Source organism: Streptomyces sp. NPDC059009, from assembly GCF_042740175.1.
Taxonomy (GTDB): Bacteria; Actinomycetota; Actinomycetes; order Streptomycetales; family Streptomycetaceae; genus Streptomyces.
In genome coordinates, this window is record NZ_JBHYJB010000007.1 from 167,239 (window position 1) to 223,736 (window position 56,498).

Here is a 56,498-nt window from a genome sequence, read left to right on the forward strand (position 1 = left end):
GGACGACAATCCGGCCGTCGCGGGTCTCGTGGCGGAGGGGCTCGGCGTCGCCCTCGTACCGGAGCTGGCCCTGCTCGGCGGGCTGCCGCCCGGGGTGCGCGCACTGCTGGTCGAGCCCGCGCTGCACCGGCGGGTGCTGGCGGTGACGCTGCCGGGGCTCGACGCGGTGCCGGCCGTGAGCGCCATGATCCAGCAGCTGGGGCTCGCGGTGTCCCTCACCGAGTCGTCCACCTTCCCCCAGGACGCCTGACACACCTCCCCCCTCAAAGCACTTCTTTGCCGCACCCCAAGCATTTCCATCGCATTACTGAAACTTGCGGTACCCCTCTCGAAGAGCTTGACGGGCCGGGACCTTTGCCGCTCAATTCCCGCTTTTCCGGTTCCTAGCATGAATTCCGTAAGGAACCGACGGAGAGGTTGGGACCATGGCTCAGACATTGGTGCGGCACGTGGACGCGGACGCGGACGTGGACGTCTCCGACTGGCGTGCCGCCGTGACCGCGGCGGGCCCCGTGATGCTCGGCTATCTGCCGGTGTCCTTCGCCTTCGGTGTGCTGGCCCCCACCTTCGGAGTCCCTGCCTGGGCGGCGATCGCGATGTCCGGCATCGTCTTCGCGGGGTCCTCCCAGTTCGCGGCGCTCGGCCCGCTGCAGGTCGGGGCGTCGCCCGTGTCGATCGTCTTCACGACCTTTCTCGTCAATCTCCGGCACGCCCTCTACTCGCTCACCATGGCGCCAAGGACCAGCGACTGGAAGACCCGCGACAAACTGGGATTCGCCTGGCAGCTGACCGACGAGGCATTCGCGGTGCACTCCACGGAATTCGCGAAGCGCGACCGCTCGGCGGGTGAGTGCCGGATATTCAATTTCCTGATCCACGCAGCCTGGGCGGGCTCCACCGCCCTGGGCACCGTCGCCGCCGGGCTCATTCCCGACAGCAAGGCGCTCGGCCTGGACTTCTCCCAGACGGCGATGTTCATCGCGCTGCTCGCCGTCCTGGTCAAGGGCCGCAGGGAGCTGGTCGTCGCCGCGCTCGCCGGGGTCCTCGCGGTCGCCATGACCAGCGCCGGTCTGCCGCTGTGGGCCGTGATCGTGCCGACGGTGGTGGCCGCGACGGCCGGTCTCGTCTGGGAGAACAAGACGCTCGGCCCCGCGACGCCCTGCGCTCGGGCCGAGGCGGATCCGGGCGAGGCGGCGGACCACGGCGACGCATCGAACGCATCGAACGTAGCGAACGCATCGACCATGGAGTGCCCCTCATGAGCACCACCGACCTGCTTCTCATCCTGGGCGGCATGACCGCCGTCACCTACGCCGTGCGCTGCGCGCCGCTCTTCCTGGCCGGGCGCGTCACCATCCCCGCGGGGGTGCTGCGCTGGATGAACTACGTGCCGCCCGCCGTGCTCGCCACGCTGATCCTGCCGTCGCTGTGCACCCCGGACACCGACGGCAACGCCCTCCGACTCTCCCTCTCCAACCCCCTGTTGCTCGCCGCGGTGCCCACCGTCCTGGTCGCCTGGCGCACCAAGAACATGTACGCCACCGTCGGCGTCGGCGTCGTCGCCCTCGCGCTGCTGCGCTGGCTCGGCCCCTTCGCCTGAGCCGCGAAGCCGTTGCCGGACACCAACTCGCCCCTTCTGCCCTGGAGTCACCCATGACCATCGCCCCTCAGGTCCCGGCCGACCCGGAGACCCTCGACACCACCGGCCTCGAGCTGGACATCGACCGCTACGACCCGGCGTACCGCGCCTGGCTGCGCGAGGCCGTCCGCAAGGTCCAGGCCGACAGCAACCGCTCGGCCGACACCCACCTGTTGACCGTGCCCCTGCCCACCGAGTGGGGCGTGGACCTCTACCTCAAGGACGAGTCGACGCACCCGACCGGCAGCCTCAAGCACCGACTGGCCCGCTCCCTGTTCCTGTACGCCCTGTGCAACGGCTGGGTCCGCCCCGGGAAGCCGGTCGTCGAGGCGTCCAGCGGTTCGACGGCCGTCTCCGAGGCGTACTTCGCGAAGCTCATCGGCGTGCCGTTCATCGCGGTGATGGCCAAGTCGACCGCCCGCTCGAAGATCGACCTGATCGAATTCCACGGCGGCACCTGCCACTTGGTGGACAACCCGTGCGAGGTGTACGAGGTGTCCGCGCGCCTCGCCGCCGAGACCGGCGGCCACTACATGGACCAGTTCACGTACGCAGAGCGGGCCACCGACTGGCGCGGCAACAGCAACATAGCCGACTCGATCTTCCGCCAGCTGGCCGGGGAGCGGCACCCCGAGCCGTCCTGGATCGTCGCCGCGGCCGGCACTGGCGGCACCTCCGCGACCCTCGCCCGCTACGTCCACTACACGCAGCGGGCGACCGGCATCTGCGTCGCCGACCCGGAGAACTCCGCCTTCTTCGACGGCTGGCGCAGCCAGGACCCCGCGGCCACCACCGGGGTGGGCTCCCGCATCGAGGGCATCGGCCGGCAGCGCGTGGAGCCGAGCTTCATCGCGGGCGCCGTCGACCGCATGATGCGCGTGCCGGACGCCGCGTCCATCGCCACGATCCGGGTGCTGGAACGGCTCCTCGGCCGCAAGTGCGGGGCCTCCACCGGCACCAACGTGTGGGCGGCCGCCCGCCTCGTCTCCGAGATGCGCGCCCGCGGCGAGGAGGGCAGCGTGGTCACGCTGCTGTGCGACCCGGGCGAGCGCTACCTGGACAAGTACTACTCGGACGCCTGGCTCGCCGGGCAGGGCATCGACATCACCCCGTACCAGGAGCGCATGGAGCGCTTCCTGCTCACGGGCGAACTCACCTGATCCGACCGCCCGTTACCCATCCCCCCAGCCCCGTCCCGAGCCCCGCCCCCTCAAGGAGAGACATGACCACCCCCGAAGCCCGCCTGACCGCCGCCGGCCTGGAGCTGCCGCCGACCCCCGCGCCCGTCGCCGTGTACGTCCCGGCGGTACGCAACGGCTCGTACGTCTTCACCTCCGGCCAGCTGCCCCTGGTCGACGGAGCCCTCCCGCTGACCGGAAAGGTCGGCGCGGAGGTCACCCCGGAGCAGGCCGAGGAGCTGGCCCAGCGCTGCGCCCTCAACGCGCTGGCGGCCGTGAAGTCCGTCGTCGGCGACCTCTCGGCCGTCAAGCGCGTCGTGAAGGTCGTCGGCTTCGTGGCCAGCGCCCCCGACTTCACGGGCCAGCCGGGCGTCGTCAACGGCGCCAGTGAACTGCTCGGCACCGCCTTCGCCGACGCGGGCGTCCACGCCCGCAGCGCGGTCGGCGTCGCGGTCCTCCCCCTGGACGCACCGGTCGAGGTGGAGATCCAGGTCGAGGTCTGACAGCCCAGGAACCACCCGGACCGGACCGGGCCGACAGCTGCCCGGCTCGGCCCGACCGGCCCGGCCGGCCTACTTCACGGCCGGGACCGGCATCGTGGTCGCGGGCACGCCGGGCTTCGGCACACAGCCCAGGGCGCCGACGGCCTTGAGGTCACGGGCGTCGACCGTCAGGCACCGGTACTCCTGCACGCTGCCGGGCTTGCCGGTGATGAGATCTCCGGGCTGATAGGTGCCCGGAACCCCGGAGCAGGAGTGCGCCTCATAGGCGCCCTTCAGGCCGGAGATGGCCTTGACCTCCTTGCACACGACCACGCCCGGGGTGTCGGCGTGCGCCGTCGCCGCCGTGACCGTCAGTCCGAGAACACCCATTGCCGTGACCGTGATACCGGCAAGTACTTTGCGCATGCGGTGACCTTTCGCCATGGGCCCCTGAAGGGACCCTCTCGTCGCCGACGGCCGGACGACCGGTCGACGCAAGGAGCCGTTCCCGGTCGACGGCATGACGTGTCCCCGCCATACGGGTGGTGATGTCGCCCGCTCTTATTGCACACTGTTCGCAATAACAAGAACATGGCAGTAAGAGGTGAGCAGTGGTGAAGCCCCCGGTCGTCCTGGGCATCGAGTCGTCCTGCGACGAGACCGGCGCGGGGCTCGTGCGCGACGGGCGGCTGCTCGGGCACGCCGTGGCGTCGAGCATGGATGCGCACGCCCGTTACGGAGGCGTCGTTCCCGAGATCGCGGCCCGGGCACATCTGCACGCGCTGCGGCCGGTGGTTCAACAGGCGCTGGACGAGGCCGGGTTGGGGCTCTGCGACATCGGCGCCGTCGCCGTGACCACCGGGCCGGGGCTGTCCGGTGCGCTGCAGATCGGGCTCGCCGGGGCCAAGGGGCTCGCCTACGCGCTGGGCGTGCCGCTGTACGGCGTCCACCACCTCGCCGGCCATGTCGCCGCCGACACGCTGGAGCACGGGCCGCTCCCCGACCCGTGCATGGTGCTGATCGTGTCCGGGGGCCACACCTCGCTGCTGCTCGTCCGCGACCTCGCCCGGGACCCGATCACGCACCTCGGGGACACCCTCGACGACGCGGCGGGCGAGTGCTTCGACAAGGTGGCGCGGGTCTTCGGGCTGCCGTATCCCGGGGGCCCGGCCATCGACCGGGCGGCGCGGGACGGCGATCCGCGGGCCGTCGGCTTTCCGCGGCCGCTGCCCGGCTCGTACGACTTCTCCTTCTCAGGGCTGAAGACCGCCGCCGCGCGCTGGGCCGAGGGGCACGCCGGGGGCGCGCTGCCGGTGGCGGACGGGGCCGCGTCGCTGCAGGAGGCCGTCGCCGACGCGCTGACCCGCAAGGCCGTCGCCGCCTGCGCGGAGCACGGGGTGGGGACGCTCGTCGTGGTCGGTGGCGTCGCCGCCAACTCGCGGGTGCGGTCACTGGCCGAGGAGCGCTGCCGCGCGGCGGGCATCGCGCTGCGCGTACCGCCGCTGCGGCTGTGCACGGACAACGGCGCCATGATCGCGGCCGTCGGCGACCTGCTGGTGCGGGCCGGGGCCGAACCCGCGCCGCTGGACGTGTCGATCGACCCCTCGGCGCCCCTCGAACGCGCCGCCCTGCACCCGGTCGCCGCGGCGCGGGCGGCGGCGTGACGAGCCGCGACACGGCGGGCGGCGACAGGACAGGCGGCGACGGGACGGGGACCGACACGAGGAAGGCCGACACGAGGAAGGCCGACACGAGGAAGGCCGACACCCACCTCCGCACCGGCGCCGACATCCGCGTCCTCACCGGTGCCGAACTCCTCGCGCACACCGACGCCTTGCGGTCCGTCTACGCCGACGCCTTCTGCGCCCCGCCCTGGAACGAGGACGAACGCGCCGCCCAGGCGTTCGCCGAGCGCCTCCCGGAGCAGGCGGCCCGGCCCGGCTTCACCGCCGCAACCGCCGTGCGGGAAGGGCACGTTGTCGGGTTCGCCACCGCCTGGACCACCCGCACTCCCTTCCCCGCCGACCGCTGCTACCCCCAGGCCGCCGCGCCGCTCGGCGCCGAGCGCACCGCGCGGTGGCTGTGCGGCGCGCGCGAGATCGACGAGCTCGCCGTCCGGCCCGCCGCCCAGGGCAGTGGTGTGGCCGCGGCGTTGCTCGACGCCGTCGCCGCCGGAGCGCCCGGCGGCCGCTGCTGGCTGCTGACCTCGGTCCGCTCGCCCCGCGCCCTCGCCTTCTATCGCCGCCGGGGCTGGACCCAGGTCACCCACCCCTCCCCCGGCGGGCGGGGCATCGCCGTCTTCCTGGGACCATGCCACCCGGCGGCCGCTTCCCTCGTCGCCGCCCCGACGCTTTAAGAGCATGACTCACTGTTACCTACACTCACAGTGAGCAAGGTCCTGTTATTCTCCCTCCATGACTCCGGGCCCGACTCCCCCGCCCCCTCCGACTCCCCCCGCCGACGCCGACGGCCAGCTCGCCGAGCAGCTGCTGCGCCTCACCCGCCGGATGCACCGCATCCAGAAGCGCCACCTGGAGCACTCGCAGCTCGCCATCACCCCGGCGCAGTCCCGGCTGCTCCGGACCCTCGCGCACTACAGCGAGCCACCCCGCATGGCCGACCTCGCGCAGCGCCTCGAAGTGGTGCCGCGGGCGGTGACGACGCTGGTCGACGGGCTCGAGGCGGGCGGGCGGGTGCGCCGGGCGCCCGATCCGAACAACCGCCGGGTGGTGCGGATCGAGCTCACGGAGGAGGGCCGGGAGGCGCTGCGGGAGCTGCGCAGCGCGCGCCGGGCCGCCGTACAGGACATCCTGGCTCCATTGGACGCCCAGCAGCGCGAGCAGTTGGGCGGCCTGCTGAACGCGCTGCTCGACGTGCCGGAAGACCGTCGCTGCTGACGCCGCCCTTCGACCGAGGACCCGAGGACCCGTGGAGAGGCCATGCCGCTGCTGGAGCCCGACCCCGAAGCACTGCGTCCCGCCGTCCGCCCCGGACACGACCCGGCCCCCGACCGGGTCCCGGACGCGCAGGCCCCGGGCACCCCGGAGCCGCTGCGCACGGAGCTGACCGAGCTGCTCGGCGCGGAGAAGGTCCTCACGAAGGTCTCGGACCTCGTGCGGTACGCGTCCGATGCCAGCCCCTACCGCTTCGTGCCGCGCGTCGTGGTGGTGGCCGAGGACATCGACGACGTCTCGGCGGTCCTGTCGTACGCGCACGGCAAGGGCCGCGAGGTCGTCTTCCGTGCCGCGGGCACCTCGCTGAACGGGCAGGCGCAGGGCGAGGACATCCTCGTCGACGTACGCAAGCACTGGGCCGGCGTCGAGGTGCTCGGCGACGGTGAGCGGGCGCGGATCGGGCCCGGCACGACCGTGGTGCGGGCCAATGCGACGCTCGCCCGGTACGGGCGCGTGCTCGGCCCCGACCCGGCGAGCGCCATCGCCTGCACCATCGGCGGCGTCGTCGCCAACAACGCCTCGGGGATGACGGCGGGCACCACCCGCAACTCGTACCGGACCGTGGCCTCACTGACCTTCGTCCTGCCGTCGGGGACGGTCGTCGACACGGGCGAGCCGGACGCGGACGAGCAGCTGGCGCACGCCGAACCCGCCCTGTGCGCGGGCCTGTCGGAGATCAAGCGGGAGATCGAGGCCGACCCTGAGCTCGTCGCACGCATCCGCGCGAAGTACGAGATCAAGAACACCAACGGCTACCGGCTGGACGCGTTCCTGGACGGGGCCACGCCCGTGGAGATCCTGCGCGGCCTGATGGTGGGCTCGGAGGGGACGTTCGGGTTCATCTCGGAGGTCGTCTTCGACACGCTGCCGCTGGACCGGCACGTCTCGACCGCGCTGTTGTTCTTCCCGTCGCTGCCCGCCGCCGCTGCCGCCGTCCCGCTCTTCAACGAAGCGGGCGCCCTCGCCGTGGAGTTGATGGACGGCAACACGCTGCGCGCGTCGGTGAGCGTCCAGGGCGTACCGCAGGACTGGGCGCGGCTGCCCAAGGAGACCGCGGCGCTGCTCGTGGAGTTCCGGGCTCCGGACGAGGCGCGGCAGGAGGCGTACGAGCAGACGGCGGCCGGGGTCGTGGAGCGGCTCGAACTCGTCGCGCCCGTCGCGTCGGTGACCAACGCGTTCACGCGCGAGGCGAAGGCGATCGCGGGCTACTGGAAGGCGCGGAAGGCGTTCGTGACGGCGGTCGGCGGTTCGCGGCCCTCGGGGACGACGCTGATCACCGAGGACTTCGCGGTGCCACCCGCGCGGCTCGCCGACGCCTGCCAGGCTCTGCTGGAGCTGCAGACGCGGCACGGCTTCGACGCGGCGGTGGCCGGTCATGCGGCGCACGGCAACCTCCACTTCCTGCTGGCGTTCGACGCGGGGCTGCCCGCGGACGTGGAGCGGTACGCGGCGTTCATGGACGACTTCTGCCGGCTGACCGTCGAGCGGTTCGACGGCTCCCTGAAGGCCGAGCACGCCACCGGCCGCAACATCGCGCCGTTCCTGGAGCTCGAATGGGGGCCGCGCGCAACGGAGTTGATGTGGCGCACGAAGCAGGTCATCGACCCGGACGGGGTGCTCGCGCCGCGCATCGTCCTGGACCGCGACCCCCAGGCGCATCTGCGCGGTCTGAAGACCATCCCGAAGGTCGAGCCGATCGCGGACCCGTGCATCGAGTGCGGCTTCTGCGAACCGACCTGTCCCAGCGAGGACCTGACCACCACGCCGCGCCAACGCATCGTGCTGCGCCGCGAGATGATGCGCCAGGCGGACGGCTCCCCGGTCCAGGAGGGGCTGGTCGAGGCGTACGGGTACGACGCCGTGGACACCTGCGCGGGCGACTCCACCTGCAAGCTGGCCTGTCCCGTCGGCATCGACACGGGCGCGTACATGAAGGGCTTCCGGCACGCGCGGCACACCGCGCGCGAGGAGCAGGTGGCCGCCCTGGCGGCCCGTAACTTCAAGGCGGTCGAAGCCTCGGCGCGGCTGGCCGTGGCCGCCGCCGACAAGATCAGCGACCGGCTGCTCACCGCCGTGACCCGGGCCGCCCGCAAGGCGGTGCGCCCCGACCTCGTACCGGAGTGGCTGGCGCAGGTGCCGGGCGCGGCACGGCGGAAGCTGCCGGGCACCTCGCGGGTGGGGGCCGCGGCCGTCTACTACCCGGCGTGCGTCAACCGCATCTTCGCGAGCCCCGGGGACCGCACCCTGCCGCAGGCCGTGGTCGCCGTCTCCGCGCGCGCGGGCAGGCCGGTGTGGATCCCGGAAGACGTCGCGGGGACGTGCTGCGCGACGATCTGGCACTCCAAGGGCTACGACCGGGGCAACGCCGTGATGGCCAACCGGATCGTGGAGGCCGCCTGGGGCTGGACGGCGGGCGGCCGCCTTCCGCTGGTCGTGGACGCCTCGTCCTGCACGCTCGGCATCGCCCACGAGGTGGTGCCCTATCTCACCGACGCCAACAAGGAGTTGCACGCCGAGCTGACGATCGTCGACTCCCTCGTCTGGGCCGCCGAGGAGCTGCTCCCCCGCCTCACGGTGCACCGCACGGCCCGCTCGGCCGTCCTGCACCCCACCTGCTCCATGGAGCACCTCGGCGACACGGCCCAGCTGCGGGCCGTCGCTCAGGCGTGCGCGGACGAGGTCGTGGTGCCGGACAGCGCCAAGTGCTGCGGCTTCGCCGGGGACCGGGGGATGCTCCACAAGGAGCTCACCGAGTCCGCCACGCGCAAGGAGGCCGCGGAGGTGACGGCGCGGGACTTCGACGCGCACCTCTCGGCGAACCGCATGTGCGAGGTGGGCATGGACCACGCGACGGGGCGCGGCTACTACTCGGTGCTCATCGAGCTGGAGCGGGCCACGCGTCCCGCGGGCTGAGCCACGCGTCCCACAGGGTGAGCGTCCCGCGGGGCGACGCCTCCCGCGGGCTGAAAAGTCCAACTCCCTGGCCACTTCGGCCTCTTGCATCACGCACGTACCCGCACCAGGGTGACTTCCGCCCAGTGGTAGAGACCACGACGACGGAGGTCCGATGCACGACGAGAACGCGACACCGGTACCTGACGAGAACAACGGCTCCCCCGCCCCCGAGGAGGCGTCCGGCGCCTCCCGCCGCACGGTCCTGCGCTCGGCGGGCCTGGCGGCCGGAGCGGGCATCGGGCTCGGCGCCTTCTCCGCCACGACGGCGCACGCCGCCGACGCGACGCCCGCGGCGGCGGGCGGGTCAGAGGCGGCGGGCGCGGCAGCGGCGGGTGCCGCGCCCGCCCGGCAGGGCAAGACCATGATCGGCGTCCCCTTCGAGCGCCGCTCCACCGTGCGGGTCGGCATCGTCGGGCTCGGCAACCGCGGCGGCGGCATGATCGACCTGTTCCTGGTGCAGCCGGGGGTGCGGGTCGTCGCGCTGTGCGACCCGGTCAAGGAGAAGACGGCGGCCGCCGCGAAGAAGGTGACGGACGCGGGCCAGCCCGCCCCGGCGACGTACACCAACGGCGAGCACGACTTCGAGAACCTGTGCAAGCGCGGCGACATCGACTTCGTCTACGTGGCCACGCCCTGGGACTGGCACTTCGAGATGGCCAGGACGGCGATGCTGGGCGGCAAGCACGTCGGCGTGGAGTGTCCCATCGCGCTCCAGCTGGACCAGCTGTGGGAGCTGGTGAACCTCTCCGAGCGCACCCGCAGACACTGCATGCAGCTGGAGAACTGCTGTTACGGCAAGAACGAGATGCGGGTCCTGCGCATGGCCCACGCGGGCAAGTTCGGCGACCTCCTCCACGGCGCGGGCGCCTACAACCACGACCTGCGCGGGCTCATGTTCGACCCGGACTACTACGAGGGTCCGTGGCGCCGCCTGTGGCACACCCGGCTGCGCGGCGACCTCTACCCCAACCACGGCTTCGGCCCGGTCGCCAACTACATGGACGTCAACCGCGGCGACCGCGTCACGCACATCTCCAGCTTCGGCACGCCCTCGCTCGGCCTCGCCGAGTACCGCAAGGCGCACATGCCCGCGGGCGACCCGAGCTGGAAGGAGACATACATCGAGAGCGACCGCACCATCAGCCTGGTGCAGACGGCGAAGGGCCGCGTCATCCGCCTCGAACACGATGTCAGCACCCCGCACCCCTACTCCCGGATCAACAGCCTCGGCGGCACGAAGGGCGTCTTCGAGGACTATCCCGAGCGCATCTACATCGAGCCCGACCACGCGGACGACGAGTGGGGCGACTTCGCCAAGTACACCGATTTCGACCACTGGTTGTGGAAGGAGCACGCCAACCCGCCCGGCGGGCACGGCGGCATGGACTACATGCTGGTGTTCCGCCTGATGCAGTGCATGCGCCTCGGCCTGGTGCCGGACTTCGACGTGTACGACGCCGCGACCTGGACCTCGCCGGTGCCGCTGAGCCACGCCTCGATCAAGGCGAAGGGCGCGCCGCAGGAGATCCCGGACTTCACGCGTGGGCTGTGGAAGAAGTCCCGGCCCGGCATGGACTCGGAGAAGCCGCAGGAGCCGTGAGGGATGGCGGGCTGGTCCCCGTACCGCGAACGGTACGGGGACCAGCCCTCCGTCACGTCACGCCACTTGACCGCCCGCTCAGCAGCGGTGCCGGTCCTCCGTCAGGGTTCCCTGCGCGGTGGCGATGCCGCGGTCGCAGCAGCCCCGGTCGGTGAGCAGCCGGTAGCGCTCCCGCGAGGTGCCGACCGCGTGCCGCTGGTCGCGCGGCACATCGGCCGTGTACGTGGCGTCGCCCGCGTAACGGTCGTCCAGGACCGTCCTGTTGGGGCGCCGCCCGTGCGCGGACGTCACCGTCTCGGCCCGGTCGCCGAGGCCGAGGACGGTGCGCAGCCGGTCGCCCGCGCCGAGCGTGGTGGTGCCGTCCATGGTGTACGTGCGGTGGGTGCGGGTGGTGCGCCCGCCGCCGGTGATCCGCTCGCGGTCGGTCCACTCGGCCGTGAGCGCGTCCTTGGACTCGCCGTCGGTCCAGCGGTGCGCGGAGGTGTGGGCGAGCTCGCGGGTCACGGTCGTGGTGACGCGGCCGTGCGAGGTGTCGACGTATCCGGAGACGGTGAGGCGGTGGCCGCCCCGGGTGTCGAGGCGGTGCTCGGTGCCGGGTGAACCGGGCGTGTAGGACGTCTTGTTGGTGAGCCCGCCCGCGTCATGGCGGGTGAGCGCGCCGGTCACGTGGGCGCTCTTCTCGTCCTGCCACGCGAGGATGTTGACCGGCGTGCTCCACCCGGCCTGCCCCTTCGGCACCCCGACGACGGAGACGTCGATGCGGTGCGGGCGGCCGTCGTTGAGGAGCCCGGCGAAGTGCGTGAGGTCGTACTCGACGGGCTTGATGTCGAAGGCGCGCGGGCCCGGAATCACGTACCAGAGGAAGGGGTTGGACCAGCCGCCGGTCCACACGGTCGGGAACGGCGTCGCGATACCGGCGAGTTGGCCGTCGACGCTGATCTGCACCTCGCGGTAGGGCCCGTCCGCCGCCTTGCACGAGTACGGCGCCGCGTCGGGCACCGTCAGATACCAGTACTCCTCGCAGCCGCCGCCGGATCCGGTGGCGTAGACCTCGGCGATGAGGCGTTCGCTGTTGCGCGGGGTGGTGACGGTGTTGTCGGAGAGGGGCAGGACCTGGTCGGGGACGGTCGCGGAGGAGGACGACGACGGCTTGCTGCGCTCAGGCGCGTAGAACGTGAGCGTGGCCTTCACGTCGATGACGCCCGTGTATGTGTCGTCGACGACGTTCCCGATGAGCATCTCAACGGGCTGGTCGCGGCGGAGCGTCGCGCTGTAGCGGGTGACGTCCTTCTCCACGGACCAGGTGATCCCGTCGGGCGACGGCTCGGGCGTGGAGGTGCGGAAGACCTCGACGCCGCCGACGCGCAGATAGCCGAGCCGGTCGAACTGGCGCCCCTTCACCTTGCCGTCGAGACGCAGCACCACCTTGCCCCAGCGGCCGTGCCCGCAGGCGGTGGGCGGTGTGTAGCTGCCCTGGTAGGGCGTGAAGTCACGGAACTCGGCCTCGGCGAGCGTCACTTCACAGGACTTGGTGTGCGGCTTCGGCACGGGCGGGGCGGCGGTGACGGGGTCGTGCCAGTCGGTGCCGAACTCGGCGGGGACATCGGGCCGCCCGCCGGCGGGGGCGCCGGGTGCAGCGGCCGCGGCGGGTGCAGCGGCCGCGTGGGGTACGGCGGCCGCCGCGGGGGCGGCCGCCGCGAGGATCGCTCCGGCCTGCATGGACATGACGCGTCTCTTCATGGCCGGAGTTCTACGGTGCGGGGCGTGCTCGGCGCAATGGCCTCTCGGCTCGATGACCTGTCAGGCGCGATGGGCCGTCAGGCGCGATGGGCCGTCAGGCGCGATGGGCCGTCAGGCGGGATGGCCCGTCGGCGCGAGGCTCCGGGAGCTCTCGACCGGTTGCCGTGCCGTCAGTACGCTCCCGGGCCATCGGCGGCTGCGTGCGGGGCATGGCCGGACTGGCCGGACGGGGCGGGGGGGGCACCGGATGAACGCGGACGGGGACCGGACGCAGGGCGCGGTGCGGGGCGCGGTACCGGTGCCCCGGGGCGGTGGCGCGGTGCGCTGCGGGCCGCCGACGCTCGCGTGGCGGCCCGTGTGGTGCCTCGTCGGCCTGTACGCGGGGGTGCTGACCCTCCTGTCGGCCCGGTACGGGTACCACCGCGACGAGTTGTACTTCCTCGCCGCGGGACGGCGCCTGGCCTGGGGCTACGTCGACCAGCCACCGCTCACCCCACTGCTGGCACGCGGCTCCACCGCCATGTTCGGGGACAGCCTCGTCGGGCTGCGGGTCTGCGCGACCCTCGCCGCGTGCGCCACCGTGCTCGTGGTCGCCCTGGTGGCACGGGAGTTGGGCGGTGGCCGCGGCGCCCAACTGCTCGCGGCCACGCTCGTGGCGCTGGGCGGGCAGGTGCTCGCGGTGGGGCACATGGTGTCCACGGCGACGTTCGACCTGCTGGTGTGGGTGGTGGTGAGCTGGCTGGTCCTGCGGGTCCTGCGGACCCGGGACGGGCGGTGGTGGCCGGTGGCCGGCGTCACCGCGGGGATCGGCCTCGAGAACAAGTACCTCGTGGTGCTGCTCGTGGCCGTGCTGCTCGCGTCGATCGGCTGGGTGGGGCCGCGCGCGGTGCTGCGCGACCGCTGGTTCGCCGCCGGTTGCGTGCTGGCGCTGGCGACGGCCGCGCCGAACCTGGTGTGGCAGGCGGCCCACGGCTGGCCGCAGTTCACGGTGGCCCGTGGCATCAGCGGGGCGGACGGAGCGGAGAACCGCGCCCTGCTCGTACCGCAGCAACTGATCTATCTCTCCCCGCTGTTCGTGCCGGTGTGGGTCGCCGGGTGGCGTCGGCTGTGGCGTGACCCGGAGCTGCGGTGGGCACGGGCCTTCGCGGTGGCGTACCCGCTGCTGTGCGCCGTCGTCCTGGCCGTCGGCGGCAAGGGGTACTACACGGTGCCGCTGCTGGTCGTGCTGCTCGCCGCGGGGTGCGAGCCCGTGCTGCGGTGGGCGGGGCGCGGGCGGGCGGGGCTCAACAGGGCGGGGCCCGGCCGGGTGCGACGGCGCCGGGTGCTGCTCGCTGCTGCCGTCGCCCTCTCGGCCGCCGTCAACGCCGCGATCACCCTGCCGGTCCTGGCACCGGACGACCTCGCCGTGCCGATGGCGCTCAACCAGGAGCAGGGCGAGCAGCTGGGCTGGCCCGAACTCGCCGACGCCGCACGGCAGGGCTGGGCCCGCATCCCGGCGCCCGACCGCACCCGCGCCGTGCTCTTCACCAGCAACTACGGGGAGGCGGGCGCCCTGGAGCGCTACGGCCCCGCGCGCGGACTGCCCGCCCCGTACTCCGGCCACATGAGCTACGCCGACTGGGGTCCGCCGCCGGACTCCGCGACCGGGCCCGTCCTGCTCGTCCGGCAGGCCGACGCCTCCGGCATCGAGCGGCACTTCACCGGCTGCCGCACCGTCGCCCGGGTCGACAACGGCCACGGCATCGACAACGAGGAGCAGGGTGCGGCCGTCGTGCTGTGTGCCGGAGGACCGGCCACCCGGTGGTCGGTGCTGTGGCCGCGGCTGCGCCACGCCTACTGATGCCGGTCGATACCGGTACCGCTGGATGCCGCGCGGCTCACGCCTTGAGCGCGGCCCTGTCCCCCATCACGACGACCGGGTGCAGCTTGGGGTCGAGCGTCGTGAGCAGGTACTCCATGCCGGACTTGGAGAGGCTGACACAGCCCGACGTGCCGCTGCCGTGGTCCATGTGCAGCCAGATGCTGCCGCCCTTTTCCTGGCCCTGAGGGCGGGTGGGGTCGTTGGGCGGGGTGCCCTTGGCGCGGTTGTAGTCGATGGCGATGACGTAGTCGAAGTCGTGCCAGTGGGACTTGGGCCAGTAGTGCGGGGCCTGGATGGAGGCGCTGCGGGAGTACGGGAGCTTCGCGCCCGGGTCGGCGAGCACGCCGCCCGCGTCCGAGAGGGTGAAGACGCCGACGGGGCTGCGCTTGTCGTTCTCGTGGTGGGCGGTGGTCCAGCCCCGCTTGCCGTTGTGCGCGGGCCAGCTGCGGGTCTTCTTCCAGGTGGCGTCGGTGGTGTCGGTCGCGTCGCCGTTCTTCGCGGAGCCGGTCTTCTCGGAACCGGTCTTCGTATAGAGGACGACGGTGGATGTGGTCGCGTTCTCGCCGTCGCCGTAGACCGCGACGACCTGGCGCGTGTTCTTCGGGATCTTCGACTGGAGCCGGTCGCCGACGTCCGGGATGCGCTTGAGGTCGGCGGCGCGCCCGTCGGTGTGGCCGGAACCCGATCCACCCTCGTCGTCCTTGGACCCGCCGCCGTCGCCCGAACTCCCGCAGGACGTCAGGAGGAAGGAGCAGGCCGCCGCCACGGCCACCGTTCGCACAGCACCGGCTATTCGCATGCGGTCCATGGTCGCACCCGGTCCCACAGTTCCCGGCCGGGCCCCGGCCGGGCGGGCACAAGGGGGCCGATTCTTTGCCTCCCGACGGAAAACCGTTTGCCCCGGACCACTCAGCGACGCGAACCTTTCACCATTCGTTACCGCGCTCCGACCGCCGGACGACCGCTCGAGGTCCGCTGCGGCCAGTCCGTCATGCCGATTTCTGGGACGTCATGCAGATTCGCGATCTTCCGTATACCGACCCGGGCGAGCCGGACGCTCGCTCGGGCCCCCGGTTCCTGCTCTGGCTCGGCCGGAACCAACTCGGCGGTCAGCTCAAGTCCCTGTCCTGGGGGCTGCTGCACTTCCTGTCCATCGCCGTGCTCCCGTACGTCGTGGGCTTCTCCGTCGACGCCGTCCTGGACGGCTCCGGCGGGCGGCTCGCGCTCGGCGGCGGGCTGATCCTGCTGTGCGGCGTGGGCATCGCGCTCGGCGACACGATGCTGCACCGCACCGCCGTCACCAACTGGATCACGGCGGCCGCCCGCGTCCAGCAGCTGCTCGCCCGCAGGACCGCACAGCTCGGCTCCGCGCTGACGCGCAAGGTCGCCGCCGGTGAACTGGTCGCCGTGTCGACGGGCGACGTCGAGCGGATCGGCTGGTTCGTGGAGGCGGTGTCGCGCTTCACCGCCGCCGCGCTCACGGTCGTCGTGGTCTGCGTGGGGCTGCTCGTGTACGTGCCCTCGCTCGGCCTCGTCGTCGCGATCGGCCTGCCGGTCATGGCGCTCGCCGCCCTGCCGCTGCTGCCCCGCGCGACGCGGCGCGCCGACTTCCAGCGCGAGAAGGCGGGGCGCGCCACCGAGCTCGCCTCGGACACCGTCGCGGGCCTGCGGGTGCTGCGCGGCATCGGCGGCGAGGAGCTCTTCCTCGACCGCTACCGGAGCGCGTCGCAGGAAGTGCGGGCGGCCGCGGTGCGCAGCGCCCGGATGTGGGCCGCCATCTCGGCGGTGCAGGTGCTGATGCCCGGGCTCATGCTCATCGCCCTGCTCTGGCACGGCGTGAACCTGGCGCGGGAGGGGCGGATCACGGTCGGCGAACTCGTCACCGTCTACAGCGCGATCACCATCCTCAACTACCCTTTGCGGCATTTTGAGGAGATTTGCATGGCATGGGCGTTCTCGCGGCCCTCCGCGAAGCGCGCAGCCCGGGTGCTCGCGCTGGAGCGGAGCGTGCCGGAGGCCCCAGCGGCCCCGAGGTCCCTGGATGCCCCGGATGCCCCGGATGCCCCGGAGGCTTCAGAGGGTGAGGCCGTCGCGGACGTAGCGGTGGACGTGGACGCCCCGACCGGGGACCTGTACGACCCGGCGACGGGGCTGCTCGCCCCGTCGGGGTTTCTCACGGCGGTGGTGTGCGGCGATCCGGACGCGGCGGGGCTGCTCGCGGAGCGGCTCGGCGGACACCCGGCGGACGACGGCGCGCGGGACCTGCCGTCGGTCCGGCTCGGCGGGGTGCCGCTCGACGGGCTGCCGCTGGACACGGCGCGCACGGCCGTCCTGGTCCAGGACAAGGACCCGGTGCTGCTCTCCGGGACGCTGCGGGAGGTCCTCGACGTACCGGCGTCCGGTGCCGTCAGCGCCGAGGCAGCCTTGTCCGCGGCGCAGTGCGCCGACGTCCTCGACGCGCTCGCGCAGGCGTCGTTGGACGACGACCCCATGAACGCCCCGCTCACGGAGCGCGGCCGGTCCCTGTCCGGCGGCCAGCGCCAACGGCTCGCGCTGGCCCGCTCGCTGGTCACGGACCCGGAGGCGCTGGTGCTCGACGAGCCCACGTCCGCCGTGGACGCGCACACAGAGGCGCGCATCGCGAAGGGGCTGCGGCAGCTGCGCGAGGGCCGCACGACCGTCGTCCTGACGTCGTCGCCGCTCCTCCTGGACCAGGCCGAACGCGTCGTCTTCGTCCACGACGGCGAGGTCGCCGCGGTGGGCGAACACCGCCAACTGGTGCACAGCGAACCGCGGTACCGGGCGGTGGTGACGCGCGAGCCCGAGCCCGAGGACGACGGGGCCGGGGCCGGGGACGGGGACGGCCGGAAGGTCCCCGTGAGCCAGCGGGTCGGCCGCACCGACCGCCCCGACCGCCCCGACATCGACATCGACATCGAGGAGTCCGCATGATCGGCCTGGCGCCACCGGAGTACGATCCGGCGGCCCCGACGACGGCCGCCACCCTGCCCGTGGGCACGGGCGCGACGGTACGTGCGTATGTGCGCGAGCTGTTCCGGCGGCACCGCGGTGCCTTCGCCCTGCTCATCGGCGTCAACGCGCTGGCGGTGCTGGCCTCGATGGTCGGCCCGTACCTCCTGGGCGACCTCGTCCAGGACATCTCCGACGGCGCCCGGGACATCCATCTGGGCGTCGTCCTCGGCCTGTTCGCGGTCGCGCTGGCCGTGCAGGCCGTCTTCGTACGCGAGGTGCGGCTGCGCGGCGCGATGCTCGGCGAGCGCATGCTGGCGGATCTGCGCGAGGACTTCCTGGTGCGCTCCGTGGGGCTGCCGCCGGGCGTCCTGGAGCGGGCCGGCACGGGCGATCTGCTGTCGCGGATCACCACTGACATCGACCGGCTCGCCAACGCCATGCGGGAGGCGGTGCCGCAGCTCGCGATCGGCGTGGTGTGGGCGGGCCTGCTGCTCGCCGGGCTCGCCGTGACCGCGCCGCCGCTGGCGCCCGCCGTGCTGCTCGCGGTGCCGCTCCTGGTCGTCGGCTGCCGCTGGTACTTCAAGCGGGCGCCGTCCGCGTACCGTTCGGAGGCCGCCGGGTACGCCGCCGTGGCCGCGGCCCTCGCCGAGACCGTCGACGCGGGCCGCACCGTGGAGGCGCACCGCCTCGGCGAGCGGCGCGTGGAGCTGTCGGAGCGGCGGATCTTCGAATGGGTCCGATGGGAGCGCTACACGCTCTTCCTCCGGTCGGTCTTCTTCCCCGTCATCAACTTCACGCACACGACGGTGCTGTTCTCGGTCCTGATGGTCGGCGGGACCTTCGTGCTGCAGGGCTGGATCGACGTGGGCCAGCTCACGACGGGCTCGCTCATCGCGATCATGCTCGTCGAGCCGCTGGGCCTGATCCTGCGCTGGTACGACGAGCTGCAGGTCGCCCAGGTCTCGCTGGCCCGGCTCGTCGGCGTGCGGGAGATCGAGCCGGACGCGGGCGACGCCTCGGTGGCCCCCGACGGGCGCGACGTCCTCGCGGACGACGTGCACTTCGGTTACCGGCCGGGCGTCGACGTGCTGCGCGAGGTGTCCCTGGCCGTCGCCCCGGGCACGCGGGTCGCGCTGGTCGGTCCGTCCGGTGCGGGCAAGTCCACCCTCGGGCGGCTGCTCGCGGGGATCTACGGGCCACGCACCGGTCAAGTGACCCTCGGTGGCGCGGAGTTGTCGCACATGCCCGCGGAGTCGGTGCGCGCGCACGTGGCCCTGGTCAACCAGGAACACCACGTCTTCGTCGGCTCCCTGCGCGACAACCTGCTGCTCGCGCGGACGGGCGCCCAGGACGCCGAGCTGTGGGCGGCGCTCGGCGCGGTCGACGCGGACAGCTGGGCGCGCGCCCTGGACGACGGCCTGGACACCGAGGTGGGCTCGGGCGGCCTCGCCGTCACCCCGGCGCAGGCACAGCAGATCGCGCTGGCCCGCCTGGTCCTGGCCGACCCCCACACGCTGGTCCTCGACGAGGCGACGTCGCTCCTCGACCCGCGCGCGGCCCGCCACCTGGAGCGGTCCCTCGCCCGGGTCCTGGACGGCCGCACGGTCGTGGCCATCGCCCACCGTCTGCACACCGCGCACGACGCGGACGTCATCGCAGTGGTCGAGAACGGCCGGATCAGCGAACTCGGCGGTCACGAACGCCTCGTGGCCGAGGACGGGGCGTACGCGGCGCTGTGGAGGTCATGGCACGGGTGAGCGGACTTCCCGGCGCTGGGCCTGTCTGCGTCGGGCCTGGGCCTGCCGGACGGGGGGCGGGACGCGCGGGCTAGGGTGCGGGGATGAGTGTCCTGGCCAACGATCCGCCGGCGGACCCGGCGCCCGAACGTCGAGGCCCGCTCCGGTACTTGTGGTGGCTCACCGTCCGGCAACGGGGCCGCGTCGCCGCCGGGGCCGCGTACGGCACGCTGTGGATGGTCGGTCTGACGCTGCCTCCCTACGTGCTGTCGCGCGCCGTCGACGACGGTCTCCTGCCCGGCGACTCGACTGCCCTGGCGGGCTGGGTCGCGGTCCTGTTCGCGGTCGGGGTGCTCGACGCCTGGCTGTCGATCATGCGGCACCGCACCATGACGCGGATCCGCATGGACGCGTACTACCGCACCGTGCGCGTGGTGGTGGACCACGCGACCCGGCTCGGCGCGGCGCTGCCCCGGCAGGTCTCGGCCGGCGAGGTCGCCACGATCGGCAGCGGGGACGTCCGGGTCGTCAGCCAGACCCTGACCGTCACCGGTCCCGGCGTGGGTGCGGTGCTCGCATACGGCGTGGTCGCCGCGCTCCTTCTGTCCGTCTCGGTCCTCCTCGCGGTGGTGGTGCTCCTGGGGGTGCCGCTGCTCGCCGTCCTGGTCGGTCCGCTCCTCGGGCGGCTCCAGGGCGTGGAGACCGCCTACCGGGAACGGCAGAGCTCCCTCGCCGCCGTCTTCAGCGACCTCGTCGGCGGCGTGCGCGTCCTCAACGGCCTGGGCGGCAAGGAGGTGTTCGCCGCCCGCTACCGGCAGCGCTCCGGTGAGCTGGTCGAGGAGGGCTACCGGGTGGGCGCGGTCCTCAGCCGGCTCCAGGCCCTCGCCCTCGGCCTGCCCGCCCTGTTCCTCGCCGCGGTGACGTGGCTCGCCGCGCGGATGGCCGCGCAAGGGTCCATCACGGTGGGCGAGTTGGTGGCGGTGTACGGCTATGTCGCGGTCCTCGTGGTCCCGGTCATGTCCCTCATCGAGGGCGGCTACGACCTCACCCATGGGGTGGTCGCGGGCCGCCGGATCGTTGCGTTCCTGCGGCTGGAGCCGGATTTCGCAGCGGGGTCGGGCCCTGCCGGTTCGGCGACCGGAGGAACCTTGCCCTCGGCACCCTCGGCGCCCAGTGGATCGCTCTTCGATCCGGAGTCCGGTGTCGAGGTGGTGCCCGGCAGACTGACCGCGCTCGTCGGCGAGCGCCCCGCCGACGCCGTGGCCGTCGTCGACCGGCTCGGCCTCTTCGCCCCCTCCGCCGCCACGTGGGGCGGCGCACGGCTCGACGGACTCCCCCTCGACCGGGTCCGCGACGCGATCCTGGTCGCGGACAACGAAGCCGACGTGTTCGCCGGTACGTTGCGTGCCGCTCTCGCGGGTCGACGTGAACCGGACGACGTGGACGACGCCGAGCTCGCCCGAGCCGTCGCCGCCGCCCTGGCCGACGACATCGTCCACGGCCTGCCCCTCGGGCTCGACTCGCCCCTCCATGCCCAGGCACGCAACCTCTCCGGCGGCCAGCGCCAGCGCGTCCGGCTGGCCCGCGCCCTGCTCGCCGACCCCGAGGTCCTCCTGGCGGTCGAGCCCACGTCGGCCGTGGACGCCCCCACAGAGGCGGCCATCGCCCAGCGCATCCGCACCACCCGAGCGGGCCGCCCCGACCGCGCCACGCTCATCACCACCACCTCCCCTCTCGTCCTGGACCTCGCCGACACCGTGTACTACCTGGCTGCCGACGGCCGCCCGGCCGACGCCGGCAGCCACCGCGACCTGCTCGCCACGGAGCCCGGATATCGGCGACTCGTCGCGCGGGGCGAGGACGATCTCGACAGCCACGGCACCGGCCACGGCCCCGGCCCCGGTGCCGGTGCCGGTGCCGGTGCCGGCAGCGTCGGTGCCGGGGACAGCGACGAGGACGGGTCTCCCGGTGCGCCGCTGGACGACGAGCACCCGTACCCCCAGGAGATCGCCAGGTGACCTCCGCGACTCGCCGCCCCGCTCCCGACCCCGCGGCGGACGGCCAGCTCCCCGTCGCCGGCCCCGGTCAGGTCCGCCGCGCCGCGCTCCGTCTGATCCGCCGGGACCGCCGCGCCTTCGCCCTCCTTCTCCTCCTCAACGCCCTCGCCTCGGCCGCCGGGCTCCTCGGCCCCTGGCTGCTCGGTCGCATCATCAACACCGTCAAGGACGGCGGTGGCGTGGGCACGGTCGACCGGCTCGCGCTCGCCATCGTCGCGGCCGCCCTCGTCCAACTGGTCCTGGCCCGCTACGCCCGCCTCGTCGGGCACCGCTTCGGCGAACGCACCCTCGCCCGGGTCCGCGAACAGTTCCTCGACCGCGCCCTCGCCCTGCCCACCTCGGCGGTCGAGCGCGCCGGCACGGGCGACCTGACCGTGCGCGGCACCACCGACGTCGCGGCCACGGGCCTGGCCCTGCGCGACACCGGCCCCGATGTCCTCGTCGCCGCGGTCCAGGCGCTGTTCCTGCTCGGCGCGGTCTTCGTCCTCTCGCCGCTGCTCGGTGCCTGCGGTGTGCTCGGCCTCTGCGGCATCTGGTTCGCCTCCCGCTGGTATCTGCGCCGTGCGCCCGCCGCCTACCTCGACGAGGGCGCCGCGCACTCGGTGCTCGCCGAGGAACTCGCGGCCACCGCGTCCGGCGCCCGCACCGTGGAGGCACTCGGCCTGCGCCGTCGCCGCATCGCCGCCGCCGACGAGGCCATCGCGTGGTGCCTCCGTACCCGGACCCGGACGCTGCGGCTCCGGTCGGTGCTCTTCCCGGCCATCGACATCTCGTATGTCGTCCCGGTGGTCGGGGTGCTGCTGATCGGCAGCGTGCTGCACGACCACGGAGCCGTCAGCCTCGGCACCGTGGTGGCCTCGGCGCTCTATCTGCGTCAGCTCTCCCAGCCTCTGGACACGATCCTCCAGCAGCTCGAGGCCCTGCAGAGCAGCAGCGCCTCCTTCGCCCGCATCGAGGGCCTCGCGACGGCCGATGCGGCGGAGGAGCGGAGCCGGGACCGACTTCCGGCCCCACGAGCGGAACGATCGCCACAACACCCCCCGGAACAACCCACCGTCACCGCCCTCCCCGCTGACGACCGCATCGACGTCGACTCCGTGCGCTTCGCCTATGACGGTCACGGCGACGTGCTGCGCGGGGTCGATCTGACGGTGCGGCCGGGCGAGCGGCTCGCGGTCGTCGGTCCGTCCGGTGCGGGCAAGACCACGCTGAGCCGGCTCCTCGCAGGCATCGACGCACCCGACTCCGGCACCGTGACGGTGGGCGGCGTCCCCATCGCCGAGCTGTCCCCCGAGCGGCTGCGCCGGCAGGTCGTCCTGGTCACCCAGGAACACCACGTCTTCCTCGGCTCGGTGCGCGACAACCTGCGCATCGCCGCGGAGTCCGCGGGCGACGCGGCACTCCTCTCCGCCCTGCGGACCGTCGGCGCCGCATGGGCCGAGGACCTCCCCGACGGCCTCGACACCGAGCTGGGCCCCGGCGGCCTGGTGCTGCACGGAGCGCAGGCCCAGCAGCTCGCCCTCGCGCGCGTCGTCCTCGCCGACCCGCACACCCTGATACTCGACGAGGCCACGGCGCTGCTCGACCCGGCGGCCGCCCGCCACACCGAACGCGCCCTCGCCGCCGTCCTGCACGGCCGCACCGTCGTCGCCATCGCACACCGGCTGCACACCGCCCACGACGCCGACCGGGTCGCGGTCATGGAGGACGGCAGGCTCACCGAACTCGGCCCCCACGACGCCCTGGTGGCGGCCGACGGAACCTACGCCGCGCTCTGGAAGTCCTGGCACGGCGAGCCGCCACCGGCGCCCTGAGCGGCGCTCCCCCGCTCGTCCGGCCGCCTTCAGATGAAGTTGAGCGCGGCCGCGCCGCCCACTCCCCCGAGCAGCATGAACACGGGCATCAGGACCTTCAGCTCGATCCAGCTCCCGGCCCGGAACCGCATCGCCTTCGGCGGGCCGACCGGATACCAGCGCTTCCGGCCGATGGGGATGGGCCACAGGATCGGGCAGCCGGACACCGTGAGCGCGTCCCCGATGTCGTGCACCAGGGCGCCGAGGATGATCGGCAGGCCCAGCCACAGGTACTCCTGGCCCGGCTCGGTGAACAGCCAGCCCGAGCCGTTGCCCGGCTGGTCCAGGACGCCCGCAAGGATCCAGGCGCTCGTCGCCGCGAGCAGCCAGACCAGCACGTCGCTGCTCGATCCGCGGGCGGCCCGCCAGAGCAGGCCCTCGATGGCGAGCACCATGTGCACGAAGAGGATCGCGAGGACCGCCCAGCGACCGCCGAATATCGCCAGCGCCGAGGTGCCCGCGCCGATGAGGACCGCCCACAGCCAGGTGTGGGTGAGCGTGCGGTGCCCGCCGTTGCGCCGGGGGTCGCCCTGCTTGCGCGTCGCCTTGTAGACCGCGTGCGACAGGGTGTCGACGATCTCGCAGAGTCCTCGGGAGACCGGTCCGAAGGCCCGCGAGATGGTCGCGGACTTGTGGTCGAGGTCGGGCGCGAGCGCCGCGCCCGCGCAGATCAGGGCGCCGACGAGGAGCACCGGCCAGGGCATCGTGTGCCCCGCGGCCGCCGCGGCCGCGCCCACCCCCAGCCAGGCCGCCGCTCCCGACAGTGAGTGTGCCGGACCCATCATGGTTGTTCCCCGCCCCATTTCCGCCTAGCTGACGCCCTGTTGGCCCCACAGCGTAGCGTTCGTGATCTTCGTTCCGACGTCCGGTTCCCTGATCGGGTGGGAAGGAAGGCAAGATGGGGGTGTGACCCTTATCGATCAGCTGCCGCCGGACGCCGACCCCGATGCCCTCTTCGAAGCCTTCTCGTCGTGGGCCGAGGACCAGGGGATCACTCTCTACCCGGCCCAGGAGGAGGCGCTGATCGAGGTGGTCTCCGGGGCGAATGTGATCTTGTCCACCCCGACGGGCTCCGGAAAGAGCCTGGTCGCGGCGGGCGCGCACTTCACCGCCCTGGCCCAGGACAAGGTCACCTTCTACACCGCTCCCATCAAGGCCCTGGTGTCGGAGAAGTTCTTCGACCTGTGCAAGCTCTTCGGCACGGAGAACGTCGGGATGCTCACCGGCGACGCCTCCGTCAACGCCGACGCCCCCGTGATCTGCTGCACCGCCGAGGTGCTCGCGTCCATCGCGCTGCGGGACGGCAAGGACGCCGACATCGGCCAGGTCGTCATGGACGAGTTCCACTTCTACGCGGAGCCGGATCGCGGCTGGGCCTGGCAGATCCCGCTGCTCGAGCTGCCGCAGGCGCAGTTCATCCTGATGTCGGCGACCCTCGGCGACGTCTCCATGTTCGAGAAGGACCTCACCCGCCGCACCGGGCGCCCCACGTCCGTGGTCCGCTCCGCGACGCGTCCGGTCCCCCTCTCGTACGAGTACCGGCTCACGCCGATCACCGAGACGCTCACCGAGCTCCTGGAGACCAAGCAGGCGCCCGTCTACATCGTGCACTTCACGCAGGCACAGGCCGTCGAGCGGGCCCAGTCGCTGATGAGCATCAACATGTGCACGCGCGCGGAGAAGGACCAGATCGCCGAGCTCATCGGCAACTTCCGCTTCACCACCAAGTTCGGCCGCAACCTGTCGCGTTACGTCCGGCACGGGATCGGCGTGCACCACGCGGGCATGCTGCCCAAGTACCGGCGCCTGGTGGAGAAGCTGGCCCAGGCGGGCCTGTTGAAGGTCATCTGCGGCACGGACACCCTCGGCGTCGGCGTCAACGTCCCCATCCGCACGGTGCTGTTCACCGCCCTGACGAAGTACGACGGCAACCGCGTACGCACGCTGCGCGCGCGGGAGTTCCACCAGATCGCAGGGCGCGCCGGACGGGCGGGCTTCGACACGGCGGGCTTCGTCGTGGCGCAGGCCCCCGAGCACGTCATCGAGAACGAGAAGGCGCTCGCCAAGGCGGGCGACGACGCGAAGAAGCGCCGCAAGGTCGTGCGCAAGAAGGCACCCGAGGGATTCGTCGGCTGGACCGAGAACACCTTCGAGAAGCTCATCGCGTCCGAGCCGGAGCCGCTGACGTCGCGCTTCCGGGTCACGCACACGATGCTCCTGTCCGTGATCGCCCGTCCCGGCAACGCCTTCGAGGCGATGCGCCGTCTGCTCGAGGACAACCACGAGCCGCGCAAGCAGCAGCTGCGGCACATCCGGCGGGCCATCGCCATCTACCGCTCGCTGCTCGACGGCGGCGTCGTGGAGAAGCTCGACGAGCCGGACGCCACCGGTCGCATCGTGCGCCTCACGGTCGATCTGCAGCAGGACTTCGCGCTCAACCAGCCCCTGTCGACGTTCGCCCTCGCGGCCTTCGAACTCCTCGACCCGGAGTCCCCCTCGTACGCGCTGGACATGGTCTCCGTCGTCGAGTCCACCCTCGACGACCCCCGCCAGATCCTGGCCGCCCAGCAGAACAAGGCACGCGGCGAGGCCGTGGCCCAGATGAAGGCGGACGGCGTCGAGTACGAGGACCGGATGGAGCGCCTCCAGGACATCGAGTACCCGAAGCCCCTGGAAGAGGTGCTGTACCACGCGTACAACACCTACCGCACCAGCCACCCGTGGGTCGGCGACCACCCGCTCTCCCCGAAGTCCGTCATCCGCGACATGTACGAACGGGCGCTGTCCTTCACCGAGTTCACGTCCTTCTACGAGCTCGCCCGCACCGAGGGCATCGTGCTGCGCTACCTCGCGAGCGCGTACAAGGCCCTGGAGCACACCATTCCGGACGACCTCAAGTCCGAGGACCTCGAGGACCTCATCGCCTGGCTCGGCGAGATGGTCCGCCAGGTCGACTCCAGCCTCCTCGACGAGTGGGAGCAGCTCGCCAACCCGGAGGTCATGACGGCCGAGGAGGCCCAGGAGAAGGCCGACCAGGTCAAGCCCGTCACGTCGAACTCCCGCGCCTTCCGCGTCCTCGTCCGCAACGCCCTCTTCCGCCGCGTCGAGCTCGCCGCCCTCGACCACGTGGAGGAGCTCGGCGAGATGGACGCCGACTCCGGCTGGGACGCGGACACCTGGGGCGACGCCATGGACAAGTACTGGGACGAGTACGACGACCTCGGCACCGGGCCCGACGCGCGCGGACCCAAGCTGTTGCTCATCGAGGAGGATCCCGAGCACGGCCTGTGGCGCGTCCGGCAGACCTTTGCCGACCCCAACGGCGACCATGACTGGGGCATCAGCGCCGAGGTCGATCTCGCGGCCTCCGACGAGGAGGGCCGCGCCGTCGTCCGGGTGACCGACGTCGGCCAGCTCTGAGGGCCCCGAGCATCCCCGTGCCATGGACAGGAGTCGTGGAGACGCCATGAACAACCCCGCCGACCGCCTGGTCGATCTGCTGGACCTGGAACAGATCGAGGTCAACATCTTCCGCGGCCGCAGCCCGCAGGAGTCGCTGCAGCGGGTGTTCGGCGGGCAGGTCGCCGGGCAGGCGCTGGTGGCGGCGGGCCGCACCACGGAGGGCGACCGCCCGGTGCACTCGCTGCACGCGTACTTCCTGCGGCCCGGGCGGCCCGGCGTCCCCATCGTGTACCAGGTGGAGCGGGTCCGTGACGGGCGCTCCTTCACCACGCGCCGCGTCACGGCGGTCCAGCAAGGGCGGACCATCTTCAACCTGACCGCCTCCTTCCATCAGCCCGAACCGGGCGCTTTCGAACACCAATTGCCGCCGCGCATCGACGCTCCCGACCCGGAGTCGCTGCCGACGGTCGCCGAGGAGATCAAGGAGCATCTGGGCGCGCTCCCCGAGCAGTTGGAGCGCATGGCCCGACGCCAGCCCTTCGACATCCGGTATGTGGACCGGCTGCGCTGGACGCCTGAAGAGGTCAAGGACGCCGAGCCGCGCAGCGCCGTGTGGATGCGTGCCGTGGGCCCGCTGGGCGACGATCCGCTGGTGCACACCTGCGCGCTCACCTACGCCAGCGACATGACGCTCCTCGACGCCGTTCGGATCCCGGTGGAGCCTCTGTGGGGGCCCCGGGGCTTCGACATGGCCTCGTTGGACCACGCGATGTGGTTCCACCGCCCGTTCCGCGCCGACGAATGGTTCCTCTACGACCAGGAGTCCCCCATCGCCACCGGCGGCCGGGGGCTTGCCCGGGGGCGCATCTATGACACCGAGGGGCGCCTGCTCGTCTCGGTCGTCCAGGAGGGGCTCTTCAGGGCACTGTAGTCGCAGGCGGGTACGGGCAGTTCGGGACCGGGAGGCATCGTGCGGCAAGTCGGCGTGGCACAGCGGCGGGCGCGTCTCGCCCATCGGCATCGGCTCACTCCGGACTCCCGGGCGGACGACCCGGTCGAGGTGGCCCGCTCCATGGTGGCGCTGCACAGCACCGACCCGTCGTCGGTGTACGTGGGCGCCTGGGCGCGCATGCGCGACGGCAGGGTGGCCGACGTCGAGCGGGCGCTGTACGAGGACCGGTCGCTGATCCGTCTGTTGGGGATGCGCCGCACCGTCTTCGTCACGTCCCTCGATGTGGCGCCCGCCCTCCAGGCGGCCTGCTCGCGGGCGGTTGCCGCGCGGGAGCGCCGCCGCCTTCTCGGGCTGCTCGCCGAGTCCGGGGTCGCCGCGGACCCGGCCGGGGTGCAGGACTGGCTGGAACAGGCGGAGTCCGTGGCGGAGCGCAGCCTCAAGGAGCGCGGCGAGGCCACGGCGGCAGAGCTCGCGAGCGACGATCCACGGCTGAGCACCGAGGTCGTCCTGTCCCGGGGCAAGAGCTATGAGGGTCGCCAGAAGGTGGCCAGCAGGCTGCTGTTCCTCATGGCCGCCGAGGCCCGCGCGGTGCGGGGTCGGCCGCGCGGCTCGTGGACCTCGCACCAGTACCGCTGGGCTCCCCTGACGGGCTGGTTCCCCGACGGGCTCGCGGACTGGGACACCCAGGAGGCCGAGACGGAGCTGGCGCGCCGCTGGCTGCGTACCTTCGGGCCGGCCACTGCGGACGATCTGCGCTGGTGGGCCGGGTGGACCAAGACCCAGGTGAAGCGCGTGCTGGGTGAACTGGGGCCGGTCGAGGTCGACTTGGACGGCACCGTCGGCCTGCTGCTGCCCGACGACCTCGACGAGACGCCCGAACCCGAGCCGTGGGCCGCGCTGTTGCCCGCTCTCGACCCCACTCCCATGGGCTGGCACGAGCGCGACTGGTTCCTCGGCGAGCACGGCCCTCGCCTCTTCGACCGGGCCGGGAACATCGGCCCGTCCCTGTGGTGGGACGGACGGATCGTGGGCGGCTGGGCCCAGGATCGTGACGGCGAGATCGTCTGCCGATTCCTGGAGGACGTGGGCAGGGATGCCGAGGCCGCGGTCGCCGCCGAGGCGGGGCGACTCGCCCCGCGTCTGGCGGGTGTGCGGCTCACGGCGCGGGCACGGGGCCGCACCTGGCTCGAAGAGGAATTGGCGGGCTGACGAGGGCGGGCAGGACATCAATGTCTGCTCCCTTCTTGTTCCTTGAGACACCCCGGTGATCCGGGAGACACTCCGGTGATCCGAGTTGCTGGAGGGTGCAATGGACAACGACAGGGACCGCTTGCTCGCCGAGGCCGTGCGCCTCCGCAAAGAGGGCCGTCACGAAAGGGCGAGGACCCGGCTCCATGCGCTCTCCGAGCGCTTCCCGGCCGACGCCGAGATCGCCTACCAGACCGCGTGGGTCCACGACGCGCTCGGCCTGGAGGCGGAGGCGGTTCCGCATTACGTTCGCGCCCTGGAGAAGCCCGGTCTGTCAGCCGACGACCGCAAGGGAGCGCTGCTCGGTCTGGGCAGCACCTATCGGACCCTGGGCCGCTATCCGCAGGCGGTCGCGACCTTGACCGACGCGGCGGCGGAATTCCCCGACGACGCGGCGCTCAAGACCTTCCTGGCCATGGCCTTCTACAACGTCGGCCGCCACCACGAAGCCATGGAGCTGCTCCTGAAGCTTCTGACGGTGACGAGCCAGGACCCGGGCATCGCCGCGTATCGGCCGGCCATCGAGCACTACGCCAAGGATCTCGACGCGACGGACTAGGACCGCCTCCGGCGGAGCCAGGTCAGCAGACCGCGCTCCTGCGCTCGTGCGTGCTCCGGCTCCGGTTGCTCCGGCTCGATCCCACGCTTCGATCCCAGCCCCTGCTGCCGCTCGGGCTTCTGCTGCAGCACCGTCCCCGCCCCGGGCCGCGGCGCCGGATGTCCCATCCGGGCCTCGTCCAACGCGATGACCAGGGTCGCCCGCAGCCAGCGGATCTCATCCGGGTCGTCGGCCGTGGTGATCGTCTCGATCAGCCGCGCGGCGGGCGAGTCCGGGGAGGTCGGGGATGCCTGGCCCTGCGGCTCGGGCCGGAGCCTGCGCAGATAGGCCCGTTCATAAGGGTCCTTGACGAGCTCGGCGATCTGCACCGGGTCGAGCTGGGATGCCGCGGCGGCCGCACGCTCCCACGCGTCCGCCGCCTGCCGCAGCAGGAAACTCGCGTGCCGCCCCCGCCAGTTGCGGGCTCGCGCGTCACCGCCGGCCTCCAGACGGGACCTGATCGACTCCGGTGCGCGGCCGGTCAGCAGCTCGGCGTTGGCCTCGTCCGCCGCGAACTCCCGCAATGCGTCCGCGTGGTAGAGCCAGACCACCGCCCGGTAGCGGTTGAGGTAGAACTTCAATGGGGTCAGCAGGCCCGCGCGGGCGAGCCGGGAGAAGCGTGCCGTCGTGATGGACAGAAGTTCCGCACCCTCGGCGGTCCCCACCGCTCTGATGCTCCTTCGCCACTCGTCCGGATACCCGTCGGTGGCGTGCACCCGCTCGATCTCGTCCCGGGTGACGCGGCGCGGTCCGCCTGCCGGGTCCCGCACCGTGTGGATCCGCTCCAGCATCACGGCGAGCTCGACCTCGCCGCGCTTCAGGCCCAGTTCGCGCGCCGCGCGGCTGCGTGAGACCGAGGTCCGCAGGGACTCCGCCGTGCTGTTCGTCGTGCTGGTCAGGCCCGACTGGGCCATGGTGTCGCCGGTCATGGCTGTTCTCCCCCGTGAGGCACTTTTGCTCTCGGGAAAAACCGTAGCTCGATCACCCCCACGCTCGCTGAGCCTGTGGATAACTCCGCTGACGTCGGCGTTCTAGCAGGTCAGAGGTCTACGACCGGCGTGCGCTCCGGGTGCCGGGCGCCCACGCCGAGGTGTTCGCCGACGCGATTGACGAGCAGCGTCATCTCGTAGGCGACCTGGCCCATGTCGGCCTCGGCCGTGCTGAGCACGCACAGACAGCTGCCGTCGCCCGCCGCGGTCACGAACAGCACCGCGTCATCGAACTCGATCATCGTCTGGCGGACGTTGCCCGCGCCGAAGTGCCGTCCGGAGCCCTTGGCGAGGCTGTGCAGCCCCGACGAGACGGCCGCCAGGTGCTCGGCGTCCTCGCGCTTGAGCTCCGAACTCGCACCCGTCACCAGACCGTCGTTGGAGAGCACCAGCGCGTGCTGTACGTGTTCCATGCGCCGGGTCAGGTCGTCCAACAGCCAGCCGAGCCCCGTGTTCTGCCCCATGTTCCCGTCTCCCCGCTTCCGCTTCCCCGTTCCCCCTGACCGGAGGACTTGACCTGCCAGCCTTCCCCACCTCCGACGAACCGGCAAGCATGATGGGGACATGGCACAGAAGATGACCGACGACGAATGGCGCGCCTTCGTCTCCCACGGCACCCGCACCGGCAAGCTCTCGACCGTCCGGGCCGACGGCAGCCCGCACATCGCCCCCATCTGGTTTCTGCTCGACGGCGACGACATCGTGTTCAACACGGGCAAGGACACGGTGAAGGGCCGGAACCTGGCGCGCGACGGCCGTGTCGCGCTGTGCGTGGACGACGACGCGCCGCCCTTCGCCTTCGTCGTGCTGCAGGGCCGCGCCGAACTCATCGAGGACCTCGACCAGGTGCGGGACTGGGCGGGGCGGATCGGCGCGCGCTACATGGGCGAGGACCGCGCCGAGGAGTTCGGCGCACGCAACGGCGTGCCCGGTGAACTGCTGGTGCGCGTACGCATCGGCAAGGTGCTCGCGCAGGCCGCGGTCGCCGGCTGACCCCGGCGGCCCGAGGCGACCGGGGTCAGCCGACGGAGTCGAGGAGCCGGGCGGTGTGCATCCGCCCGGCGTACTCGACGAGCCGGATCAGCACCTCCTTTCCGGAATCGCGGTCGCGGGCGTCGCACAGCACCACCGGGGTCCCACGGTCGAGGTCCAGGGCCTGGGACACCTCGTGTGCTCCGTACGTACGCGCGTTCGCGAAGCAGTTGACGGCGACCACGAACGGGATGCGCCGGTGCTCGAAGTAGTCCACGGCGGGGAAGCAGTCCTCGAGCCGTCGGGTGTCCGCGAGGACGACGGCTCCGAGCGCGCCCTGGGACAACTCGTCCCACAGGAACCAGAAGCGGTCCTGTCCCGGCGTACCGAAGAGGTACAGGGACAGGCCCGCCCGGATGGTGATGCGGCCGAAGTCCATGGCGACCGTCGTCGTGGTCTTGCGGTCGACCCCCGCGGTGTCGTCCACGGACTGGCCCGCCTCGCTGAGGAGTTCCTCGGTGCGCAGCGGGCGGATCTCGCTGACCGAGCCGACGAGGGTGGTCTTGCCCACCCCGAAGCCGCCGGCGACCAGAATCTTCAGCGCCATGGCGGCGGGCTCGCCGTCGGTGGCGTCAGAGCGCTCGAAGCCCATCGATCACTTCTCTCAGGATCTTTTCGTCCGGTAGTTGAGCAGGGGGCACCGGACGGCTGATGCGTACGCGGCGCAGTTCGAGAAGGTCGCCCAGGAGCACCCTGACCACCCCCACCGGCAGGTCGGCGCCGGCGGCGAGCTCCGCCACCGACTGGGTCTCGGCGCGGCAGAGTTCGAGGAGCGACCAGTGTTCGGGACCCAGGGCCGTATCGTCGCCGCCCGGGGTGCGGGCGTCGAGAGCGACGAGCGCGATCAGGTCAAATCGCACGCCGCTCGGGCCCGGCCTGGTGCGGCCGCCCGTCATGGCGTACGGGCGGACCAGGGGGCCCGCCTCGCTGTCGTACCACTGGCTGCCGGGCTGCCGTGGCCCGGCGTCGCCGTCGTTCTCGGTCATCTGCCTCGACCGCCCCGGGTCATCCGACGGCCGGTGGCTGTGCGGCGCAGCGCGGCGCGGTGTAGAGGTGCTCGCCGACCCGCTTGACGAGACGGGCCATTTCGTAGGCGACGAGGCCGATGTCGGCCGTCACGGAGGTGAGGACGGCGAGGCAGGAGCCGTCACCCGCGGCGGCCACGAAGAGGAAACCTTCATCCATCTCTACGAGTGTCTGGCGTACTCCGCCCGCCCCGAAGTGGCGTCCGGCACCCTTGGCGAGGCTGTGGAATCCGGAGGCGACGGCGGCCAGGTGTTCGGCGTCCTCGCGGGTGAGGGCCGTGGAAGCGCCGACGGCGAGGCCGTCGTTGGAGAGCACCACCGCGTGGCGCACCTCGGTGACGCGCAGCACCAAGTCATCGAGGAGCCAGTCGAGTTCGCCGGACCGCCGGGCGGTGCTGCTCGGGTCCTGGATCATGCGGGGTCTCCTTCGCTGTCGCTTCGCGGTGCGGGCCTCGCGGGGTCCGGGACCGCGCCGACGATGCCGGGGCGGCGGCCGCCGCCCCGGGCCCAGCCGTCCCGATAGGCGGTCATGCGGTCCCGTGCCTGTTCGGGGCTGCGCTCGTCGTCGGGCCGGGGGTGGGCGGCCTGGGGCGCCGACTGCGCTTGTGATGCCCGCAGTTGGGGAGCGAGGCTGGCCTGCCGCACGCGGCGGGGGAGCTCGCCGGAGGGGGTCTCCTCGGACCCGTTCGCCGTGTCCGGTGGGGGCGTCGTGGGCCGGGGCGTGGTGGCTGGGGCAGGTGGTGCGGGGGCGTCGTCACGGCGCGGCTGATGGCGGTGCGACTCATGGCCTTGCGCCTCGTGCCGTTGCGGCTCGTCGCGGTGCGGTCGCAGGGCGGTCACGCCCGGCGGGGTCGGCTCCGGTGCCGGGGTGGAGGCGGCGAGGGCGGGGCGGGACGGCGGTGCCGGGACGGGGTGGTGGCCGTTCCTGGGCGGCGTGGCCGGTCCGGGTACGCGCGCGTGCTGGACTGCCGCGTCATGGGAGTGCTCCGGAGTGGTGGGCCGCTGGGGCGGGGCGGTCTGCAGCAGCGGGGTGGGCAGGAGGATCACGGCGGTGGTGCCGCCGTACGGGGAGGTGCGCAGGCGCACCTTGATGCCGTGCCGGTTGGCGAGCCTGCTCACCACGAAGAGGCCGAGTTGGTCGCTGTCGAACAGGTCGAGGGCCTCGGACTGTTCGATGCGCCGGTTGGCGCCGGCGAGGGCGTCCGCGCCCATGCCCAGGCCGCGGTCCTCGACTTCGAGGGCGTAGCCGTTGCCGACGGGCTCGCCGCTGACGCGCACCTTCGTGTGGGGCGGTGAGAACTGGGCGGCGTTCTCCACGACTTCGGCGAGCAGGTGGGTGAGGTCGGCGACGGCCGCGCCCTTGATGGCCGCTTCGGGGAGGTGGCGTACCTCCACGCGCGCGTAGTCCTCGATCTCGGAGACCGCGGCGCGCACGACGTTCGTGAGCGAGACGGGCTTGCGCCAGGCGCGGCCGGGGGCGGCTCCGGAGAGGATGATCAGGCTCTCGGCGTGGCGCCTCATCCGGGTGGTGAGGTGGTCGAGGCGGAAGAGGTCGCTCAGCTCGTTCGGGTCCTCGGCGCGGCGCTCCATGCCGTCCAGGAGGCCGAGTTGGCGATGGACGAGCACCTGACTCCTGCGGGCGAGGTTGACGAAGACCCCGGAGATGCCGCTGGCCAGCTCGGCGCGCTCGATCGCGGCCCGGAGCGCCGCCCGGTGCACGGTGGTGAGGGCTTCGGAGACCTGGCCGGTCTCGTCCTCGGCGGGCGGTCCCGGTGGCGCTTCGGCGTGGATGTCGAGCTCTTCGCCCGCCCGCAACCGCCGCATGGCGCCCGGGAGTTTGCGGCGCGCGATCTCCAGGGCGCTGTTGCGCAGGCTGATGAGCTCCACGACGAGGCCGCGGCCGATGCGTACGGAGATGAGCAGGGAGGCGGACACGGCGACGAGTCCCAGGAGGACGGCGGCGCCCGCCGGGGTGAGTACGCCGCGTGTGAGCGGGTCGGCCCGGTCGGCGGCGGAGCGTGCGGCGTCCTGCTCGATGCCGCGCCTGCCGTCGCTCACCGCCGTGTACGCGGCGTTCCATGTGGCGGCGGGGGCGGCGTCGAGCGCCTTGCGGCCGGGTGCGGCCATCAGGACCTTGTCCTCGACGGCACGAAGGTCGGCATAGGCGCTTCCCCGCTCGACGGTGCGCCAGGCGCCCCGTTCGGGGTTCTGGAGGTCCGCGGTGGCCGCCTCGGTCAGGGTGCGCCGGGTGTCGGCGGTCGCGGTGAACCGGCGCAGCCGCTCGCCGTCGAGCTTCCCGGCGAGCCGGGCGCCGGCGAGCACCGCGTCCTCGCGTGCCAGCATTTCGCCCGAGCGGGAGAATTCCAGCAACACGCGCGCGTTGGAGCCGCGTTCGGCGTCGTCGATGCCGGTGAGGGAGCCGTTGACTCCGAAGGCGGTCGTGATCGTCCTGGTGTACTGCCCATAGGCCGTGTCCCAGCCGGTGCTGCGGTCGAGTACCGCGGTGCGCAGTGTCCGCAGTCGCGCGGCCTCCGCGACGAATGTCTCCAGACGCGCGGTGGCCTCGGTGGGCAGCCCCGCGCCCGCGGCGACGGTGTCGTGGTCGCCGAGGCGCAGTTTCGCCACGGCCCGGTCGGTGCGCGTGGCAGCGAGTCTGAGCTGCTCGGCCCGGCCGGGGGCGGGTCGGGTGGCCTGGGCGACGGCGGCGGTGCGTTCGGCCTGGAGGGCGGTCACGGCGGCGCCTGTGGGCGTGCGTATGCCGGTCTCGACGCGCTGCAGCCGCTGCAGCCGCGCGACGTCCTGGGCGGTGCTGACGGTCGCGTAGGCCCAGAGCGAGAGCAGCGAGACGATAGGCACCATCAGCAGGCAGACGATCTTGGCCCGGACCGTGCGGGGGCGCAGCCGCCATCGTCCCGCGCGCGTGGGTGTGTCGGCCGGGTCCCCGGTACGGGGCGTGGCTCCGGTGAAGGGAGCGTTCGCTTCGTCGTGTTCGTCGGCGGGCGGACCCGCGTGGGCGCGGCGGCCGCGCGGCAGCTCGGTCATCGAACGGCGCTCTCGACCGGGCGCTGCGCCGACACGGATGCCTCGTGCTCCCCCGCCGTCGGCGAGAGTGCGACGAACGCCAAGGTCAGGAAGAGGTATGCCCCGAGGCCGACGGCGAGGGGGAAGATGAACTGCATCGTCGTGGCTCCGGGAAGCACTGCACCGGAGGGGGTGACGCGCACCCTCACCGCCATCATTCCGGTGTAGTGCATGCTGCTCACCGCTCCGCCCATGACGAGTGAGGCGACGGCCACCGCGAGCGGCGACTTGATGTTCAGGCCCGCCCAGAGGGCGGCGGTCGCGGCGACGACGGCGATCACCACGGAGAGCCCGACGAGGACGGGGTCGTAGCTGACCTCTCCGTGCAGCCGGAGCGCGGCCATGCCCAGGTAGTGCATGCTCGCGACGCCGAGCCCGGTGGTGAGCCCGCCGAGCACCAGCGCACGACCGCGCTCGCGGCTGTGGGCGACCACGAAGACTCCGGCTCCGACGACGGCCATCGCGACGAGGAGGCTCAGGATCGTCAGCGGAACGTTGTAGTGGATCTCTGTGCCGCTGACGCCGAAGCCGAGCATGGCAACGAAGTGCATCGTCCAGATGCCGGTGCCGATCGCCGAGGCCGCGGTGAGCAGCCAGTTGCGGCGCGCGCGGCCCGTAGCGGCCAGGGCGCGGACGGTGCAGCGCAGGCCGAGTGCGGCGCCGATGCAGGCCATCACGTACGACAGCACGGGGGTCAGCCAGCCGAAGGTGGCGTGGTCCAGGTGTCCCATGGCTCCGGGACGCTAGTCCGAGGAGGGGCGCACAACGGGGGCGCATTTCGAAAGCTGTTGGAATATGACGCGGAAATGTTCCTGAACGATCGCGTCACGCTCGAACGTGTGCGCCGCACGCTCGTGCGGATCCGTGCGGGATCATGGGTCGCATGAGCGACGACCACACGAAGGTGCAGGAGTTCTTCGGGGCCCGTGCCGCCGACTGGGACAGCAGGTTCCCCGACGACGGCCCGGCCTACCGCGCGGCCGCGGCCGGCCTCGGGCTGCGGCCCGGCGACCGCGTGCTCGACGCGGGCTGCGGCACCGGGCGCGCCCTGCCCGCGCTCAGGGAGGTCGTGGGGCCCTCCGGAGCCGTCCTGGGCGCCGACCTGACACCCGCCATGCTGCAGGCGGCCCAGCGGGCGGGCAGGGAGCGTCACGGACAGCTGCTGCTCGCCGACGTGGCGCACCTGCCGCTGCGCTCGGAGTCCCTGGACGCCGTGTTCGCCGCGGGCCTCATCGCCCATCTGCCCCAACCGGCCGAGAATCTGCGCGAGTTGAGGCGGGTGACACGCCCGGGCGGCGTCCTCGCGCTGTTCCACCCCATCGGCCGGGCCGCCCTTGCCGCACGACAGGGCCGTCAGATCACGCCCGGCGACCTGCGCGCGGAGGCCAACCTTGGGCCGCTCCTGGCCGGTTCGGGCTGGCGCATGACCTCGTACGTCGACGAGGACGCGCGCTTCCTGGCCCTCGCCGTGCGTCAGGACTGAGCAGGACGGGGCGTCACCGCGCCCCGACGACCGCGGCCGCGAAGGCCCCGGGGTTGTCGAACATGATGTTGTGCCCGGCGTCCGGGACGGTCAGCACCGTGGCGCCGGACGCCACCAGGCCGTCCCTGTCCGCGAGTTCGCCGCTGCGGGCGCCCTGGAGGTAGACCCGGTCCACCGAGAGGCCCATGAGCATGTGGCGCATGGTGGGCCGGGTGGCGGCGACGAGTCCGACGGCGCTGCGGTGCAGGGCGCACGGGTCGGCGAGGCGCATGGTCGCGGCCCATGTGGGGCCCACCTTCTCCAGCACGCGCGCGTGGCCGCCTCCGGCGACGAATTCCTCTTCTCCGTAGGCGGCGATGCCGCTGCTGCCCGCTGTCGGCGCCGGGTTCGGGTCGAGGTTGGCTTCGGCGAGGACCAGGCGCGCGACGAGGTCGGGGCGCCGGTGGGCGCAGACGATGGCGACGGAGCCGCCCATGCTGTGCCCGACGATCTCCGCTCCGCGCACCCCGGCCGTATCCAGGGCCGCCGCGAGCGCGTCGGCGTGGTCCTCCAGCGTGTAGCCGAAATCCGCCGGGCGGTCGCTGATGCCGTGGCCCGGCAGGTCCACGAAGAGCGAGCGGCGGCCGGTCAGTTCGGGCCGGGCGGCGATATGGGCGTGGTACACGGCTGACGTCGCACCGAGCCCGTGGACATACACGCGCGCGGGTCCGGCCCCCTCGGTCTCCGTCCACCGGATGTGACTGCCCTGCCCGTCGAACTGCGCCTGCCGCATCGTCGTCCCTCCCTCTTCCGCCCCACACGAGATGAGCACCGAGGCGTCCACGGCTCCGGTTCCGAGCGCCACAATACATCGCCACCGAGGTACTTCGTGCTCGATGTACACCGTTGATGGGGCAGAATGCGCGCATGCTCGAACTGGCCATCCTGGGTTTCCTGTACGACGCGCCGCTGCACGGCTACGAACTGCGGCGGCGCATCACCGCGCTGACCGGGCATGTGCGGCCCGTGGCCGAGAGCACGCTCTACCCGGCCATCAAGCGCCTGGAGAAGGCGGATCTGCTCGCCCGCGAGACCCGGCCGGGCGCGGGAGCCGCCCCCCGGCACATGCTCACGCTCACCGCCGAGGGCAGGCGCGAGCTGCGGCGGCGGCTCGCCGAGCCCGCGCAGGGCGACATCACCGACGAGAACCGCTGGTTCACGGTCCTGGCGTTCCTGCGGCATCTCGACGACAAGGAGGCGCAGGCCACGGTGTTGCGGCGGCGCCTCGCCTTCCTCGAGGAGCCCGCGAGCTTCTTCTACGACGACGAGCGGCCGCTGCGCGCCGAGGATCTCGACGACCCGTTCCGCCAGGGCATCCTCACCATTGCCCGCGCCACCAGCCGGGCCGAACTCGCCTGGCTGCGTGAGACGTTGAAGACCCTGTCCTCAATCGCCGGTGCCGACGGGCGGCGCCCCTGAGGCGTCCGGCGGGCGCCCCACCGGGCAGCCGCGTACGCCTGGCACGGGGCGGGTGCCGAGGTCGACGACCCGGTAGCCGTCGCGGTAGCCCTTGATCTCGGGGTTCTGCCGGGCGTAGTGCGGCTTCGCCCGCGGGGGCAGCAGACGCACCGCGCGGCCCCGCAGTCGCACCCCGCCGCGGACCAGGGAGCGGGTGCGGGCGCCCGGCGGCTCGTACCGGAAGGCGCGCAGCAGGGAGTCGTCGAGCAGTGCCAGGATCGCCGTGCGCAGCACGGGGGCGAGCGGGCTCGGGTACCAGGAGCCCATCAGGTCCAGGGTGGCGTCGGAGACCTTGCGCGCGCCCTCGTCCCAAGCGAAGTGCGCCTCTTCGTAGGAGTCGAGACAGTCCTCGAACTCCTCGTAGGAGCCGGGGATCTCCTTGATGCCCATGTGCTGGCCGAGGGTGCGGTAGTAGACGGCTGAGGCGACGGCCTCGTGGCGGGACAGGCGCCGCCACGCATAGGTGTCGATCCACCTCTTCGGAGTCACGACGAACGTGGAGAGCACGTAGCGCATGTCTTCATTGCTGATGTCGTAACTGCGGTGCATCTGGTTGATGCGGCGGATCGCCGTACGCCCCTCGTCGCTGCCGAAGCCCTTCTCGACGACGGCGTCCAGGAGAAGCGCGGTGTCGTCGTAGCGCTTCTGCGTGCGGTCGGTCAGCTCGGCCGTCTGCGCCAGGAGACGGCCGATGCTCGGGACGGCATACGTTCGGTAGAGGGCGAGCTCCAGAGAACGGGTGAAGTCCCAGGGGAACTCGTAGGCCGCGCTGAGCCGGTAGATCGTCAGGAAGTCCTTCTCCGGGTCCAGGCGCCGGATCTGCGCGAGCCGCTCGTAACGCTTCACCGCTCGGTCCCCTTTCTGCCACCGAGGAACCAACTCTAGTTTGGAAAGGGGATATTGAGCGATCATGAGCCGCAGTCGAACCGGGGGAAGGTGTCCGAGAAATGTTCCACAAGATCCGTAAGGTCTTCCGCGCCCAGCAGCCGGCGCCGTCGGCGCCCAAGCGCGCACACAACCTCTTCGAGGCCGCCTCGGCCTATGTGGCGGCCTGCGCCGACGACGACCAGGAAGGCATCGAGGAAGCCAGGGGGTGGGTGTCTCCGGAGGCGCTGTCGTTCGGCGTCAGCGAGCTCGCGTGCCGCGCCGTCATCGCCCTCGCCCGGGAGCGCGACGAGTCCCCGAACGACGTGGCGCGTAGCCTCCTCGGCCTGCCTGCCGCGTGACGTCGGTGTGCGTGGGGTCGGGGCACTCCAGGGCAACGCTCGACGCGATGCCCGTCTCCTCGGCGTGCGCGAGCCGCTCACGGACCTCTCGCGGGGTGCGGGGCCGGTAGCCGGGGCCGCCGCAGCAGCCCTGGCGGAAGCGCACACCGGCCGTGAGGACCACTGCGAGGGCACGCCAGGCCGCGGTGTCGCGACGCTTGGGCACGGCGAGGGCGGAGCCCGCGTTCAGCAACTGGCCGCCGCACTGCGGGCAGATGTCGACGCGCACGCGTCCGTAGTCGGCCGCCTTCTTGAAGGATGCGCGGCACGGCAGACAGACGAAGTGCGAACTGGCTCTGGGCATGGGGGGCATCGTAGGTGGCGAACAGGCGGCCCTACGAGCGATTTTCCTGGTCATCCACCCTCGACGAGGCCAGTTACCAGTGGTTAGGGTGCGCCGACGGATGAACTTGGGGAGGCTGGCATGGCCGGGACGGACGACGCTGTCGCCGCCGAGGACGACGCGCTGTACGTACTGACGGCGGTGCTCCTGACGCCTGCCAAGTTTCCCGCGGTGCTCGGCGACGACTACCCCGAGGCGTGTGCGGCGCTGGCGCTCGCGCCGCTCGCGAGCGGGTACGGCCTGGTGCTCGGCCAGGACGGCGCCGGGGCGCGGTGGACGGTCGTCGTCGACGACGTCTCACTCGTCGCCGTGGCCATCGCCTCCTGGGACTGCGGCATGGAGTACGACCTGTCGCCCGACGAGCGCACCGTGGTCGCCGCGCTGCCGGGCTGGCCGCTCGCCGTCGCGGTCGCTGCGCCCGGAGTGCCCGCCCCGCACGATCCGCAGCCGGACCCCGAGTATGTGGATCAGGCGCCCCTAGCGCCCCCGGAGGCCGACACCTGGGGTCCCGCCCAACGGCGCCTCGGCGCCGATGAGATAGCCCTCCAGTGGGCGCTGTGGCGCGAGCAGATCGACGACGCCGACTTCACGACGGAGGACTCCACGGAGAGCTCCGAAGAGGCGGCTGAGGACGCGGGGGCTCACCCCCCGTCTTCGGAGGAGGAGCGTTCCGCGGATGCGGAAGCGGATGCAGATGCAGATGCAGATGCAGATGCGGAAGCGAATGCGGAGGAGTCGGCGGGCGAAGGCTCGGCGTCCGAATCCGGCGCCGTCGAAGAACCGTTGACCGGTGTACGGCGTGCGCTCGCGGAAGCCCGTGCCTACGTGGACACCCCGCCGCCGCTCGGCAGGGTGCGTTCCTCCTTCGCCTCGGGGGACGCGCGCACGCTGCGGGCCGACGGCCCTGGCTGGTCCATGGTCGCCAGGACCGACGACATCGCGTTCGTGCTCCTGGACGAAGAGCCCGGTGAGGTGCTGCCGGTGGGGCGCGGGCGGGATCTGCCCGCGCTCTTGGAGGCGCTCGACAAGATGGCCGTGCGGCCCGCCTGACGTTCCGTCCCGAGTCGCTGTTCCAGGTCATCACCCGGTGGTTCAGCGGGCGGCGTCGGGGTCGACGAGGAAGGCGGCCATGGCCGTGTCGGAGTCCGAGTGCGCGCACAGCGCCGCCAGTTCGGCCCGCCAGGCGTCCGGCCACCCCGTGGCCCTGCCGCCCGCGCGGACCAGCGTGACGGCCAGTGCTCCGGACGGTGCGGTGCCTCGCTCCCTGAGCATGCGGGCGGCCTGCAGGAGCGCCTCCCGCGCGCGTGGGCCGGGCACGTGCAGGTAGGGGTCCCGCCCCGCCGCGAGCCGCTCGGGGCGCTCCTCGACCAGGGCCAGCAGCCGCTCCCAGCGCCGCACGTCGTGCTCTCCATGGTGTATGGCGGTCAGGGCGGTCTCCCAGGTCAGCCGGGCCGCCTCGGGCAGCAGGCCCGCGCGCCGCAGGCTCAGGCCCAGCGCGTCGGCGATGGGCAGCGACGAGGCAGGTCCCCCTTGGACGCGCAGGCTGTCGGGGAGTGCCGCGAGGCGGCGCAGCGCGTCCGCAGCGACCTGTCGGTCCGCCGCGCCGCCGCGTGCGGCCAGCTCGTCGAAGACCCGCTGCAGGACGGCGGCCGTGACCGGGCCCCGTGGGAACCAGACCAGTTGCCGGGCCGCCGCGTCCCACACCCGGCGGGTCCGCCGCTGATCGACCGCGAGGTCGGCGACGGCATTCATCGCCGCTTCCGAGTCGTAGGTGAGCCAGGAGGGCAGCACGCCGCAGGCAGCCGCCGCGGTGTCGTCGTCGCCGTCCTTGGCCAGGTGGGTGAGGAAGTCCCGGTAGGCCCGCGCGGCGGAGTCGGGAACGGCTCCCCCACGCGCGTGGAGGACCGCTTCCCGTACGGCGGGTTCATGGGCCTGTCGCACGAGACGGTCGGCGACATCGGAGCGCGTGATGCGGGGGACGAGGAGACGCGCCACCACCGCACGCACGTCGCGGTGCTGCCCGGGCGCGTCCCATGCGGCCAACAGGGCGTCGAAGGCGGCCTCTTCGTGGAGCACACCCAGAGCGCGGACGGCTTCCTTGCGCGTGCCGACGGGCGCGTCCGTCCTGCGGGCCACGGGCCCGAGGAGCCGCACCGCCTCCTGGTCGGTGAGGTCCTCCAGGAGGTGTCGTACGGAGGCCATGGCGGCGCGCCCGCGCACTCCGCCGCCGGCCGCGTGGCGCAGGAGGGCGTCGAGAAGTGGTCCGGCGGTGACGGGGGTGGTGGCAGTGTCGCCGGGTGCGCCCGCCGTGTCGCCGAGCGCCGCGAGCGCCGATGCCGCGACCGGCTGCGGTGCCGTGTCCGCGAGCGTCATCAGCAGCTCGGCGTCGCGCAGTTGGGCCGCCGCGTCGGCCCGGGTGTGCAGCGGGGCGAGCTCGTCGGTGGCCACGCGCGCGTGATGTTCGTCCCATGCCTGGCGCTGTGCGGGCAGCCAGCGCCCTCTGGCGGCGCGGGGCAGGTTCGGGGCCCAGGGGGTGGGCCGTGGGCGCGCCCGGCCCGTCAGGCCCGCAGGAGCCGCCGCCAGGACGGGCCCGAGGAGGTCCGTGCGGCGGGTGGCCACGGTGCGCAGCACGATCGGCGCCGCCGCGAACGAGGCGTCCGCGGCGATCAGTTCGGCGCAGCGCTGTTCTCTGAGCCGTGCGGGCGCCACCCAGGCCGCGGCGGCACGGGCCGCCAGCTGCGGGTCCTCGTGCCCCCAAGCCGTGTGCCGGACAAGGGCGTCCAGGTCCGGGATGTCGCTCAGCCAGGGGGCGAGCAACTCGGCGAAGGAGGTGGAGAGGTCGGGGCGTTCCCTGATCCGCGAGGGTGCGGCGTCCCAGGTGGCCCGTGCCGTTTCCGCGTCCGCACGAAGGGGGGTGACGGGTCCTCGGAATCGGGGGTCGGAGGTGATTTCGCACAGCAGTGCCGTCGCGCACGCGGCACGAGCGCGTTCGCCGCGTGCTGCCGCGCTCTGGGCGGTGCGGCGCAGCAGGCGTTCCGCGGCGGCGAGGGTGGGTGCGGTCGAGTCGCGGGACTGGACCGTGGTGAGTGCGACGTCGCGCAGGACACGCTCGGGAAGGGCCATGAGGAGCCGTGGCGGTGCGCTCGCCAGCTGACGCAGGGCGCTGTGGCGGACCTCGTCCTGGTCGTGCCAGGCCCGCTCGCAGTCGAGGGAGATCCGGGCGAATTCCGCCGGGTCACCGTGCAGTTCGGCGCAGGCGAGGAGGGCGGGCCAGGCCAGCTCTCGGTGGTGGCGCCGGTGGTGCTCGGTCTCTTCGCGCAGCAGGGGTTCGCCGTCGGCCAGTGGGAGCACCGTGGCGAGGCGGGTCATCGTCCACTCCTGGCGGGCCCAGCGCTTCACCCAGGGCCAGACGAGCTGCGCGCGGTCGGCGGGGGCGAGCGCCGTCAGGGTGCTGGTGGGCAGGCGCCGCACCCGGTGCACCCGGGCGGTGCGTTCTTCGATGAGCTGTCGGCGTTGCGGGGCGGGCAGGAGCATCAGCAGCCCGTCCGGGGCGACGTCGTGCCGTGTCCCGCCGATGGCGCGGGGGCCGACCGGGCAGCGCCGGGCCAGCTCCACCCGGTCGTCGAGGGGCAGCTCCTGGACCGCGCGCCGCACGGAGGGCGGCAAGGGGCCCGCGGGGAGCGGGAGTTCGCGTGCGGAACCGTCGGATTCGGCTGGGGCGGTGCGGAGGATCTCCAGCGCTTGCGCGGGTCGCCGCAGCACGGAGCGGGCGGCCCGCCGCGTGAGCAGGTCGGGGCCGCGCTCCAGGAGCAGGAGACCGGCTCTCGGGTCGCGCTCGGCTGCGAGGCTCGCGACGGCCTGGTGGCGGCGCCGGAAGCGGTGGCGGTCGCGGTGCTCACGGCCGGGTCGGCGGCGGGTGAGCGTCTCGGCCACGGCTGCGGGCGCGGTGCGGGCGAGGGTGTTGAGCACGCCATGGCTGGGCTCGATGCGGGCCAGCCAGTCCGTGACCGTCTGTTCGGGGCAGGCGGGCAGGAGCAGGGCGGCGTCGCGGGCGCCGAACCGCTCGTACACGAGGGGCAGCAGGCGGGCCGCGAGCGGGCGTCGGCGGCTGAGCCTCAGGATGCGGTAGGTCTCCCGGCGTGCCGCACCGCTGTCGCTCAACGCGAGGCGTTCCAGGGCTTGTTCCGGAACGGGGAGCCTGCGGGCGGCGGACAGGGCCCGGCGGCGCAGGAGCGGGTCGGTCAGTGCGGCCGCGACCGCCTCGAGGTCGCGGCGGGCGACGGCGAGGAAGAGCGCGGTGTGCCGCTCGTCGGGGCTACCGTCGTCCAGTGCGCCGTGAAGGGTGGCGTACGCGGCCGGGGTGAGCGTGCGGGCGTAGCGCGCGAGGGCCGTCATGCGGGCCGGGAAGGGCAGCGAGTCGAAGTGGGCGCTCAGCCAGGCCGCGGTCAGGGGCGCGGGGGCGGCGGGCTGGGCTCCGGAGGACGGCGTACGGGACGCCTCGTGTGTGGCCATCAGCGATCACCGTGGGATCGCCGGGCCTCCTTTCGGAAGGTCATGGACGTCATGGTCACGCCCCCGCGATCGTCACCGCAACAGGTTTTACGGGAGGGCGCGTCCTCCCCCACTCGACCTGGAGCGTCGGCCCTGTGCGGTGGCCGGTGCGGGAGGGGGCCGGGTGCAGGGCTCGCCCCGAGCCGGGACCGGCTCGGGGACGCTCCTCAGCGGCCGAGCTCCTTGCGCGTGACACGGCGCAGCCTGCGGCGCTGCGCGGGGTCGAGGGTGAGATAGGCCGCCGCGGGGACACCGACGATGATCAGGAAGGCGGCCCACCAGGGCAGCCAGATCAGCAGGATGAGCCCGGCGGCCACGCCTCCTGCGGCGATCTTCGCGTTCTTCGACATGTGCGTCGCCTCCTTCGCGGCGGTTGCCGCTCTCTGTCTTGGGAAAACGGCCCCGGGCCGCCCCCGGTTCCGGAAGGCGACCCTGATGAAGCCCTGAGAAATATCCCCTACTCGACCCTGAGGGGCTCGCCCACCTCGTACATGTGGCGCAGCACCTGCCGGTACGAGTCGACGAATCCGGTCTCCGCGTACGGCATACCCAGCCGCGCGCAGTGGGCGCGCACCAGCGGCTGGGCGCGGCGGAGGTGGGGGCGGGGCATGCTGGGGAACAGGTGATGTTCGATCTGGTAGTTGAGTCCGCCGAGGAACCAGTCGGTCACCGCGCCGCCCCGGACATTGCGGGAGGTCAGCACCTGGCGGCTGAGGTGGCCCCAGCGCTCGCCGTCGGAGTCGGTCATCTCCATGCCCTTGTGGTTGGGGGCGAAGGCAAGTCCCAGATGGAGGCCGAACAGTACCTGGTGGAGGGCGAAGAAGACGAGGGCGTGGCCGAGGGGCATGGCGGTGAACAGGAGCGCGGCGTAGCCGACGAGGTGTGCCACCAGGAGCAGCCCCTCCAGGGCTCGTTCACGGGGGGCCTGACGGCGCAGGTCCTGGAAGCCGTAGACCTTCATGGCCAGGCCCTGGAGCAGCGTCAGGGGGAAGAACAGCCATGCCTGGTTGCGGGTGAGCCAGCGCTGGAAGCCCGCTCGGGCCTTGGCGTGACGGCTGGAGAACACCACGACGCCGGGCCGCACGTCGGGGTCCTTCTCCAGGTGGTTGGGGTTGGCGTGGTGGCGGTTGTGCTTGTCGTTCCACCAGGACGCGCTCATGCCCAGGAGGAGGTTGCCGTGGATCAGTCCGAGGGCGCGGCCGGCCTTGCGGTTGCCGGTTATCTGGGAGTGGCCGGCGTCGTGGCCGATGAACGCGGTGCGGGCGCAGAGCACGGAGAGGACGGGGGCGAGGAGCAGCACCCACCAGGATCCGCCGAGGAGGAACATGCCGGTCACCACGGCGGCCAGGGCGAGGGTGTTGAGGGCGACGCTGCGCGCGTACCAGGCGGTGCGGCGGTCCAGGAGCCCCTGTTCCTTGACCGTGCGCAGGAGCGGCGCGAAGTCGCTGCCTCCAGGAGGCCGTCCGACGGGGGCCGGGACGGTGCCCGGGCGTTCGGGGGCTACTGCGGTGGCCTGCGGCATGGTGGTGTCTCCGGTCTCCCTGTGTACGGCCTGACCTGAGAAAACGTACGGATATGTGACCTTGGGCGACCATGGCGCCACCACCCGTGTCCAGCAGGGGTCCGCCCCCGTGCGGCGGTGGTGCTGGGTACACCCCCGCACGGCAGGCGTGACGGGGATCACGCAAGCAGTGCCTCAGTTCGGCTTGCGATTGCTGTACTCTCGGCGACTCTGATCGCAGTAGTCAAACTTGAGGAATGCGCTATCGCCGTGTACAGGCTCCCCGCCGCTTCCCCCTCCGAGATCTCCGAACTCTCCCGCTGTGCCGTGCTGTTCGTGCCCGGCGATCCGGCGCGCACCGGCCGGGTCGCCTTCTGGCGGCCCGATGGTGAGGCGCCGCCCGCCTCGGCCGCGGGCACGTCCGAGGAAGTCCCCGTCGCGCTGCCCGGCGCCGACGGGGTGGAGCTCACCCACGTGCCCGCGACGCTGCTCGCGGTGCGTGCCGCACTCCCCGTGCTCACACGCGCGCGCGGCACCTCGGGCGCCGATGAGACGGCCGCCTTCTGGGGCAGCGCCGCCGTCCTCGCGCTGCAACTCGCCGCACGCGGCCTGTTGTTGCCGGGGCTCAGCGCGGGCGACCACGACGCGTGGCGCGCCGGCCCGCTGTCCGCCGCCGACCTGGAGCGGGTGCGCGAGCTCGCGGCCGCGATGCCGCCCGCCGCCCACGCCGTGCCCCTGGACGGCACACGGCCGCCGCGCCTGCCCCGGCCCGAGCGGCTCCTGCGGCAGTTCCTCGACGCCGTCGCCGACACCCTGCCCCGCTCCCCCGCTGCCCCTCTCCTCGCGGGCGGCACCGCCTTCGCCGCCGTATCGCCGCAGCACGTGCCCGAGCAGCGTCCGTGGGCCACCGACGTGGCCGCCGGACATGACGCGGGCGTGCGCGTCTCGCTGCGCGTCGAGGTGCCCGGCCTCGCCACCGCGACCGACGGCGAGACACGGCTGCCGTTCCGCGCCGTGCTGCAGATCCACAGCGTCAGCGACCCCGCGCTCGTCGCGGACGCGGCCGAGGTGTGGGCGGGTTCGGGCGCCGCCGCCCGGGCCTTCGGTCCGCACTCCCGGATGGATGCCCTGTTGGCGCTGCGCCGGGCCGCCCGCGCGTGGGGAGCGCTCACCCCCCTGCTGTCGGCTTCCGTGCCCGACGCGATCGAGCTCGCCGACGAGGAGGTCACCGAACTCCTGGGCGAGGGCGCCCGGTCGCTCGCCGTCGCGGGCGTCGAGGTGCACTGGCCCAAGGAGCTCGCGCGCAGCCTCACCGCGCGCGCGGTGATCGGTCCCGCCGACGACGAGGGGACCGGCCCGGACAAGCTGTCCTCCGACGCGCCCTCCTACCTGTCGGCCGACGCTCTGCTCGCCTTCAACTGGCGCTTCGCGCTGGGCGACCAGGAGCTGAGCCGCGCCGAGCTCGACCGGCTCGCCGAGGCCAACCGGCCCGTGGTGCGGCTGCGCGACCAGTGGGTCCTCATCGATCCGGAGAAGGCCCGCGGCGCCCGCGAGCAGCAGGACCGCAAGGTCACCCCGATCGACGCCCTCAGCGCCGTCCTGACGGGCACCACGGAGGTCGACGGCAAGACGGTCGACGTGCACCCCACGGGCTGGCTCGCGACGCTGCGGGAGCGCCTGTCGGACCCCGAGGGCATGGAGCCGGTGGGGCAGCCCGCCGCACTCTCCGCCCGGCTGCGCGACTACCAGCTGCGCGGGCTCAACTGGCTGGCACGGATGACCTCCCTGGGTCTCGGCGGCTGCCTCGCGGACGACATGGGCCTCGGCAAGACGATCACGCTGATCTCCCTGCACCTGCACCGGCAGACCGAAGAGGCGACCTCGGGCCCCACCCTCGTGGTCTGTCCGACGTCGCTGATGGGCAACTGGCAGCGCGAGATCCAGAAGTTCGCCCCGGGCACGCCGGTGCGGCGCTTCCACGGCACGCGGCGGAGCCTGGAGGACCTGGCCGACGGCGAGTTCGTGCTCACCACGTACGGCACGATGCGGCTGGACGCGGAGCGGCTGGCCGGGGCGCCCTGGGGCATGGTCGTCGCCGACGAGGCGCAGCATGTGAAGAACCCGTACTCGGCGACCGCCAAGCAGCTGCGCACCATCGGTGCACGTGCGCGCGTGGCTCTCACGGGCACGCCTGTGGAGAACAACCTCTCCGAGCTGTGGGCGATCCTCGACTGGACGACGCCCGGACTGCTCGGCCGGCTCGGCACCTTCCGGACGCGGTACGCGGCGGCCGTCGAGGGCGGCACGGACCCCGCGGCGGCCGAGCGGCTCGCCCAGCTCGTGCGCCCCTTCCTGTTGCGCCGACGCAAGTCGGACCCCGGGATCGCGCCCGAGCTGCCGCCCAAGACCGAGACCGACCGCGCCGTCTCCCTCAGCACCGAGCAGGCGGGGCTCTACGAAGCGGTGGTCCGCGAGACCCTCGCGGAGATCTCCGGCGCCGACGGCTTCGCCCGCCGCGGTCTGATCGTGAAGCTCCTGACCGGGCTCAAGCAGATCTGCAACCACCCCGCGCAGTACCTCAAGGAGGACCGGCCGCGCATTCCTGGACGCTCCGGAAAGTTGGAGCTTCTGGACGAGTTGCTCGACACGATCCTCTCCGAAGGCGCGAGCGTGCTGGTCTTCACGCAGTACGTGCAGATGGCGCGCCTCATCGAACAGCACCTCTCCGCGCGCGGGGTGCCGTCGCAGTTCCTGCACGGGGGCACCGCCATCGCCGAGCGCGAGGCCATGGTGGAGAGCTTCCAGGAGGGTGAAGTGCCCGTCTTCCTGCTGTCGTTGAAGGCCGCGGGGACGGGCCTGAACCTGACGCGGGCCGAGCACGTCGTGCACTACGACCGGTGGTGGAACCCCGCCGTCGAGGCGCAGGCGACGGACCGTGCGTACCGCATCGGGCAGACACAGCCCGTGCAGGTGCACCGGCTGATCGCGGAGGGCACGATCGAGGACCGCATCGCGGAGATGCTGGTCCGCAAGCGCGCGCTGGCCGACGCCGTGCTCGGCTCCGGCGAGGCCGCGCTGACCGAGCTGTCCGATGCCGAACTGGCCGAGCTGGTCGAACTGCGAGGGGGGACGCGATGAACGCGGTGCACGAAGGAACGTACGACGAACAGGGAGAGCGGACGTTCTCGGCGCTGCCTCCCGCGCACGGCAGAGGGTTCGCGCAGACCTGGTGGGGACAGGCGTGGCTCAAGGCCCTGGAGGACACCGCTCTCGAACTGCGGCAGTTGAAGAACGGACGCAGGCTCGCGCGCGCGGGAGCCGTGGAGGCGGTCACGGTGCGGCCCGGGAGGATCACGGCCGTGGTGACCGACCCTGACGGCACGCCGCACCGTTCCGACGTCCTGCTGCCGCAGTTGGGCGAGGACGAGTGGGACCGGTTCCTGTCCATGACCGTGGAGCGCGCGGGGCACATCGCCGCCCTCCTGGACCGGGAGATGCCGCCGCACCTGGTGGAGGACGCGGCGACCGCGGGCGTGGAACTCCTGCCCGGCATCGGCGATCTGGAGCCCGAGTGCGACTGCGAGGCGTGGGACCACTGCGGGCACTCGACCGCGCTCTGCTACCAGATGGCACGTCTCCTCGACCAGGACCCGTTCACGCTGCTGCTCATCCGTGGGCGGACGGAACGCGCGTTCCTCGACGAGCTGCAGGTGCGCAGCGTCGCCCGGGCCGAGCCGCGGGAGGGCTCCGAGGAGGGGCGGGAAGAAGCCCAGGAGGGCGTGGACGCCGCGGAGGCGTACGCGGACGGGCTCATCCTGCCGCCGCTGCCCGAACCGGCCGCTCCGCCCGCCGAGCCCGGTCTGCCGCCGAGCCTGGACACCGAGACGGAGCCCGCGCCGGGCATCGACGTGGCGGCGCTCGAGTTCCTGGCGGCGCAGGCGGCCGTCGAGGCGCACCGGCTGCTCGCGGAGGCGCTCGCTCCCGGTCATGAACAGCAGGTCACGGAGGCGGAGTTGACCGTGAGCGAGGATGCGGTGCGCCTGGCCGCAGCCGACCCGCCCGCGCCACTGGCGGCCCGGCTCGCCCAGGAGTCCGGCCGGAGCGGTGACGGTCTCGCGCTCGCCGTGCGGGCCTGGGGGTTCGGGGGCCCTGCCGCCCTGGCGGTCCTGGAGGACGAGTGGACACCACAGGCGGACGCATTGGCACGCGCGCGTGCGGCGCTGGACGCGGCGTGGGACGAGGACGAGCGGCCGCGCCTGCGGGCCAGTCGCAACCGCTGGACGGTGGTCGGCACCGACGTACAGCTGCGGCACGGACCCGACGGCCGGTGGTGGCCCTACCGCAAGGAGCGCGGGCGTTGGGCCCCCGCGGGAGCCGCGAGCCACGACCCGGCCACGGCGCTGGCGGTGGCCGCCGGAGGCGAGTGACCGCCCCCGCTCCCCGGGCCCTCTGGAGGCGGGTGACCACGCCCTCCTCAGGGCCCTCCGGAGGCGGGTGACCGCATCCTCTGCCGGGCCGTGGCAGCCGCCCCAGGCTGAGCCCTGAGCGCACACGGCGCCCACCGGCGCACTCGCCCCCTCACACCGTGCGCCGGGAACATCGGCGCGCGCACTCGCCCTGACCAGCGATTGAGCACGCTCATGACATCCGTCAGCGTGGAGGCAACGGTTCAGGGAACAGGCCGTGGCCGCCGGAATAGCCTCTCCGGCGGCCCCGGCCCCGGTGTCCGCCTCACCGTCGGCACCCACCCGAACTAGCAGCGGGGGCGCCCGGCGCGTCAGCGATCCACCGGAAGGGGGGTGTGTCAGGGGCTCCGCGCCCCATCACCGCTGGCCGGCTCGGTGGTTGACGGCGGCGCTTCCTGCCCCTCGCGGGAGGCGCCGTCGACACGCCCCCTCCCGTTCACCTCATGGTCTCCCCGCGTTCGGCGCGGCGGCGAAGTCTGGCCGCAGCAATCGCCCGCACGCCTCAGGAGGCCCTGATGTCACCGCACGCCGCGCGTCCGCGCCGTGTCCGCCGTTCCGCTGCCATCGGTGTGCCGATTGCCGTGCTCGCCGCGATCGTCGTGGCGGGCACCGCGACCGGCGTCCCGCTCGGCGGCGGCACCGACGGCACCGACGACAAGAAAGGGCACGGCGACAAGGAGGCGCGGGTCGTCGCGCAGGCGACGCTCGGCGACCTTCCTCTGGGCGAGTTCAGCAACTCCTTGCTGCCCGGCAGTGTGGCCGACGATCGCGGCATCGACCTCGGCGGCATCGGCAGCGATCTGTATCCGGCGGGCCGCAAGGGCGAGTTCTGGACGGTCACCGACCGGGGGCCCAACGGCCAGATCAAGGTGGACGGCGCCAAGCGGCGCACCTTCCCCGTGCCCGGTTTCGATCCGGCGATCGTCAGGATCAAGGTGTCCGGCAAGAGCGTGCAGGTCCTCTCCGCGGTGCCGGTCACGACCCGCGCAGGGAAGCCCGTCACGGGGCTGTCCAACCAGGAGGGGCGCGACGAGGCGCCGTACTCCTATGACGCGAAGAAGCCCCTCTCGCACAATCCGAACGGCCTCGACACCGAGGGCGTCGTGCGGGCCGCGGACGGCTCCTTCTGGCTCGTCGACGAGTACGGGCCGTCGCTCGTCCACGTGTCCGCGCGCGGGAAGGTGCTGGGGCGCTACGTGCCCGAGGGCCTGAAGCTGCGCGGCGCCGACTATCCCGTCGTGGAGGCACTGCCCGGCATCCTGCTCCACCGCAAGATCAACCGGGGATTCGAAGGGCTCGCCCAACTGCCGGGCGGCGACCTGGTGATGGCCGTGCAGAGCCCCTTGTCCGTCCCGGACGAGGACGCGGGCGCAGCCTCCCGTACGACGCGGCTGCTGCGCTTCTCGCCCAAGAAGCAGGCCGTCACCGCCGAGTACGCCTACCGCTTCGACCCGGTGGGGGTCGTCGACCCGGGCGAGGACGACACCTCAGAGCTGAAGATCTCCTCCGTGGTGGCCGTCGGGCGCGACCGGCTGCTCGTCGAGGAGCGCACCGACAAGGCAGCCCGGCTCCACCTGGTGCGCCTGGAGCGGCGTGCGGACATCCTCGGCGGCCGCTGGGACGACGACGCCACCCGTCCCTCCCTGGAGCAGCTCGACGACCCCGAGGGCTCCGGAGTGCCCGTCCTGCGCAAGCGGCTCGCGGTGGACCTCGGGAAGGTCAAGGGCGTGCCCGGGAAGATCGAGGGCGTGGCCCGGGTCGACGGGGACACGCTGGCGCTGATCAACGACAACGACTTCGGCATGACGGACGGGCCGGGCGCGTTCGACGGCGACGGCCGCCTGGTGGACAGCGGTGTGGAGACCACCGTGACGTATGTGCGGCTGCCGCGGGCGATCGGCTAACCGAGGCCCGAGGGGAGTTCGCTGGGGAAGCCGGAGGGGATCGAAGGCAGTTCGCTGGGCAGCCGGGTGGGGACCCTCGTGGGCAGTCGGGTGGGGATCTGCGAGGGGATCTCCGGGACGCTGAACGTCGGCGTGGGCCGGGCCGACGGGGTGGACCGGCGGTCCCCGGGGCCCTTGTCGTCCTTGGAGTCGTCACCGCCCGCGACGAGGACGACCACGACGACGATCGCCGCCACGGCCACGGCCGTCGCGAGCAGGATGTACAGCCCGTTCCGCCGCCCGTCCGGACCTCCGGGTGCGACGGGCGGCGGGCCGTCGCCGCCGCCTTCGGAGGGCGGGCCGTAGCCGCCTGGGGGCGGTCCGAATCCGCCGCTTCCCGGAGGCGGCGCGTCACCCGGCGGCGGAGGCTGCGGCGGTACCGGCGGCATGGCCATACCGACAAGAGTCGCCTCGGAAGGGTCAGGAAGCGACCCCCGTACGTGAGTTGAGACCGCGATACGGGCGGGGATCGCGCCGAACCGGTCAGCCGCGCGCTCCCAGAAGGTGGTCCATCGCGAGTTGATCGAGGCGTTCGAAGGCCATGCCGCGTGCCGCGGCCTTGTCCACGTCGAAGTCCTCGAAGGCCGCGCGGTCGCCCAGGAGCGAGGCGAGACCGTCCTCGGCGGTGGGCCGCGCCAGTTCGTCGAGCCGGGCCGCGCGCAGGGCGGCGTGCACCTCCGGGTCGGCGCGGAAGGCCGCCGAACGCTCGCGCAGGATCAGGTAGTTGCGCATGCAGCCCGCCGCCGAGTCCCACACCCCGTCCGCGTCCTCTGTACGCGGTGGCTTGAAGTCGAAGTGACGCGGGCCTTCGTAGCCACCGCTCTCCAGGAGGTCGACCAGCCAGAAGGCGCTGCGCAGATCGCCCGCCCCGAAGCGCAGGTCCTGGTCGTACTTGACGCCGGTCTGGCCGTTGAGGTCGATGTGGAAGAGCTTGCCGGACCACAGGGCCTGGGCGATGCCGTGCGGGCAGTTGAGCCCGGCCATCTGTTCGTGGCCCACTTCGGGGTTGACTCCGAAGAGCTCGGAACGCTCCAGGCGCTCGATGAACGCGAGGGCGTGGCCGACAGTGGGCAGCAGGATGTCGCCGCGCGGCTCGTTGGGCTTGGGTTCGATCGCGAAGCGCAGGTCGTATCCCTGTGTCGTGACGTACTCGCCGAGCAGGTCGAACGCCTCCTTCATGCGGTCGAGCGCGGCCCGTACGTCCTTGGCCGCGCCGGACTCCGCGCCCTCCCTGCCGCCCCACGCCACATAGATGCGGGCGCCGAGCTCCACCGCCAGGTCGATGTTGCGGATCGTCTTGCGCAGCGCGTAGCGCCGTACGTCACGGTCGTTGGCGGTGAACGCGCCGTCCTTGAAGACGGGGTGCGTGAAGAGGTTCGTCGTCGCCATCGGCACGACCAGGCCGGTGTCGTCCAGGGCCCGCCGGAACCTCTTCACGTGCTCCGCGCGCTCGGCCTCCGCCGCACCGAAGGGGATCAGGTCGTCGTCGTGGAAGGTCACTCCGTAGGCACCGAGTTCGGCGAGCCGGCGGACCGCTTCGGCCGGGTCGAGCGGGGCCCGGGTGGCCTCCCCGAACGGGTCCCTTCCCTGCCACCCGACGGTCCACAGACCGAAGCTGAACTTGTCCTCCGGAGTGGGCTGGTACGTCATGTGCGACTCCCTGGTTCGGCGCGACACCTATTCGTCATGGCGATTTACAAATTAGTATCCGGGAGCATCGCTGGGAAGACAGGAACAAGAAGTCGCCCCAACGGCAGCCGCAGGAACGGAGATCCGCGATGTCAGCAGTGCCAGCAGCCGAGGGCCCCCTCGTCGTCGGCGTGGACAGCTCCACGCAGTCCACGAAGGCTCTGGTCGTGGACGCCGCCACCGGAAGCGTGGTGGCGAGCGGCCAGGCCCCGCACACGGTCACCACGGGGCCCGGCCGGGAGAGCGACCCGGAGCAGTGGTTCGACGCCCTGTGCACGGCGCTCGCCGCGTGCGGCCCGGCCGCCCACGAGGCGGCCGCCGTGGCCGTCGGCGGACAGCAGCACGGCCTCGTCACCCTCGACGCGCACGGCAGGCCGGTCCGGCCCGCGCTGCTGTGGAACGACGTGCGTTCGGCGGCGCAGGCGCAGGCCCTGGTGGCGCGGCTCGGCGGCGGCAAGGAGTGGGCGGAGCGCGTCGGCAGCGTGCCGGGGCCGTCTTTCACGGTGACCAAGTGGGCCTGGCTCAGCGAGCACGAACCCGACGCGGCGCGCGCCACCGCCGCCGTGCGGCTCCCCCACGACTACCTCACCGAACGCCTCACCGGCGTCGGCACCACGGACCGTTCCGACGCCTCCGGCACCGGCTGGTGGGCCTCGGCCACGGAGTCGTACGACGAGGACATCCTCGCCATGGTGGGCCTCGATCCCGCACGCCTGTCCCGGGTCGTGGGTCCGGGAGAGGTCGCCGGCACGGTCCGCGGCGGCATCGAACTGCCCTTCTCCCCCGGCACCTTGGTCGCCCCGGGAATGGGCGACAACGCGGCGGCGGCGCTCGGGCTCGGCCTGCGCCCGGGCGCTGCGGTGCTGAGCCTCGGCACGTCCGGCACGGTCTACGCCGTCGCGAGGCGCCGCCCGGCGGATCCGACGGGCACGGTCGCGGGGTTCGCCGACGCGCGCGGGGAGTGGCTGCCGCTGGCCTGCACCCTCAACTGCACCCTGGCGGTCGACCGCGTCGCCGCGCTCCTGAGCCTGGACCGCGAGGCCGTCGAGCCCGGGGGCGGGCTCACGCTGCTGCCCTACCTGGACGGCGAGCGCACCCCCGATCTCCCGCACGCCTCCGGCCTGTTGCACGGGCTGCGACACGACACCACGCCGGGCCAGCTGCTGCAGGCCGCCTACGACGGGGCGGTGCACTCCCTGCTGAACGCCCTGGACCTGGTCCTGGAGGAGGACGCCGACCGGGCGGAACCGCTGCTGCTCATCGGGGGCGGGGCGCGCGGCCGGGCCTGGCAGGAGACCGTACGGCGCCTGACCGGGCGCCCCGTCCAGGTGCCCCGGGCCCGGGAGTTGGTCGCCCTCGGCGCCGCCGCGCAGGCCGCGGGGCTGCTGACCGGTGAGGATCCGGCGGCGGTGGCGCGGCGTTGGGGTACCGCCGAGGGCCCCGTCCTCGACGCCGCACCCCGGGACGAGGCGGCTCTCGCACGCATGACCGGGGTACTCTCCGACGCGGCGCCGCTCCTCGGCAGGGCGCCGCGGAACTGAGGGTGGGAACAGCATGAGCGCACCGGCGCACCAGGCGCGCCCCGGCAACATGCCCGCGCACGATGCGCGGCCCGGCGACTCCGGCACCCCCCTGCCCGACACCCAGCAGGGCATGCGCCGCCGCAACCTCGCGCGGGTGCTGCACGCCGTCGCGGCACACGGTCCGGTGTCCCGCGCCTCCGTCGCGTCCCGCATCGGCCTGACCAGGGCCGCGGTGTCCACCCTTGTCGACGAGTTGATCCGCTCCGGTCTCCTGGAGGAGCCGGGGCCCGAGCGCCTCGACGGTGTCCGGCGCCCCGGGAAGGTCGGCCGCCCCGGCTCCGCGCTCGTGGTCAGCGGGCGTGGGCCGGTGGGGCTCGGCGCGGAGATCGGTGTCGATCACCTCGCGGTGTGCGCGGTCGACCTGAGGGGCGAGGTACGCGCGCGTGCCGAGCGCCAGGGCTCGAACCGGGGGCGGGACCCACGGACCGTCGTACGTGAACTCGCCGCGCTGGTACGGCGGGTGAGCGCGGAGGCGGAGGGCGCCGGGCTGCGGCCCGCGGGTCTGGCCCTGGCCGTGCCCGGCCTCGTGGGGCGCGACACCCGGACGGTGGTGCGCGCGCCCAACCTGGACTGGCACGACACCGACGTCGGCGGCCTCCTCACCGCGGAGCTCCCCGCCCCGCCACGCCTCCGCGCACCCGAGGACCTCCCTCTCACCGTCGACAACGAGGCCAACTTCGGCGCCCTCGCGGAACTCTGGCTCGCCGAGGGCACACCACAGGACTTCCTCCACGTCTCGGCGGAGATCGGAATCGGCGCGGCCCTGGTGGTCGACGGCCGGCTGCTGCGTGGAACCCGTGGCTTCGCGGGCGAGTTGGGTCA

General features: G+C 72.8%; 47 protein-coding genes (2 of these 47 only partly in view). 29 read left to right on the plus strand and 18 right to left on the minus strand.

Annotated features, from left to right (window positions below; translation table 11 throughout):
* The 5 genes from ACFWYM_RS09455 to ACFWYM_RS09475 form a co-directional block, all read left to right on the plus strand.
* Positions 1-250: the end of a LysR family transcriptional regulator gene (locus ACFWYM_RS09455; protein ID WP_384832547.1), read on the plus strand. 719 nt of this gene lie to the left of the window's left edge; the window shows 250 of its 969 coding nt (coding positions 720-969); its start codon lies off the left edge, out of view; its stop codon occupies positions 248-250.
* A 175-nt stretch (positions 251-425) separates the two neighbouring features.
* Complete coding sequence (locus tag ACFWYM_RS09460) at positions 426-1,262, plus strand: AzlC family ABC transporter permease (protein WP_384832550.1); 837 nt, start codon at positions 426-428, stop codon at positions 1,260-1,262.
* A complete protein-coding gene (locus ACFWYM_RS09465) occupies positions 1,259-1,600 on the plus strand; it encodes an AzlD domain-containing protein (protein ID WP_384832553.1) in 342 nt (113 codons plus the stop codon). The genes ACFWYM_RS09460 and ACFWYM_RS09465 overlap by 4 nt, the downstream gene beginning before the upstream one ends.
* 53 nt (positions 1,601-1,653) lie before the next feature.
* Complete coding sequence (locus tag ACFWYM_RS09470; RefSeq protein ID WP_384832556.1) at positions 1,654-2,799, plus strand: PLP-dependent cysteine synthase family protein; 1,146 nt, start codon at positions 1,654-1,656, stop codon at positions 2,797-2,799.
* Between the two features lie 62 nt (positions 2,800-2,861).
* Positions 2,862-3,320, plus strand: coding sequence for a RidA family protein (locus ACFWYM_RS09475; RefSeq protein WP_384832559.1), 459 nt, complete (start codon positions 2,862-2,864; stop codon positions 3,318-3,320).
* Positions 3,321-3,389: 69 nt separating this feature from the next.
* Here ACFWYM_RS09475 and ACFWYM_RS09480 read toward each other — a convergent pair whose 3' ends face one another.
* On the minus strand, positions 3,390-3,725 hold the full coding sequence (locus tag ACFWYM_RS09480) for a hypothetical protein (protein ID WP_384832562.1): 336 nt from the start codon (positions 3,723-3,725) through the stop codon (positions 3,390-3,392).
* 188 nt (positions 3,726-3,913) lie between these two features.
* Between ACFWYM_RS09480 and tsaD the strand changes: the two genes are divergently transcribed.
* From tsaD to ACFWYM_RS09505, 5 genes are all read left to right on the plus strand, one after another.
* Positions 3,914-4,963 carry a tRNA (adenosine(37)-N6)-threonylcarbamoyltransferase complex transferase subunit TsaD gene (gene tsaD, locus ACFWYM_RS09485; RefSeq protein ID WP_384832565.1) on the plus strand — a complete coding sequence of 350 codons (1,050 nt, stop codon included), beginning with the start codon at positions 3,914-3,916 and terminating at the stop codon, positions 4,961-4,963.
* A 125-nt stretch (positions 4,964-5,088) separates the two neighbouring features.
* Positions 5,089-5,655: a GNAT family N-acetyltransferase gene (locus ACFWYM_RS09490; RefSeq protein ID WP_384832740.1), complete on the plus strand. Its 567-nt coding sequence runs from the start codon at positions 5,089-5,091 to the stop codon at positions 5,653-5,655.
* A 58-nt stretch (positions 5,656-5,713) separates the two neighbouring features.
* The gene (locus ACFWYM_RS09495; protein WP_384832568.1) at positions 5,714-6,196 is read left to right on the plus strand and encodes a MarR family winged helix-turn-helix transcriptional regulator; all 483 of its coding nucleotides are present in this window, start codon (positions 5,714-5,716) and stop codon (positions 6,194-6,196) included.
* A gap of 42 nt (positions 6,197-6,238) precedes the next feature.
* Positions 6,239-9,166: an FAD-binding and (Fe-S)-binding domain-containing protein gene (locus ACFWYM_RS09500; protein ID WP_384832571.1), complete on the plus strand. Its 2,928-nt coding sequence runs from the start codon at positions 6,239-6,241 to the stop codon at positions 9,164-9,166.
* Between the two features lie 154 nt (positions 9,167-9,320).
* Positions 9,321-10,808, plus strand: a complete 1,488-nt coding sequence (locus ACFWYM_RS09505) for a Gfo/Idh/MocA family protein (protein ID WP_384832574.1) — start codon at positions 9,321-9,323, stop codon at positions 10,806-10,808.
* Positions 10,809-10,886: 78 nt separating this feature from the next.
* Here ACFWYM_RS09505 and ACFWYM_RS09510 read toward each other — a convergent pair whose 3' ends face one another.
* A complete protein-coding gene (locus tag ACFWYM_RS09510; protein WP_384832577.1) occupies positions 10,887-12,548 on the minus strand; it encodes a peptide-N4-asparagine amidase in 1,662 nt (553 codons plus the stop codon).
* Positions 12,549-12,795: 247 nt separating this feature from the next.
* On the opposite strand from ACFWYM_RS09510, the gene ACFWYM_RS09515 reads away from it, so the two are divergent.
* Positions 12,796-14,388 carry an ArnT family glycosyltransferase gene (locus ACFWYM_RS09515; RefSeq protein ID WP_384832579.1) on the plus strand — a complete coding sequence of 531 codons (1,593 nt, stop codon included), beginning with the start codon at positions 12,796-12,798 and terminating at the stop codon, positions 14,386-14,388.
* Positions 14,389-14,425: 37 nt separating this feature from the next.
* Here the strand turns inward: ACFWYM_RS09515 and ACFWYM_RS09520 are convergent, their stop codons facing one another.
* Positions 14,426-15,208 (minus strand): L,D-transpeptidase family protein, encoded by a 783-nt coding sequence (locus ACFWYM_RS09520; RefSeq protein ID WP_384832743.1) that lies wholly within the window; start codon positions 15,206-15,208, stop codon positions 14,426-14,428.
* A 212-nt stretch (positions 15,209-15,420) separates the two neighbouring features.
* Between ACFWYM_RS09520 and ACFWYM_RS09525 the strand changes: the two genes are divergently transcribed.
* The 4 genes from ACFWYM_RS09525 to ACFWYM_RS09540 all read left to right on the plus strand — a co-directional run bounded on the left by ACFWYM_RS09525 (position 15,421) and on the right by ACFWYM_RS09540 (position 22,989).
* Positions 15,421-17,361, plus strand: a complete 1,941-nt coding sequence (locus ACFWYM_RS09525; protein ID WP_384832582.1) for an ABC transporter transmembrane domain-containing protein — start codon at positions 15,421-15,423, stop codon at positions 17,359-17,361.
* Entirely contained in the window at positions 17,358-19,139 is a 1,782-nt protein-coding gene (locus ACFWYM_RS09530) for an ABC transporter ATP-binding protein (RefSeq protein ID WP_384832585.1), read from the plus strand. The genes ACFWYM_RS09525 and ACFWYM_RS09530 overlap by 4 nt, the downstream gene beginning before the upstream one ends.
* A gap of 83 nt (positions 19,140-19,222) precedes the next feature.
* On the plus strand, positions 19,223-21,136 hold the full coding sequence (locus ACFWYM_RS09535) for an ABC transporter transmembrane domain-containing protein (RefSeq protein WP_384832588.1): 1,914 nt from the start codon (positions 19,223-19,225) through the stop codon (positions 21,134-21,136).
* Positions 21,133-22,989, plus strand: coding sequence for an ABC transporter ATP-binding protein (locus ACFWYM_RS09540; RefSeq protein WP_384832591.1), 1,857 nt, complete (start codon positions 21,133-21,135; stop codon positions 22,987-22,989). Before ACFWYM_RS09535 ends, ACFWYM_RS09540 begins: the two co-directional genes overlap by 4 nt.
* 29 nt (positions 22,990-23,018) lie before the next feature.
* On the opposite strand, the gene ACFWYM_RS09545 is transcribed toward ACFWYM_RS09540, so the two are convergent.
* Positions 23,019-23,813, minus strand: coding sequence for a metal-dependent hydrolase (locus ACFWYM_RS09545; RefSeq protein ID WP_384832594.1), 795 nt, complete (start codon positions 23,811-23,813; stop codon positions 23,019-23,021).
* Positions 23,814-23,874: 61 nt separating this feature from the next.
* Between ACFWYM_RS09545 and ACFWYM_RS09550 the strand changes: the two genes are divergently transcribed.
* The 4 genes from ACFWYM_RS09550 to ACFWYM_RS09565 all read left to right on the plus strand — a co-directional run bounded on the left by ACFWYM_RS09550 (position 23,875) and on the right by ACFWYM_RS09565 (position 29,189).
* On the plus strand, positions 23,875-26,448 hold the full coding sequence (locus ACFWYM_RS09550) for a DEAD/DEAH box helicase (RefSeq protein ID WP_384832597.1): 2,574 nt from the start codon (positions 23,875-23,877) through the stop codon (positions 26,446-26,448).
* A gap of 46 nt (positions 26,449-26,494) precedes the next feature.
* On the plus strand, positions 26,495-27,361 hold the full coding sequence (locus ACFWYM_RS09555) for an acyl-CoA thioesterase (protein ID WP_384832600.1): 867 nt from the start codon (positions 26,495-26,497) through the stop codon (positions 27,359-27,361).
* 39 nt (positions 27,362-27,400) lie between these two features.
* On the plus strand, positions 27,401-28,591 hold the full coding sequence (locus ACFWYM_RS09560) for a winged helix DNA-binding domain-containing protein (RefSeq protein ID WP_384832603.1): 1,191 nt from the start codon (positions 27,401-27,403) through the stop codon (positions 28,589-28,591).
* Positions 28,592-28,691: 100 nt separating this feature from the next.
* A complete protein-coding gene (locus ACFWYM_RS09565; RefSeq protein WP_384832606.1) occupies positions 28,692-29,189 on the plus strand; it encodes a tetratricopeptide repeat protein in 498 nt (165 codons plus the stop codon).
* On the opposite strand, the gene ACFWYM_RS09570 is transcribed toward ACFWYM_RS09565, so the two are convergent.
* Together ACFWYM_RS09570 and ACFWYM_RS09575 are read right to left on the minus strand one after the other, a co-directional pair.
* Entirely contained in the window at positions 29,186-30,157 is a 972-nt protein-coding gene (locus ACFWYM_RS09570; RefSeq protein ID WP_384832609.1) for a DUF6397 family protein, read from the minus strand. The two genes, ACFWYM_RS09565 and ACFWYM_RS09570, sit on opposite strands and share 4 nt — an antisense overlap.
* 110 nt (positions 30,158-30,267) lie before the next feature.
* Positions 30,268-30,681, minus strand: a complete 414-nt coding sequence (locus tag ACFWYM_RS09575) for a roadblock/LC7 domain-containing protein (RefSeq protein ID WP_384832611.1) — start codon at positions 30,679-30,681, stop codon at positions 30,268-30,270.
* 100 nt (positions 30,682-30,781) lie between these two features.
* On the opposite strand from ACFWYM_RS09575, the gene ACFWYM_RS09580 reads away from it, so the two are divergent.
* Positions 30,782-31,210 carry a PPOX class F420-dependent oxidoreductase gene (locus ACFWYM_RS09580; protein WP_384832614.1) on the plus strand — a complete coding sequence of 143 codons (429 nt, stop codon included), beginning with the start codon at positions 30,782-30,784 and terminating at the stop codon, positions 31,208-31,210.
* 25 nt (positions 31,211-31,235) lie between these two features.
* Here the strand turns inward: ACFWYM_RS09580 and ACFWYM_RS09585 are convergent, their stop codons facing one another.
* From ACFWYM_RS09585 to ACFWYM_RS09605, 5 genes are read right to left on the minus strand one after another with little or no spacing between them, the layout of a single operon-like run.
* Positions 31,236-31,841, minus strand: a complete 606-nt coding sequence (locus ACFWYM_RS09585) for an ATP/GTP-binding protein (RefSeq protein ID WP_384832617.1) — start codon at positions 31,839-31,841, stop codon at positions 31,236-31,238.
* The gene (locus ACFWYM_RS09590; RefSeq protein WP_384832620.1) at positions 31,822-32,235 is read right to left on the minus strand and encodes a DUF742 domain-containing protein; all 414 of its coding nucleotides are present in this window, start codon (positions 32,233-32,235) and stop codon (positions 31,822-31,824) included. Before ACFWYM_RS09590 ends, ACFWYM_RS09585 begins: the two co-directional genes overlap by 20 nt.
* Positions 32,236-32,254: 19 nt before the next feature.
* Positions 32,255-32,689 carry a roadblock/LC7 domain-containing protein gene (locus ACFWYM_RS09595; RefSeq protein ID WP_384832623.1) on the minus strand — a complete coding sequence of 145 codons (435 nt, stop codon included), beginning with the start codon at positions 32,687-32,689 and terminating at the stop codon, positions 32,255-32,257.
* Positions 32,686-35,316, minus strand: coding sequence for a nitrate- and nitrite sensing domain-containing protein (locus ACFWYM_RS09600; protein ID WP_384832626.1), 2,631 nt, complete (start codon positions 35,314-35,316; stop codon positions 32,686-32,688). The genes ACFWYM_RS09595 and ACFWYM_RS09600 overlap by 4 nt, the downstream gene beginning before the upstream one ends.
* Entirely contained in the window at positions 35,313-36,086 is a 774-nt protein-coding gene (locus ACFWYM_RS09605; protein ID WP_384832629.1) for an MHYT domain-containing protein, read from the minus strand. The genes ACFWYM_RS09600 and ACFWYM_RS09605 overlap by 4 nt, the downstream gene beginning before the upstream one ends.
* Positions 36,087-36,238: 152 nt before the next feature.
* Between ACFWYM_RS09605 and ACFWYM_RS09610 the strand changes: the two genes are divergently transcribed.
* Positions 36,239-36,838: a class I SAM-dependent methyltransferase gene (locus ACFWYM_RS09610; RefSeq protein ID WP_384832632.1), complete on the plus strand. Its 600-nt coding sequence runs from the start codon at positions 36,239-36,241 to the stop codon at positions 36,836-36,838.
* A gap of 13 nt (positions 36,839-36,851) precedes the next feature.
* Here ACFWYM_RS09610 and ACFWYM_RS09615 read toward each other — a convergent pair whose 3' ends face one another.
* On the minus strand, positions 36,852-37,610 hold the full coding sequence (locus ACFWYM_RS09615) for an alpha/beta fold hydrolase (protein WP_384832635.1): 759 nt from the start codon (positions 37,608-37,610) through the stop codon (positions 36,852-36,854).
* Positions 37,611-37,744: 134 nt separating this feature from the next.
* Between ACFWYM_RS09615 and ACFWYM_RS09620 the strand changes: the two genes are divergently transcribed.
* Entirely contained in the window at positions 37,745-38,296 is a 552-nt protein-coding gene (locus tag ACFWYM_RS09620) for a PadR family transcriptional regulator (protein ID WP_384832638.1), read from the plus strand.
* On the opposite strand, the gene ACFWYM_RS09625 is transcribed toward ACFWYM_RS09620, so the two are convergent.
* The gene (locus tag ACFWYM_RS09625; RefSeq protein WP_384832641.1) at positions 38,264-39,181 is read right to left on the minus strand and encodes an oxygenase MpaB family protein; all 918 of its coding nucleotides are present in this window, start codon (positions 39,179-39,181) and stop codon (positions 38,264-38,266) included. The genes ACFWYM_RS09620 and ACFWYM_RS09625 overlap by 33 nt on opposite strands.
* Before the next feature lie 101 nt (positions 39,182-39,282).
* On the opposite strand from ACFWYM_RS09625, the gene ACFWYM_RS09630 reads away from it, so the two are divergent.
* On the plus strand, positions 39,283-39,561 hold the full coding sequence (locus ACFWYM_RS09630) for a hypothetical protein (RefSeq protein ID WP_384832644.1): 279 nt from the start codon (positions 39,283-39,285) through the stop codon (positions 39,559-39,561).
* A 463-nt stretch (positions 39,562-40,024) separates the two neighbouring features.
* On the plus strand, positions 40,025-40,993 hold the full coding sequence (locus tag ACFWYM_RS09635; protein ID WP_384832646.1) for a hypothetical protein: 969 nt from the start codon (positions 40,025-40,027) through the stop codon (positions 40,991-40,993).
* Between the two features lie 42 nt (positions 40,994-41,035).
* Here the strand turns inward: ACFWYM_RS09635 and ACFWYM_RS09640 are convergent, their stop codons facing one another.
* The 3 genes from ACFWYM_RS09640 to ACFWYM_RS09650 form a co-directional block, all read right to left on the minus strand.
* The gene (locus ACFWYM_RS09640; protein ID WP_384832649.1) at positions 41,036-44,455 is read right to left on the minus strand and encodes a hypothetical protein; all 3,420 of its coding nucleotides are present in this window, start codon (positions 44,453-44,455) and stop codon (positions 41,036-41,038) included.
* A gap of 206 nt (positions 44,456-44,661) precedes the next feature.
* Positions 44,662-44,844: a hypothetical protein gene (locus ACFWYM_RS09645; protein ID WP_384832652.1), complete on the minus strand. Its 183-nt coding sequence runs from the start codon at positions 44,842-44,844 to the stop codon at positions 44,662-44,664.
* A 107-nt stretch (positions 44,845-44,951) separates the two neighbouring features.
* On the minus strand, positions 44,952-46,016 hold the full coding sequence (locus ACFWYM_RS09650) for a fatty acid desaturase family protein (protein WP_384832655.1): 1,065 nt from the start codon (positions 46,014-46,016) through the stop codon (positions 44,952-44,954).
* Between the two features lie 249 nt (positions 46,017-46,265).
* On the opposite strand from ACFWYM_RS09650, the gene ACFWYM_RS09655 reads away from it, so the two are divergent.
* The 3 genes from ACFWYM_RS09655 (at position 46,266) to ACFWYM_RS09665 (ending at position 52,365) form a co-directional block, all read left to right on the plus strand.
* A complete protein-coding gene (locus tag ACFWYM_RS09655; protein WP_384832658.1) occupies positions 46,266-49,133 on the plus strand; it encodes a DEAD/DEAH box helicase in 2,868 nt (955 codons plus the stop codon).
* A complete protein-coding gene (locus ACFWYM_RS09660; RefSeq protein WP_384832661.1) occupies positions 49,130-50,422 on the plus strand; it encodes an SWF or SNF family helicase in 1,293 nt (430 codons plus the stop codon). The genes ACFWYM_RS09655 and ACFWYM_RS09660 overlap by 4 nt, the downstream gene beginning before the upstream one ends.
* A 554-nt stretch (positions 50,423-50,976) precedes the next feature.
* Positions 50,977-52,365 carry an esterase-like activity of phytase family protein gene (locus ACFWYM_RS09665; RefSeq protein ID WP_384832664.1) on the plus strand — a complete coding sequence of 463 codons (1,389 nt, stop codon included), beginning with the start codon at positions 50,977-50,979 and terminating at the stop codon, positions 52,363-52,365.
* Here ACFWYM_RS09665 and ACFWYM_RS09670 read toward each other — a convergent pair.
* Together ACFWYM_RS09670 and xylA are read right to left on the minus strand one after the other, a co-directional pair.
* Positions 52,362-52,799, minus strand: coding sequence for a hypothetical protein (locus tag ACFWYM_RS09670; RefSeq protein WP_384832667.1), 438 nt, complete (start codon positions 52,797-52,799; stop codon positions 52,362-52,364). The two genes, ACFWYM_RS09665 and ACFWYM_RS09670, sit on opposite strands and share 4 nt — an antisense overlap.
* An 88-nt stretch (positions 52,800-52,887) precedes the next feature.
* Positions 52,888-54,054, minus strand: a complete 1,167-nt coding sequence (xylA, locus tag ACFWYM_RS09675; RefSeq protein WP_384832670.1) for a xylose isomerase — start codon at positions 54,052-54,054, stop codon at positions 52,888-52,890.
* 137 nt (positions 54,055-54,191) lie between these two features.
* On the opposite strand from xylA, the gene xylB reads away from it, so the two are divergent.
* Positions 54,192-55,634 carry a xylulokinase gene (xylB, locus tag ACFWYM_RS09680; protein ID WP_384832746.1) on the plus strand — a complete coding sequence of 481 codons (1,443 nt, stop codon included), beginning with the start codon at positions 54,192-54,194 and terminating at the stop codon, positions 55,632-55,634.
* 13 nt (positions 55,635-55,647) lie between these two features.
* Positions 55,648-56,498, plus strand: partial view of an ROK family protein gene (locus ACFWYM_RS09685; RefSeq protein ID WP_384832673.1) — the 5' portion only. Its footprint extends 436 nt past the window's final position; 851 of the gene's 1,287 nt are visible here — the first part of the coding sequence; its start codon is at positions 55,648-55,650; its stop codon lies off the right edge, out of view.

Excerpts from the sequence above, each read along its gene's own strand:
- ACFWYM_RS09495 (WP_384832568.1), top strand. The coding sequence starts at position 5,714 with ATGACTCCGGGCCCGACTCCCCCGCCCCCTCCGACTCCCCCCGCCGAC.
- ACFWYM_RS09460 (WP_384832550.1), top strand. The coding sequence starts at position 426 with ATGGCTCAGACATTGGTGCGGCACGTGGACGCGGACGCGGACGTGGAC.
- ACFWYM_RS09520 (WP_384832743.1), bottom strand. The coding sequence starts at position 15,208 with ATGCGAATAGCCGGTGCTGTGCGAACGGTGGCCGTGGCGGCGGCCTGC.
- ACFWYM_RS09645 (WP_384832652.1), bottom strand. The coding sequence starts at position 44,844 with ATGTCGAAGAACGCGAAGATCGCCGCAGGAGGCGTGGCCGCCGGGCTC.
- ACFWYM_RS09555 (WP_384832600.1), top strand. The coding sequence starts at position 26,495 with ATGAACAACCCCGCCGACCGCCTGGTCGATCTGCTGGACCTGGAACAG.
- xylA (WP_384832670.1), bottom strand. The coding sequence starts at position 54,054 with ATGACGTACCAGCCCACTCCGGAGGACAAGTTCAGCTTCGGTCTGTGG.
- ACFWYM_RS09565 (WP_384832606.1), top strand. The coding sequence starts at position 28,692 with ATGGACAACGACAGGGACCGCTTGCTCGCCGAGGCCGTGCGCCTCCGC.
- ACFWYM_RS09515 (WP_384832579.1), top strand. The coding sequence starts at position 12,796 with ATGAACGCGGACGGGGACCGGACGCAGGGCGCGGTGCGGGGCGCGGTA.
- ACFWYM_RS09630 (WP_384832644.1), top strand. The coding sequence starts at position 39,283 with ATGTTCCACAAGATCCGTAAGGTCTTCCGCGCCCAGCAGCCGGCGCCG.
- ACFWYM_RS09535 (WP_384832588.1), top strand. The coding sequence starts at position 19,223 with ATGAGTGTCCTGGCCAACGATCCGCCGGCGGACCCGGCGCCCGAACGT.
- ACFWYM_RS09480 (WP_384832562.1), bottom strand. The coding sequence starts at position 3,725 with ATGCGCAAAGTACTTGCCGGTATCACGGTCACGGCAATGGGTGTTCTC.
- ACFWYM_RS09640 (WP_384832649.1), bottom strand. The coding sequence starts at position 44,455 with ATGGCCACACACGAGGCGTCCCGTACGCCGTCCTCCGGAGCCCAGCCC.
- ACFWYM_RS09500 (WP_384832571.1), top strand. The coding sequence starts at position 6,239 with ATGCCGCTGCTGGAGCCCGACCCCGAAGCACTGCGTCCCGCCGTCCGC.
- ACFWYM_RS09620 (WP_384832638.1), top strand. The coding sequence starts at position 37,745 with ATGCTCGAACTGGCCATCCTGGGTTTCCTGTACGACGCGCCGCTGCAC.
- ACFWYM_RS09605 (WP_384832629.1), bottom strand. The coding sequence starts at position 36,086 with ATGGGACACCTGGACCACGCCACCTTCGGCTGGCTGACCCCCGTGCTG.
- ACFWYM_RS09505 (WP_384832574.1), top strand. The coding sequence starts at position 9,321 with ATGCACGACGAGAACGCGACACCGGTACCTGACGAGAACAACGGCTCC.
- ACFWYM_RS09530 (WP_384832585.1), top strand. The coding sequence starts at position 17,358 with ATGATCGGCCTGGCGCCACCGGAGTACGATCCGGCGGCCCCGACGACG.
- ACFWYM_RS09650 (WP_384832655.1), bottom strand. The coding sequence starts at position 46,016 with ATGCCGCAGGCCACCGCAGTAGCCCCCGAACGCCCGGGCACCGTCCCG.
- ACFWYM_RS09600 (WP_384832626.1), bottom strand. The coding sequence starts at position 35,316 with ATGACCGAGCTGCCGCGCGGCCGCCGCGCCCACGCGGGTCCGCCCGCC.
- ACFWYM_RS09590 (WP_384832620.1), bottom strand. The coding sequence starts at position 32,235 with ATGACCGAGAACGACGGCGACGCCGGGCCACGGCAGCCCGGCAGCCAG.
- ACFWYM_RS09665 (WP_384832664.1), top strand. The coding sequence starts at position 50,977 with ATGTCACCGCACGCCGCGCGTCCGCGCCGTGTCCGCCGTTCCGCTGCC.
- ACFWYM_RS09585 (WP_384832617.1), bottom strand. The coding sequence starts at position 31,841 with ATGGGCTTCGAGCGCTCTGACGCCACCGACGGCGAGCCCGCCGCCATG.
- ACFWYM_RS09670 (WP_384832667.1), bottom strand. The coding sequence starts at position 52,799 with ATGGCCATGCCGCCGGTACCGCCGCAGCCTCCGCCGCCGGGTGACGCG.
- ACFWYM_RS09465 (WP_384832553.1), top strand. The coding sequence starts at position 1,259 with ATGAGCACCACCGACCTGCTTCTCATCCTGGGCGGCATGACCGCCGTC.
- ACFWYM_RS09470 (WP_384832556.1), top strand. The coding sequence starts at position 1,654 with ATGACCATCGCCCCTCAGGTCCCGGCCGACCCGGAGACCCTCGACACC.
- ACFWYM_RS09580 (WP_384832614.1), top strand. The coding sequence starts at position 30,782 with ATGGCACAGAAGATGACCGACGACGAATGGCGCGCCTTCGTCTCCCAC.
- ACFWYM_RS09575 (WP_384832611.1), bottom strand. The coding sequence starts at position 30,681 with ATGGGGCAGAACACGGGGCTCGGCTGGCTGTTGGACGACCTGACCCGG.
- ACFWYM_RS09475 (WP_384832559.1), top strand. The coding sequence starts at position 2,862 with ATGACCACCCCCGAAGCCCGCCTGACCGCCGCCGGCCTGGAGCTGCCG.
- ACFWYM_RS09525 (WP_384832582.1), top strand. The coding sequence starts at position 15,421 with ATGCAGATTCGCGATCTTCCGTATACCGACCCGGGCGAGCCGGACGCT.
- ACFWYM_RS09660 (WP_384832661.1), top strand. The coding sequence starts at position 49,130 with ATGAACGCGGTGCACGAAGGAACGTACGACGAACAGGGAGAGCGGACG.
- ACFWYM_RS09610 (WP_384832632.1), top strand. The coding sequence starts at position 36,239 with ATGAGCGACGACCACACGAAGGTGCAGGAGTTCTTCGGGGCCCGTGCC.
- ACFWYM_RS09635 (WP_384832646.1), top strand. The coding sequence starts at position 40,025 with ATGGCCGGGACGGACGACGCTGTCGCCGCCGAGGACGACGCGCTGTAC.
- ACFWYM_RS09510 (WP_384832577.1), bottom strand. The coding sequence starts at position 12,548 with ATGAAGAGACGCGTCATGTCCATGCAGGCCGGAGCGATCCTCGCGGCG.
- ACFWYM_RS09545 (WP_384832594.1), bottom strand. The coding sequence starts at position 23,813 with ATGATGGGTCCGGCACACTCACTGTCGGGAGCGGCGGCCTGGCTGGGG.
- ACFWYM_RS09615 (WP_384832635.1), bottom strand. The coding sequence starts at position 37,610 with ATGCGGCAGGCGCAGTTCGACGGGCAGGGCAGTCACATCCGGTGGACG.
- ACFWYM_RS09570 (WP_384832609.1), bottom strand. The coding sequence starts at position 30,157 with ATGACCGGCGACACCATGGCCCAGTCGGGCCTGACCAGCACGACGAAC.
- ACFWYM_RS09595 (WP_384832623.1), bottom strand. The coding sequence starts at position 32,689 with ATGATCCAGGACCCGAGCAGCACCGCCCGGCGGTCCGGCGAACTCGAC.